This is a genomic window from Colwellia psychrerythraea, assembly GCF_000764225.1.
Classification (GTDB): Bacteria; Pseudomonadota; Gammaproteobacteria; order Enterobacterales; family Alteromonadaceae; genus Colwellia; species Colwellia psychrerythraea_D.
Genome location: NZ_JQED01000012.1, coordinates 1 through 49069, shown reverse-complemented (window position 1 = coordinate 49069; position 49069 = coordinate 1). Strand labels below are relative to the sequence as shown.

At 37.8% G+C, this 49069-nt stretch carries 37 protein-coding genes, 1 rRNA gene and 1 pseudogene; 22 read left to right on the top strand and 17 right to left on the bottom strand.

The features are described from left to right. Nucleotides 1–44: 44 nt before the first annotated feature. The 3 genes from ND2E_RS14540 to ND2E_RS14550 all read right to left on the bottom strand — a co-directional run bounded on the left by ND2E_RS14540 (nt 45) and on the right by ND2E_RS14550 (nt 1996). Nucleotides 45–740: a sterol desaturase family protein gene (locus tag ND2E_RS14540; RefSeq protein ID WP_052056346.1), complete on the bottom strand. Its 696-nt coding sequence runs from the start codon at nt 738–740 to the stop codon at nt 45–47. A 9-nt stretch (nt 741–749) separates the two neighbouring features. Continuing rightward, a complete protein-coding gene (locus tag ND2E_RS14545) occupies nt 750–1340 on the bottom strand; it encodes a hypothetical protein (protein ID WP_033093157.1) in 591 nt (196 codons plus the stop codon). 68 nt (nt 1341–1408) lie between these two features. Then, nucleotides 1409–1996 (bottom strand): TetR/AcrR family transcriptional regulator, encoded by a 588-nt coding sequence (locus ND2E_RS14550; protein ID WP_033093156.1) that lies wholly within the window; start codon nt 1994–1996, stop codon nt 1409–1411. Nucleotides 1997–2197: 201 nt separating this feature from the next. On the opposite strand from ND2E_RS14550, the gene ND2E_RS14555 reads away from it, so the two are divergent. The 3 genes from ND2E_RS14555 to ND2E_RS14565 are packed head-to-tail and all read left to right on the top strand — an operon-like array spanning nt 2198 to nt 3873. Further along, nucleotides 2198–2422: a hypothetical protein gene (locus tag ND2E_RS14555; protein WP_033093155.1), complete on the top strand. Its 225-nt coding sequence runs from the start codon at nt 2198–2200 to the stop codon at nt 2420–2422. A gap of 17 nt (nt 2423–2439) precedes the next feature. After that, on the top strand, nt 2440–2619 hold the full coding sequence (locus tag ND2E_RS14560; protein WP_033093154.1) for a hypothetical protein: 180 nt from the start codon (nt 2440–2442) through the stop codon (nt 2617–2619). 45 nt (nt 2620–2664) lie between these two features. Continuing rightward, nucleotides 2665–3873, top strand: a complete 1209-nt coding sequence (locus ND2E_RS14565) for a B12-binding domain-containing radical SAM protein (RefSeq protein ID WP_033093153.1) — start codon at nt 2665–2667, stop codon at nt 3871–3873. A gap of 91 nt (nt 3874–3964) precedes the next feature. On the opposite strand, the gene ND2E_RS14570 is transcribed toward ND2E_RS14565, so the two are convergent. Next, complete coding sequence (locus ND2E_RS14570) at nt 3965–4864, bottom strand: LysR family transcriptional regulator (RefSeq protein ID WP_190277813.1); 900 nt, start codon at nt 4862–4864, stop codon at nt 3965–3967. Nucleotides 4865–5058: 194 nt separating this feature from the next. Between ND2E_RS14570 and ND2E_RS14575 the strand changes: the two genes are divergently transcribed. The 5 genes from ND2E_RS14575 (at nt 5059) to ND2E_RS23575 (ending at nt 8636) form a co-directional block, all read left to right on the top strand. After that, complete coding sequence (locus ND2E_RS14575; RefSeq protein WP_033093152.1) at nt 5059–5604, top strand: carboxymuconolactone decarboxylase family protein; 546 nt, start codon at nt 5059–5061, stop codon at nt 5602–5604. Between the two features lie 114 nt (nt 5605–5718). After that, nucleotides 5719–7395: a 2Fe-2S iron-sulfur cluster-binding protein gene (locus tag ND2E_RS14580; protein ID WP_033093151.1), complete on the top strand. Its 1677-nt coding sequence runs from the start codon at nt 5719–5721 to the stop codon at nt 7393–7395. 588 nt (nt 7396–7983) lie between these two features. Then, a complete protein-coding gene (locus tag ND2E_RS14585; RefSeq protein ID WP_033093150.1) occupies nt 7984–8166 on the top strand; it encodes a hypothetical protein in 183 nt (60 codons plus the stop codon). Nucleotides 8167–8306: 140 nt separating this feature from the next. Beyond that, nucleotides 8307–8438, top strand: a complete 132-nt coding sequence (locus tag ND2E_RS23480; protein WP_263281875.1) for a hypothetical protein — start codon at nt 8307–8309, stop codon at nt 8436–8438. A 93-nt stretch (nt 8439–8531) separates the two neighbouring features. Then, on the top strand, nt 8532–8636 hold the full coding sequence (locus tag ND2E_RS23575) for a hypothetical protein (RefSeq protein WP_223303564.1): 105 nt from the start codon (nt 8532–8534) through the stop codon (nt 8634–8636). 594 nt (nt 8637–9230) lie between these two features. Here the strand turns inward: ND2E_RS23575 and ND2E_RS22365 are convergent. Then, nucleotides 9231–11549: a winged helix-turn-helix domain-containing protein gene (locus ND2E_RS22365; RefSeq protein WP_052056344.1), complete on the bottom strand. Its 2319-nt coding sequence runs from the start codon at nt 11547–11549 to the stop codon at nt 9231–9233. 516 nt (nt 11550–12065) lie between these two features. Here ND2E_RS22365 and ND2E_RS14590 point away from each other — a divergent pair. Continuing rightward, a complete protein-coding gene (locus tag ND2E_RS14590; protein ID WP_033093149.1) occupies nt 12066–12932 on the top strand; it encodes an alpha/beta hydrolase in 867 nt (288 codons plus the stop codon). 763 nt (nt 12933–13695) lie between these two features. Here the strand turns inward: ND2E_RS14590 and ND2E_RS14595 are convergent. Then, a complete protein-coding gene (locus tag ND2E_RS14595) occupies nt 13696–14364 on the bottom strand; it encodes an FMN-binding negative transcriptional regulator (RefSeq protein WP_033093148.1) in 669 nt (222 codons plus the stop codon). Further along, on the bottom strand, nt 14351–14974 hold the full coding sequence (locus tag ND2E_RS14600; RefSeq protein ID WP_033093147.1) for a GNAT family N-acetyltransferase: 624 nt from the start codon (nt 14972–14974) through the stop codon (nt 14351–14353). Before ND2E_RS14600 ends, ND2E_RS14595 begins: the two co-directional genes overlap by 14 nt. Before the next feature lie 117 nt (nt 14975–15091). On the opposite strand from ND2E_RS14600, the gene pdxR reads away from it, so the two are divergent. Both pdxR and ND2E_RS14610 read left to right on the top strand, forming a co-directional pair. After that, nucleotides 15092–16636 carry a MocR-like pyridoxine biosynthesis transcription factor PdxR gene (pdxR, locus tag ND2E_RS14605; protein WP_150113726.1) on the top strand — a complete coding sequence of 515 codons (1545 nt, stop codon included), beginning with the start codon at nt 15092–15094 and terminating at the stop codon, nt 16634–16636. 224 nt (nt 16637–16860) lie between these two features. Continuing rightward, nucleotides 16861–18948: a metallophosphoesterase family protein gene (locus ND2E_RS14610; RefSeq protein ID WP_033093145.1), complete on the top strand. Its 2088-nt coding sequence runs from the start codon at nt 16861–16863 to the stop codon at nt 18946–18948. Here the strand turns inward: ND2E_RS14610 and ND2E_RS14615 are convergent. The 3 genes from ND2E_RS14615 to ND2E_RS14625 all read right to left on the bottom strand — a co-directional run bounded on the left by ND2E_RS14615 (nt 18945) and on the right by ND2E_RS14625 (nt 22011). Then, entirely contained in the window at nt 18945–19499 is a 555-nt protein-coding gene (locus tag ND2E_RS14615; RefSeq protein ID WP_033093144.1) for a cytochrome b, read from the bottom strand. The genes ND2E_RS14610 and ND2E_RS14615 overlap by 4 nt on opposite strands. Nucleotides 19500–19516: 17 nt before the next feature. Then, nucleotides 19517–21022 carry a methyl-accepting chemotaxis protein gene (locus ND2E_RS14620; RefSeq protein ID WP_223303563.1) on the bottom strand — a complete coding sequence of 502 codons (1506 nt, stop codon included), beginning with the start codon at nt 21020–21022 and terminating at the stop codon, nt 19517–19519. A 158-nt stretch (nt 21023–21180) separates the two neighbouring features. Next, complete coding sequence (locus ND2E_RS14625) at nt 21181–22011, bottom strand: hypothetical protein (protein ID WP_033093142.1); 831 nt, start codon at nt 22009–22011, stop codon at nt 21181–21183. Between the two features lie 146 nt (nt 22012–22157). Between ND2E_RS14625 and ND2E_RS14630 the strand changes: the two genes are divergently transcribed. Further along, on the top strand, nt 22158–23330 hold the full coding sequence (locus ND2E_RS14630; RefSeq protein ID WP_033093141.1) for an efflux RND transporter periplasmic adaptor subunit: 1173 nt from the start codon (nt 22158–22160) through the stop codon (nt 23328–23330). Continuing rightward, on the top strand, nt 23330–26422 hold the full coding sequence (locus ND2E_RS14635; RefSeq protein WP_033093140.1) for an efflux RND transporter permease subunit: 3093 nt from the start codon (nt 23330–23332) through the stop codon (nt 26420–26422). The genes ND2E_RS14630 and ND2E_RS14635 overlap by 1 nt, the downstream gene beginning before the upstream one ends. Before the next feature lie 201 nt (nt 26423–26623). Here ND2E_RS14635 and ND2E_RS14640 read toward each other — a convergent pair whose 3' ends face one another. Next, entirely contained in the window at nt 26624–28552 is a 1929-nt protein-coding gene (locus ND2E_RS14640) for a methyl-accepting chemotaxis protein (protein WP_223303562.1), read from the bottom strand. Nucleotides 28553–29146: 594 nt separating this feature from the next. On the opposite strand from ND2E_RS14640, the pseudogene ND2E_RS22360 reads away from it, so the two are divergent. Continuing rightward, nucleotides 29147–32373, top strand: a pseudogene (locus ND2E_RS22360) (EAL domain-containing protein). Nucleotides 32374–32597: 224 nt separating this feature from the next. Further along, a complete protein-coding gene (locus ND2E_RS22350; protein WP_052056339.1) occupies nt 32598–33707 on the top strand; it encodes a GGDEF domain-containing protein in 1110 nt (369 codons plus the stop codon). Nucleotides 33708–33806: 99 nt separating this feature from the next. Here the strand turns inward: ND2E_RS22350 and ND2E_RS14645 are convergent, their stop codons facing one another. Further along, nucleotides 33807–34151, bottom strand: coding sequence for a 5-carboxymethyl-2-hydroxymuconate Delta-isomerase (locus ND2E_RS14645; protein WP_033093138.1), 345 nt, complete (start codon nt 34149–34151; stop codon nt 33807–33809). A gap of 141 nt (nt 34152–34292) precedes the next feature. Between ND2E_RS14645 and ND2E_RS14650 the strand changes: the two genes are divergently transcribed. Further along, complete coding sequence (locus ND2E_RS14650) at nt 34293–34529, top strand: RNA recognition motif domain-containing protein (RefSeq protein ID WP_033093137.1); 237 nt, start codon at nt 34293–34295, stop codon at nt 34527–34529. A gap of 117 nt (nt 34530–34646) precedes the next feature. On the opposite strand, the gene ND2E_RS14655 is transcribed toward ND2E_RS14650, so the two are convergent. Next, complete coding sequence (locus ND2E_RS14655; RefSeq protein ID WP_033093136.1) at nt 34647–35273, bottom strand: GspH/FimT family pseudopilin; 627 nt, start codon at nt 35271–35273, stop codon at nt 34647–34649. Nucleotides 35274–35365: 92 nt separating this feature from the next. Then, nucleotides 35366–36205, bottom strand: a complete 840-nt coding sequence (gene nadE, locus ND2E_RS14660) for an ammonia-dependent NAD(+) synthetase (protein ID WP_033093135.1) — start codon at nt 36203–36205, stop codon at nt 35366–35368. A gap of 428 nt (nt 36206–36633) precedes the next feature. On the opposite strand from nadE, the gene glnB reads away from it, so the two are divergent. Next, nucleotides 36634–36972 carry a nitrogen regulatory protein P-II gene (gene glnB / locus ND2E_RS14665; protein WP_033093134.1) on the top strand — a complete coding sequence of 113 codons (339 nt, stop codon included), beginning with the start codon at nt 36634–36636 and terminating at the stop codon, nt 36970–36972. Nucleotides 36973–37185: 213 nt separating this feature from the next. On the opposite strand, the gene ND2E_RS14670 is transcribed toward glnB, so the two are convergent. Continuing rightward, a complete protein-coding gene (locus ND2E_RS14670) occupies nt 37186–37944 on the bottom strand; it encodes an outer membrane protein assembly factor BamD (protein ID WP_033093133.1) in 759 nt (252 codons plus the stop codon). A gap of 174 nt (nt 37945–38118) precedes the next feature. On the opposite strand from ND2E_RS14670, the gene rluD reads away from it, so the two are divergent. The 3 genes from rluD (at nt 38119) to clpB (ending at nt 42668) form a co-directional block, all read left to right on the top strand. Next, on the top strand, nt 38119–39093 hold the full coding sequence (gene rluD, locus ND2E_RS14675) for a 23S rRNA pseudouridine(1911/1915/1917) synthase RluD (RefSeq protein WP_033093159.1): 975 nt from the start codon (nt 38119–38121) through the stop codon (nt 39091–39093). Next, nucleotides 39074–39958, top strand: coding sequence for a peptidoglycan editing factor PgeF (gene pgeF / locus ND2E_RS14680; RefSeq protein WP_052056337.1), 885 nt, complete (start codon nt 39074–39076; stop codon nt 39956–39958). Before rluD ends, pgeF begins: the two co-directional genes overlap by 20 nt. Before the next feature lie 133 nt (nt 39959–40091). Further along, entirely contained in the window at nt 40092–42668 is a 2577-nt protein-coding gene (gene clpB, locus ND2E_RS14685; RefSeq protein WP_033093132.1) for an ATP-dependent chaperone ClpB, read from the top strand. A 91-nt stretch (nt 42669–42759) separates the two neighbouring features. Here the strand turns inward: clpB and ND2E_RS14690 are convergent, their stop codons facing one another. Next, nucleotides 42760–43245: a DUF4124 domain-containing protein gene (locus ND2E_RS14690; RefSeq protein WP_033093131.1), complete on the bottom strand. Its 486-nt coding sequence runs from the start codon at nt 43243–43245 to the stop codon at nt 42760–42762. Nucleotides 43246–43638: 393 nt separating this feature from the next. Here ND2E_RS14690 and ND2E_RS14695 point away from each other — a divergent pair, with 393 nt between their 5' ends. Continuing rightward, the gene (locus tag ND2E_RS14695) at nt 43639–44172 is read left to right on the top strand and encodes a PEP-CTERM sorting domain-containing protein (protein WP_033093130.1); all 534 of its coding nucleotides are present in this window, start codon (nt 43639–43641) and stop codon (nt 44170–44172) included. Between the two features lie 704 nt (nt 44173–44876). On the opposite strand, the gene ND2E_RS14700 is transcribed toward ND2E_RS14695, so the two are convergent. Then, nucleotides 44877–48011, bottom strand: coding sequence for a S8 family serine peptidase (locus tag ND2E_RS14700; RefSeq protein ID WP_033093129.1), 3135 nt, complete (start codon nt 48009–48011; stop codon nt 44877–44879). A 945-nt stretch (nt 48012–48956) separates the two neighbouring features. Between ND2E_RS14700 and ND2E_RS0121355 the strand changes: the two genes are divergently transcribed. Beyond that, a 16S ribosomal RNA gene (locus ND2E_RS0121355) occupies nt 48957–49069 on the top strand; the annotation flags it as partial.

Below are 49069 nucleotides of genomic sequence, written 5' to 3'. Positions count from 1 at the left end.
ATGCGAAAAAAACTAAATTCCTTGACTGATGCCGATCACTCAAGTTAGATTTTACTGAGGTCTACTGGCAGACAAAAAAGTGATCGGCTTGAATGGTATTGAGCGATCGGCATCATAGTATTACGCACTCTATGATGAGAAGGGGTATTAAAGATGGCTTCGATAGGGCGGGGGAGTTTTTTGACTGCCTCCGTGTGTAAAAGGGTTTGAAATAATTGCACAATGATTTCCGCCAAAAATATGATAAAGGGATGAAAGCCTAAAATAGCTAAAGGTAAGTGGAAAAATAACGGAAAAAACCAATCCATAGGACCATGACGATATGCCACTGAAATATTAAAGTGAGGCGAGCTATGATGTACTGTATGAGTTGCCCAACCAAAGCCATTCATGTGTAAAAACCTGTGTTCCCAATAATAAGCAAGGTCAGCTAATACAATGCAACAAATAATTGTCCAGCCACTCAAGGGGAGGTCCGTTACTCTGAAGTTTTCGTAGATATATAAAAACACCCCAGCGTAAGCTGCGCCAACTATAGCTAAAATGATTATAAATAAACCTAAGGTGGCAAAGTTTGCAATGCTGTCGCCAAGAAAATTTCTGGTAAATTCTTTCTTTACTGCGTACCTAAGACACTCGACAATAAAAAAGCCAATAGCAAGCACAAAAAACCAATCATTCATCCATACTTCAAAGCCCCAAATCTGGTTTGGTGAAAATATTTCAGTTAGAAAATCCATACTATGCTCCTATTGATACGACACAAATACTTGTGTGCTTGTTGTTTCACCTGATTGATTTAACGTATGTACTTCAAGTACGTACGTTTTTACTTTTTGGGAGTCTATCTTCTTCCAAGCCTCAGATAGCTGTGTCTCATCATATTTATTTGAAGGTAATAATACCGACTTCTGGCTAATATCAATGGAGTAGTGTTTATCAAACTGCCTCATTTCGGTTATATCGTATCCTATGGTTACCTCCGCTTGCTGATAGCTTTGAGATATTTTTTGATATAACACATACACTTTGTTGGGGGGATGTTTAAGTTGTTTGTGCAGCTCAGTATTGTTATTAAATTTTTGCCATAACATCTGAATATCAGCTAGCTCAACATGTTGACGAATACCTGTAATATGAATGGATTCAGGTTTTACTGCTTTTGTTGAGATAAAAACAGTTTGTTCTTTTACTCCATTTATTTCTTTTACCTCGCTTCGCGGTCCTTGACTGATTTTTTGTGGCTGAATGGCATGTGCTATTTGGCCTTGAAAAAGAGCTATTCCCCAAAAAATAGCAACAATAAAAAAAGAAGTTAATATTGAATTAAATAAACTCATAAGATACACCTAAGCAAAAATTATGCTGAGTAATGTACGTATTAAATTGTTTGTTGTCAATGTGAAAATCAATCTTTAGTAAGTAATTGCAAGCTCAATAATATTGATGTTTGTTTTAATTTATACATTTCATCATACATGCCTAAGGGCAACAGTGATTCACTCATTAAATAATTAGCATAAATTCCGTAAGCAATGAGTTCGATTTTTTCTTGTTTCACCGCGGGGTACTGTGTTGAAAATTCATTAACTAGATGCTGAATAAATTCTTGCATGATTTGTTTTTGATGAAGCTTAATTGTTTCTAACCTTTTGGCTTCAGAAAAAATAGCTTCGCCAATAATAGTATTATCCATCATATCTTTGCTTCTATTGGAGAATATAGACTCTATAAGTGCCTCAGCTCTATTTGACGTGGGAAGGTAACTTAAAAGGTCTTGCCATTGTTGAGTATATTTACTTGTCCATCTTGCACTTAAAGCGCAGATTATATCGTCACGATTACCAATATAATGACGTAAAATTGTGCGTTTCATCTTAGCTGTTTCGGCAATGTTTTCTAGTGAGGTTGCTTGAATACCTTTGTCTAAAATGCATTGTTCTAGTGCATCTAATATTTCTTCTTTGCGTTGTCCCGCCATACTTGGTCTTGCCATAAATTTTGCCCAACAATAAGTTAAATTACTTCGAATAGTATAATAAATAACTTTAATTGTCACGTTGACAATTAAAGGTGAGTTAGGTTAGTCTATAAATTGTCAGCATGAAAATATACTGCTAGTTATATCGCGGTAAAGTAAGTCGATGCACAGTCAGTATGTTTGCTGAACTCAATTTCTTAAGTAAACGAGGGAATCATGTTAGCGCTCATTTCTATCAATGTTTTTTTTGCGAGTATATTACTCGTCTTTGTATTGATGCCAATCACATCAAATTGGCTATGGTTTGTACTGATTTTTGTTTGGTGCTGGAGCGAAGGAATAATCGCTAAGCATGCATCAGTGAAGTGGTGGCACATGTTATGCGTTTTTATTGTGCTAGGCACAATTGAAGTTGTTGTTATCTCGGTTTTTAAACATTAATTTAGGTGTTAAATAGTATGACTATTTTTTGGCGTGTTGTAGGTGTAGCACTATTTTTGTGGGCTGCATGGGACATTTATTTTGGCTACACACTCTTGTATGACGTTGTCTATCGAGAGCAAGAGCCAATGTTGTATTGGGTAGCTGTTTCTGGATGGATTATTTTGGGCGTAAGTTGTTTTTTCTCTAGTGAGTAATGTGTTTTTCATCCATAAAGTGTCAAGTTAATTGGAGTCATGATTATGAAAATATATTTTATCAAAGCCTCAGCAGGCAGTGATTATTCAAAGTACAAAGCTGAAACAGGCGGGCCACCTCAAAATATTTTTGCAGCAGCTGCAGTCACACCAGAGCAATTTCAAGTAGAAATGACTGATGAGACTATTGGCATGCAAACCAATTTTTCTTCAGATGCGGATCTCGTTGTTGTATTTGCATCAACCCCTGATGCATACCGAGCGTATGAAATTTCAAAGATATTCACCCGTAACGGTAAAACGGTAATCTTGGGCGGGCTGCATGTTATGTTCAACCAAGATGAGGCATCAGAGCATGGTCACGCGTTGATCATAGGTGAAGTTGAAAACTATTGGCAAACGCTGTTGGAAGACTTTCAACAAGGAAGATTGAAAGCTATCTATCAAAACTCATCGCCTTTTGACTTGAGCAGGCTTAACCCGTATCCGACTCATCTAATTGCACCCAAAACATACAATTATACATGGTCAGTTGTGGTGACGCGTGGCTGTCCCTTTAAATGTGACTTTTGTTTAGTGCATCAATTTTTTAATAAATTTCAAATGCGACCGATTGATAATATCGTTGCAGAGTTAAAGCATTTAAAGTCATTAGGCATAACGTGGGTTGAGTTACATTCAGATAACCTCACACATAATCGAGACTATGCGCTGGAACTATTTAAAGCAATTGCGCCATTAGGCTTAAAGTTTTATGGCGAAACAACGGTCTTAATTGCCAGAGATGAAGAGTTGCTGCAAGCAGCAAAAGATGCTGGAGTGAAGGCATTATTGTTGGGCATAGAAACACCATCAACTGAAGCGTTAAAGGCGCAGAAAAAGGGCTTTGTTAAACCTGATAAAATGAAAAGCTATATGGAAATCATTAGAAAATATGAGATAGAGATTTGGGGCGATTTTTTATTCGGCTTTGATGAGCATACGCCAACTATCTTTCAAGAAACAATCGATTTTATAAAAGAAATAAAAGTGGATAAGGTTATACCGCATTTTATGATTCCATTTCCAGGCTCGGACACGTTCAAAAAACTTGATAAAGAAAACAGAATACTAACAAAAGACTGGACACAGTATGATGGCAGCCACGTTGTGTATCTGCCCAAAAATATGTCAACGGCTGAATTAGAAGAAGGTGTTTACTGGGTCTGGAGTAAAACGGCAAGTTTTATGGAAAAACTAAGGTATAGCTTTTGAGCGTTTGTGCTGACAAAAAGACTGAAGTGAGCACCTTGAGTGCTCATTCTAAGCGCTTAGTATTCATATTCGCTAAAGGTTATACCTAGATCTAGTTTAAAGCGGAACTAGCTTGCAGATCCTCAGCGAGTAAGTCGATAAAACTTCTCACCTTTGCGGAAGAAAATTTATCCTCTCTGTGCACTATGTTAATGGGGATGGCAGGGTGCTCAAAACTTTCCAATAGTATTTTAAGTTTATTATTTTTTAGCTCTTTGGCAACTTGATATGAAATAATTCGTGTTATCCCTAAGCCACTTTTTGCCGCATTAATTGCACCCTGATTTGTCGTGACGGTTAATCTAGGGTTGATCTTTACCGTGAGGTTTTGCTTATTTACCAGAAACTGCCAATCTGGATTTAAGCTACCGGTATTCGCGGCAATGAGTGTATGTTTCTCCAGCTCCTGACAGCTTTTGGGTATACCATTTTTAGCTAAATATTCGGGAGAGGCAACGAGTATCAGCCTAACGTTACCAACTTTTTTTGCACGCATACTTGAATCAACTAGTTCACCAATACGAATGCCAACGTCATGACCTTCTTCGAGTAAATTAACCACTCTATCTAAAAAAACCGCATTCACTTGTGTCTGTGGATAACGCACTAAATAGTCGGTTATCGTTGGCAAGACAAATTGCTGGCCAAAAAGTACTGGAGCGGTGACGCTAATTTTTCCTTGCGGACTAGCGTTGATGCCTAAAGCAGCTTCGTTGGCAACTTTTACATCGTGCAAAATTCTTTTTGCATCATCCAAATAACGAGCACCTGCCTCAGTCATTCTGACATACCGCGTGGTTCTATTGAGCAACTTTACTTTCAAGGTCTCTTCTAAGTGCGCCACTGCTCGGGTTACTGTCGGTGCCGACATATTGAGGCGCCTACTGGCAGCTGAGAACCCTTGCTCTTCAGCTACGGCAATATAGACCTTCATCAAGTGGAATGTATCCATTGTCTATTACTCCGTAGATTATTTCATTATTTGAAATAATTAATTGTAAATCATGCTTATTCTTAATTAAACCGTTTTGTTTCACAATAGCTTCATCGCTTGGTTAGCAGTATTAATTCATCAGATAAGATGACAATAACTGAACGAGATATGTCAGATCGTATTTTAAATTTTAATGAGAATAAGGAAGAACAATGAGCCGTATTAATTTAGTTACCCCAGAGCAAGCAACTTCAGAACAAGCAGAGCTTTACGCCGCGATAACAAGCCAGCTTGGCATGGTGCCAAATTTTTTGAAAGTCTTTGCAAACTCACCAACAGCCTTAAAAGCATTTTTAGGTTTACACAGTATTGCTAACGAGGGAGAGTTAACTGCTAAAACGAAAGAGCGAATTGCTCTGGGGTTGGCTGAACAAAATGCCTGTGAATATTGTGTTTCGGCGCATACTGCAATAGGTAAAGGCGTTGGCTTAACGGAAGATGAAATGGCTGAAAACAGAGCTGGTGGCAGTCAAGATGCACAAGCGGCTATCGCGGTAAAGTTCGCGCGTTCTTTAGCTGAGCATAACGGTGAAGTAACCACTGCTGAGTTACTTGAAATTCGCAATGCAGGTTATTCAGATGCTGAAATTGTAGAAATTATTACGCATGTAGGCATGAATATCATGACCAATATTCTGGGTAAGGCAAGTCGTGTCGCTATCGATTTCCCTAAAATTTCCTTGCAAAAAGCATCTTAATTAAAGCAATTCAAATGGATAGCCAATCAAATGAACAGGAAGTTCATTTGAACGATTTCACTTTACAAGCATTTATTCAGATCGTCAGTTTACTGATCATGTAGGAGTCAGACCATGGCACATAAATACGCACAACTCGCCTTTACTGAGTCAGTAAGAGCGATGCAGCAAGAGCAAAACAGTCGAGCAGGTTATGCCAGTATGGATCAAGGCGAGGATTACAACTTTCTTCTATCTGCCGTTGAAGCAGAATTTATTGCCGAGCGAGATAGTTTATATATGGCCAGCGTTAGTGAAACGGATTGGCCCTATGTGCAACATCGTGGCGGGCCTAAAGGCTTTTTGAAAGTGCTTGATGCTTCAACATTAGGTTTTGCAGATTATCAAGGTAATCGTCAGTATGTCAGTGTAGGAAACTTTCGCAATAATGATCGAGTTGCTTTGATCTTTGTCGATTATCCTAATAAACGTCGCTTAAAATTAATGGGACGGATCAGTCAAGTGGCTGAAGAGGATTGGCAAACACTTGCTAGTCTTGAAGATGATGATTATCGCGCTAAAGTAGAGCGAGGTTTTATCATTAAAGTGGAAGCATTCGATTGGAACTGTCCACAGCATATCACGCCGAGGTATAGTGAAAGTGAAATAGAGTCATTAATTACGCCGCTCACTACTGAGCTTGCTGAGCTGAAAGCACAGTTGAATACGCAGCAGAGTGCCTCTTTAACAAATGAAGATTTATCGAAAAATAGTTCAGTAGCCAAAATAAACTTACCTGATTACCCGCAAAACTCTGGGGAGGGAGAGTTACCGTTAGTAATTAGTGGAATTAGGCAATTGACCCCTCGTATTAGAGCTATTGAACTTAGACATGCCAAGGGGCAGGCATTACCTGCTTTTGAGGCAGGAGCACACTTGGCGATACCTGTAATATTGGGTGACGGGAAACTTACACATAAACATTATTCACTTTGTTCGAACCCCAATAGAACCGATTGTTATGAAATTGCTGTGTTAAACGATCATAATGATTTGAAAGTAGCCAATGAATTAAGTAATAGCGATATTGTGCAAAGTGGTTCTTCGACTATCCATCAGCATTTCACCCTTGGGCTTAGGTTAAACTGCGCACAGCCGAAAAATTACTTTCCCCTTGAGCAGTCAACAGCTCCTGTTGTGTTGATCGCTGGCGGAATTGGCATTACCCCTATTAAAGCAATGGCCTTAACACTAACAAGTCAGCAGCGTGATTTTTCATTGCATTATTGTGGTCGCTCAATCGATGAAATGGCCTTCAGTGATCGACTAACTAGGCAATTAGGCGATAAATTACATCTATACGCCAGCGATGAAGGCAACAAACTAAATGTTGAACAGCTATTAGTTAGCGCTCCTATAAAGGCACACTTTTATTTTTGTGGCCCACAAAAAATGATTGAGCAATTGCTTGAACTGGCTCAACAGCATGACATTGATAGTAGCCGTCTGCATTTCGAGCGTTTTGAACATAACATTGATACAGAGGCAAAGCCCTTTACGGTAAAGCTTAAGCGCTCGGCAAAACAGTTTACGGTATCGGCGCAAGAATCTATTTTAGACGCTGTTTTAGCTCAGGGTATTAATGTGCCTTACAGTTGTAAAACGGGTGAATGCAAAACGTGTGTTGTTTCGGTAACTAAAGGCAATGTCATCCACAACGATGAATGCTTAACTAATACAGACAAAGCAAATAAGCTAATGTGCCTGTGCGTTTCCCGAGCTGCTCAAGACACCTTAGAGCTGGATCTTTAACAAAGAAACTCCCCGACATTACGCTATCATTGCTCTAGAGAGTTTTTTATGCGCAATATTACAATCGATTTTGAATATAAACTTACAATAGTGATTGATTTTTAGACATCTCTAAACGACAAACTAGCTTAAAGATAATGTCCTTACTATGTTAATAAACGGATTAAGCATCAAGTAAGCTTATGTTTACTTGGTACGCTGAACGGAAGTTTCAGAGTCGCTGTAGTTAAGGTCTACTTCAAGATCATATCTGTCGTTGAATTTCTATCATTTGATGTTTATTTTGAGCTTAAAGCTTCGATTTTCAATTAAAAAATTCACACTCATGCATGATTGAAATTTGAACTAGTATTTTTCTATGGAGTTAGGTCTCAAATCCCCGCACCAAAATTTCATGCCATGGTGTGAAAGTGAGCAGATTATGGGATACTTTTAAAGTAAGTTTTTGGAGAAACTCTTGTGCTTTAATAAACTCTATTTTTTTCAAATTAAATATCAGCTCTTTCGTTCATAAAAACAAAGGTGGCTAATAAGCCTAAATTTAGTAATATGTGGCGATAAATAGCAGTAAAAACTTAAGGAAACATTATGAAAATATTTATAGCTATCGCGGTAGCTTGCTTGGCAGTATTTCTGTTCCATCATGCGTATGGCCTAGAAGGCGTTAGCTTAGAGCGCTGGGGTTATATTGTCGGTGGCGTTATCTCAGTTGTTGTCGTTTTAGCACTTTTCATCCCTAAACAGGAAGAAGGGCAGGAGCGAAAATTCTAAGAAATTTAATTAAACAAGGTTACCTGAATCTTTATTCGAGCCGCGAAAAGAATAAATTGAAAAAGTAAAAAGAGTGCATCAAAAAGACCTCGTTGAAGGTGAAATAAGCCTCCCTTTAGGGTTAGCTCGAGAGTATCCTTATGCCATTATTGACTTTAAATAGCAGTATGTTTTTCCTTCAACGGTTAGATGCCTACATCCAACTGACGGCTACTAGTGTAGCCATCACCTTACTGAACAGCTTTGACCAAATCGCTGCGAAAGGTGCTTAACCAAACAAGTATTAGGAAACATGCAACCGCACACACCTTTCGTCTTAGCTTTACTACACAACTATATTGTCAAACGGTGCCGACATTAGAACAGTGCAAGAGCTATTAGGACATAATTATTTGAGAACCACCCCAATATATACCCATGTAATTAGACAGCAATCCACTGGTACAACGAGTCCTATGGATAGAAAATAATTATAAATAACTTGGACGATTAGCGCTAATTTCTATGACGCTATATGCCCCAAACTACCATGGAGCTATTAAAGGTTTAGACCACAAAAATTATGTGAATTGAATGTCTGCTTTTGATAATTCAAATCTTGATTTTTCAGACTTCACGTTGAGAGGTTGGAACGACTTTCTTAGCTTCTTTAGTGTTGTTTTAAAGGGAAAGTTGTCGCTTTAATTTAAAGTAAAATGACTGTAAAGGCAGCTAAGCGGGCTATTTATTGTGATAAAAACGAATTAATATTAGGCAGGCTTTATGGCAAAAGTGATTATGTCTCGATAGTCCGCTAAGCGGAAGTTAGCTTCAAAATATTTGCAATATATTTTCTAATTATACTGTGTCATATTACTGAGAAGCCTCCATAAAAAACGTTATATGCACTTAATAAGTTGATTATCGCCGTCAGAAAAAATCAGCAAAAAATTCATAAGGACGTCAAGTATTTTAAAGCCGGCTTGCTTAAACTGAACGCTTGTTCAATCACATTTTAGCATTATAATAAACAGACGCTGCTCGCCAATCATCGTTATTGGAAGTTAATACTGTGAAAGATGGTTTTACTCCATCGAACTAGAAATTGTGCTTAACTTTCTGATAACTTGCGCTCGCAATTCATTTAGTTTTTCTCGGTGTTGTTTCAGTAATAATTTGAATTCAGGTTCTTCAAGCAAAGGCCGTAAAAGATGATTGCTCTGCAATGACCACCATTCTCTATCGTAAGTTTCAAGCCAGCCCATTTCTAATGCTGTCGCCAAATGGAGTAATGATTGTGGCACGTTACCTAACTGCGCATTGATTTCGGCTAAGGTAAATTCAGCTTGAATTTTATCAAACACTGTTTTCTGCTTGAGAAACGTTTGTAAGCTATGCAACAAATTATCAGCAATCTCTTTTTCGCCTAATTTAGATAACGTCACCGCATACAACACCAGAGTCACATAGCTATCTGCGTTGATATCATCTAGTTCAACAGATGTGGGGCTGTGCCATTCAGGCTTAAGTTGCAACAAGCTGGTTTTTGCCTGTTTAAATTTTTCTGTACGAAATTGTGCAACGGCTAAGTCGAATAAAACTCTTCGGTTATTGGGCCGCCTTAATGCCGAGCGTTCTTTAATCGATAATATACTTTGCTCTTCTCCTTTTGAACCGAACTTAATCAAATTCAAAGAATTTACAAAGTGGCCGTGTCTAGCTCTCATGTTAGCCAAAATATTATTAGCGACATCCGTTGCACCAATACTTAAATAAGCTAGCACCAATTGTTCGCAATACTCAACACTAGAGCAATTTGTAAAAATGTCTGCATTTGCCGAGTGCCATTCAGCCATAGCAGTGATAGATTGTCGCGTATTTCTAAAAACATGAGTTGAGTCAACTACATGCGATAAATGATTTGGTTCTAGAATTAAAGCTCGTTGATACATTCTTTGCGCTGAATCTGGTTTTCCTATGGAGTGCAGATATTTACTGAGTGATCGCTTTAAAGGCGCTGACAACGGGTTAAGTTTAATTGCGTTATTCATGTGCTGAATAACTTGTGATTCATTACCTAGTTTCTCCAGCAATAGGCTATACCAACGGTGAGTAGTGGCATTATCATCTAAGGCAAGTGAACTTAAGAAAGCCTGATGTGCTTGTTGAATCAAGGCTGAGTCTGCATCAGCAAAACCTGTTTCATAGCCCGCTTTGAGGGTCAAGAGCATACCTTGAGTCGCGAGTGTTATTGGTGAATTCGGCTTTAAAGCCAAGGCTTTCTCTAAATGGGGTAATGATTTATCGAATGACTTTTTTTCACTCCAATTTGCATAGTGATGAAGATTCCCATAAGTAATCGCTAAACCGATATGAGCATCGGCATATTCAGGTTCAAGCGCTAAACTATGTTCAAAATAAGTTACTGCCTTGGAAAGGGATATTGGGTTCCTTTGTCGCCAGTGATATTGTCCCATCAAATACCATTCGTACGCCTGCGGATTAATTTTTTTAGTCTGTGTTGGGCTACCAATGCTATTTTTTGCTACATAATCCAGTTGGATTGTTTCTTGTATAGCATCACTTATATTGTCTTGTAGGGTGAATATATCCTCATTTTCACTGTCGAAGGTTTTAGACCAAAGTTGTTGACCATCTTTTGTACTGAATATTCTGACATTGATGCGAACTTGTTCCCCCATGGTTTGCACACTTCCATCCAATAAAGCATCTACCTTCAATGATTGACCTATTTCTGTTGCGTTGTATTTTCCGCGAAAAGTAAAAGAAGAATAGCGAGAGCTCACTTTTAATTGTTTAATTTGGGAAAGCTGATTAATAATGGCATCGGACAATCCATCGGTAAAATGCTGATTATCCTGCGTTGAACTAAGATCGTCAAAAGGCAATACTGCAATGGAGTTGATATTAATTCGATTAACAAGTGAGTCTTCATTCGTGTTGATGAAATACATCGTCAGAGATGTGGCTATTAGCAATAAGGTTATGATGCCTATAGTGATATTTGGCTTATATATACTAGAGAAGTCAATTTTTTTACTCCGTTCCTGTTCAGGTTTATCTAGTTTTTTTACTTTGGCAATTAATGTATAGCCCACACCCGGCAGGGTTTTAATAAACGTTGGGCTGCGTGCATTATCGCCCAATGCTTTTCGTATTTTGCTTACCGCGACAGATAAGATGTCATCTGCCACAAAACTATCTTTCCAGACATGTTCAAAAATCTGGCCTTTAGTGACTTGTTCTCCACTATGGAGAATTAAAAACAACAGCACTTGCATGCTTTTATTTTCGATAGAGTGCGTGTCAGCTTTATTTGTTATGGTATTGGATTGGGGACAAATTACCCACGAACCCAGTTGATATCGCTGACTATGTTCCAAGAATGTATCCAAAGAGTAGAGGTGATTTTATTGTTAGGAGAGTATACCTTTATCTATAAATCTATTCTTTGTTTTTAACCTGGCTGACCTGTCATTAATCGTATTTTATTAGCATTAACTAAAACAGCTTTGCCCTAAATGGGCTTTCATTTAAGTCAAAACCATGAGACCCAGCTATGCTATCTGAACCTTATACTTCCTAAATTGCCCACAAGACATGCAAAACCAATTAAGCGCGCCAACATATTGATAATACTAACTAATCACAATGTTAACCTATCGCTTAGGTTACTCAATAACCGCGACTTAAGAAGACTTAAGAAGACTTAAGTTGCTTAAACCTCCTCTCCGCTGTAGTTTTTTCACAGCATTAGCAATGCACGTAGTTTTATTAATACCGATAGGATAAAAAGTGGTTAATTAACACTTTTGGTAAATAGGTTTTTATCAAGCCTGTGTTGATTAATAGCAAGGACCTGTCAAACAATTTTATAATTTACAAGTGAGTGATTTAATATGAGAAAGATTTTAGTTTTTTTGTTTTTGTTACCTTTTTTCAATGTTGGAGCAAGTGAGTACAAATTATACTCTGTGCCTGGAACACAAGTTGTTCCGATTAAAGATACGATATCGGATAAACAATACGAGCTACTCATCAAACTACCGGCTAGTTACGAGAAAAATAAGGACAAAAACTACCCAGTGATTTACTTTACAGATGCTGTCGAGCATATCGCATTATTATCCTCTGCCTCATATATGGTTTGGAGAGATGAAGTTATTTTAGTAGGCATCTCCTGGCAGAAAGACATTTCAGATGATTTAAGGAAGCAATATGGGGTTCATGTCAGTCGTTTTATGGATTACACATATAAGAAAGTCATTAGTACAAAACATCCCAAAATAAAATTTGGCTTAGCTGATAAGCACCTAGCTTTTATTCGCAAAGATGTTTTTAACTATGTAGAAAGTAATTACCGAACCGAACCAAACAATCGAACCTATTTCGGTTTTTCCGCAGGTGGAGTATTTGGTGTTTACGCACTAATGACACAACCCGACTCATTTAAAAATTACATTCTCGGTAGTGCATTGGACGAGGCAGTTCCTACACTCTTTGCTCAAGAACATGCCGCGTTAAAAAATCCACAGTCTGCGATTAATGTCTTAACTTCTTATGGTGAATTAGAGAAAGAGACAGGGCCATTTGTCGAAGATTTTGTTATGCAATTAAGCAATAAAAAATATAAGGGAATAGCTTCAATAGAGAACGTTGTTGCTGAGGGCTATGGGCATAGTGATTCGTCTCCTCTGGTGGCAGCACACGGTTTGAGATGGTTAAAAAACTTGCAGTCAAAGTCAAAGTCAAAGTCAAAAGAATAAATATAAGTAAATAGGGTCAGATACACATTAGCTAATAACACTTTAGTTTCTGTTAATTAGCAAGCACAAACACGGCCTCACCTGCATAAAGAAAGTCAAATTCTAGATACAATAAACCAGCACATTGCTGGTTTATTGTTTTCAAGCTATAAAAACTTGAAATGGTACCGAAGGACGGACTTGAACCGTCACGCTCGAAAGCAACGGATTTTTGAATTTAACCTTGCCTGCAGCTAACGAAGAAAACGAATTATCAAATTTATATTGGGTGAGCACAGAAGTTATTGAGAATCTAAGGCCAAAATTATGATGCATTAATAATTGAATTTGAGTGGATGCGTTGAAGCATGTGCGCCAATTCAAACAAACGAATCTATTTTGGCACCATTGGCGAGTGATTTGATTTAGTATATGGGATTATGTCACGAGTCACATAGGTCAAAGTAGAACAAAAATATACACTCAGGTTGCTGAAGCTTTGGCTGAAAAACGCCAAACCTCAGCAACTAGTGATTTAGGCGTTATCGATACAAAATATAATCCAAATCAGCGTTAAGTACCAACTACCTAATGTCTCGAATGTGGCACTAGTTAATATCCAACATTTATCCATCGATGTCAGCTTCACTCTTTAAATTAGTGATTATAATTTGAATCTTGTTAACCACGATTGTATTGCCAAATAGATCAAAATTTAAAGAGAAAACGACTTAATGAAAATACACTTCGTTATTGTTAAAAGGTTAATCACTCGGTCTTTCTGTTAAAGCGCAAGCATGAGTTGTCCCAAGTCTTGCGCTCCTCTTGTAGTTAATTGTTCTGCTAGTTCCTTTTGTACTGCTTTGGGTTTATTTTGACTGAGCTTAAATCTGCCTTCAAGGTGAGTAATGGTAATGTCAAAAACGGTAATAGCATTAAGCATTTTTTGTATGGCAATCGCCGGCGCTTCTTCTATTGACCAAGGTTTTGTCCTGTTATTACTCCCTAGGCGATGTTCAAAGTAAGCGGTACTGGCTGCCATATATCGATATTTTTCATCACTATTTTTTATCTCACGAGCTATACCCGATACATGTACCTTGGCATAATTCCACGTGGGTACGCTTTGCGCTTGGTTATGTTGTTTAGCAACATCACGCGGTGATATGTAAGCATCTTCACCATGAAAAATTAATTGCAAGGCTACTGTTGATGAATGCTTTAGCACTTCAGCCAAGGGGTGATGATTGCTCACATGAGCTGTCAGCGTGTTTCTCTCAAGCTCATGTATGGTAGAGCTAGAAGTCTTGAGTGAAAAATGACAAGGGATATGACTAACGTCAATCTCTGACTTATGATTAAACAATAGTGTTGCTAAGGGATTATTCTCAATAATGTCATGATAATGGCTAATGTTTTCCTTACTTGCTTGATAATGCTTAGCTGGATACATGATTAAATTCCTCTAGGCTTCTTCCTGTACTCAACAAGTACTGTTTTACTTGCGCCCACTCATCATCAATGACGCTAAACATTGCAGTATTTCGATAATCCCCATTGGTTGCACGACGATGCTTTCTCAAAATACCTTCAAAGTGACCACCTATACGGGCTATTGCATGTCGAGATTGCTGGTTATTTTCATGAGTACAAATTTCAACCCGTGCCATGCCTAAGTGTTCAAAGGCATGTTTTAACATTAAGTATTTTGCATGTGAGTTAACGTAACTGCGTTGGAAATCAGGCGTGATAAACGTATGGCCAATCTCAATGCTTTTGTCTTTATTATTGCAACGAAACAAGCGTGTCGAACCTATGATTTTATTGCTTTTCTTATCAATGGTGACAAAAGCTATTTGTAAACCTTGGCTCATTTCATCAATCGCTTCAGTCATCCATGCCGTAGCAACGTCTAAACTTTGACAACGATTAATGGGCATATGCTGCCAAACCTGTGGGTAATTTCCGGCTGAGCAAAAGCCATTTAAGTGATGTAAATTCATGGGCTCTAATTTTATTAAGCTGGTTTCTAGCGTGGTTGGTGTGAGTGTCGGTTGTAACATAAGTTGCTCCATAAAAGGTTAGGTAATAGTTGTTATTATGCTTGTCATTATGATTGACTTTGGTATAACTACTACAACCAGATATTGACAACTTGGTAGACCAGATTGAAAGCGTTAATGTTGAAAGTAGATTTTAAATACTCAGACCCAAGTAAATTACCGAGGAAACAAGCAAAGTATTTGGCAATTGCTGATGCCTTGAGAAAAGCAATTAAAGAAGGGCAATTAGCACCGACAGAAGCGTTACCTTCTGCGCGAAAACTTGCTCTACAGTTATCAGTAAATCGTCATACTATTATGGCCGCATTGGCTGAGTTAGTGGCACAAGGTTGGGTTGAAGCAAGAGAGCGCTCAGGTTATAAAGTCGTCGCAAACCTACCGATTCAAAGCAGTCGTACTATAATAAAAATGGCGCAAGTTTCGCAACATTTTGACTGGAAGTTTCGAGTAGAACAAAACGTTGCCGTTATGCCAAAAGTTAAAGCCAGCCATTATCGTTATAACTTTTCTGGTGGTCAGCCTGATATCAGGAAGTTTCCCTTTGATGAGTTTAAAAGCCACTTTTCACAAACATGTCAGCGACCTAAAATTGATGATTTAAGTTACGGTGATAGTCGGGGAGAAGCTGAGCTTATTGAAGAGATAGCTAAGTATTTACGACGCGTCCGCTCTATTACAGATAAAGAATTGATGATCTGCAATGGCTCGCAAGAAGCCTTGTATATAATTTCACAGTTACTTCTTCAACCCGGTGATAAAGTTGCCGTTGAACAATTAGGTTACCCGCCTGCTTGGGCCGCCTTTGAGCGTACAGGCGCGACTTTAGCCGCTGTGAAACAAGATGAACGAGGCATAGACCCTGAACATTTAGCGCAAGTTTTTGCGCAAGGTAAAGTAAAGTTACTTTACCTTACACCATTACACCAATATCCAACGACAGTGTCTTTAGATATCTCTAGGCGTATGCAAATTTATCAATTAGCGGTGCAATATGGTGTTGCGATTGTAGAGGATGATTATGATCATGAATTTCATTATGATAGCCAACCCATTGCACCTATGGCTGCTGATGATCCCTCAGGTTTAGTTATTTACATCTCTACTTTTTCAAAACTGATGTTTGGCGGTGCTCGCATTGGTTATGTTGTCGCAAATAATGCCCTAATTGAACGAGTAGCTGCTTATAAAATGGTGATGAATCATAAGTGTAATGTTTTGGTTCAGCAATCGGTGGCTAAATGGATGCAACAGGGGGGCTTTGAAGCACATTTACGTCGTATGACACGCATATATCAAAAGCGTCGTGATTTTATGGTTGAACAACTAAGAGCCTATCAAGAAAAAGGTCTACCTTTATGCTTTGAAATACCTGCTGGTGGTATGGCGATATGGCTTGATACTGGTAAGTCGATTATTGGACTTAAAGAGAAGTTACTGCCACAGCACGTTTACCTACAAACTGAAGAGGAATTTAGTAGGCTTCAAGAGTGGCCGGATCACTTTGCTGGTAACTTAGCGAGCAATTTAATGAATGACTTATCTGGTGATTCATCTAGCAAAGACTACCGTTTTATTCGGTTGGGCTTTGCGGCAATGGATGAAACAGAAGTTAGCCAAGGCTTAGCTATTGTGATGAAGAATTTATACGATGTAGACTGTTAATAAGTTAATTTATAAGTGAGTTAAGAAGTGAGTTAAGTAAATATGAAGGATTTGTAATAGCATTGTGATATGCCAAAATAAGTAAGCAACTAAACTTTCAGAACTAAGCTGTTTGAGGAAGTCGCATAAGGTAACAATTTCATCTTGCTATTGAGCGAAATTTACGAGATAAACACCCTCAATATTTTATTTAATTGATAACTTTAAAAATAATAGAGACATAAGTGTTAGCAGAAATTTTAGTAGGGCCAATATTACGACGTTTAACATCGCAACAAGTAGTGTTGTGGTGGCTTAGTCCGTTTGAGTGTCGAGGAGAACTTTGCTGTTACTTAAAAAGCGATATCTCAACTGATGATAGCGCAAATGAAAATACGACAAGCACAGGTACCTTAATCTTTACCGAAGGGCTTGATGAAAGTAATTTATCAACTTTTCGAGTTGGAGAAAAAGCGGTTGTTCATTTATTGGATGTAAGTATTAACTTACCGGTAGAGACTTATATTGAGTATGATTTAAGGTTGGCGGACTCAGCCAATAGCCTTGACACAGGTAATAAAAACACTCAATGCAATAATGATATAACCGCGACTTTCGGTCCCGAAGATAATAGTAAATGTTTAGCTGATATTATTCCGCATTTAGCCTATAACAATAACATTCGCCCTTCATTTATAATCCAAGAAAACCTTAATAACTTACTGCATGGCTCTTGTCGGAATCCACATCATGAAAGCTCTGATAGTTTAATAGCAGGCGATAAATTAGTAGGACAAACCTTATTAGATAATGAGAAAAGGCCGGCGTTGTTGATGATGTCTGGCGATCAAATTTATGCTGATCATGTTGCTGGTGTAACGCTATATGCTATACATCAAGTCATTGCATTATTAGGGTTAAATGATGAAAGTTTTAGTGATGAAAATTTAGCAAAGCAAGGTATTACTTGCGGTAGTGAGCTTTATCAATTTAGCGAGCAATACTTTCAGCGTGAGTTACTATTGCCTAAAAGTGCTTCAACAGCTGCTTGGTTTCGACCGATCAAACAACAACCCATTTTTACCTCTACTTATGCACACAATCATGTGATGACGTTTGCTGAGAATATGGCAATGTATTTTTTAGTGTGGTCACCTACCTTATGGCAGCATGTGACATTGGAAGGCTTTAAAGTACCTAATAAATACCAAGCGATTCATCAGCAAGAATTAGCTGCGATTAAAAACTTTGTATGCGGCTTAGGTAAAGTTCAGCGCTTGCTTGCACATACGCCAACGTACATGATTTTTGATGACCATGATGTGACTGATGATTGGAATTTAACGGCTGTATGGGAGCAGGCTGCTTATCAAGATCCATTGGCAAAACGTATTATCGGCAATAGTTTGTTTGCTTATTGGTTATGCCAAGGTTGGGGTAATGATCCTAAACAATTTGAGGGGGACTTTTATCAGGTTGCCAATGCGTACCAAGTGGAAAATGCAAATCGAAAAGGGTTAAATTCAGCGCAACAAGACCTAAATTCACAGAATTTATGCGCTCAAGACACATTCATTGATTATTTATTGAAGTTCTCCCACTGGCAATACACCCTTGATAGTAAACCAAAATTAGTCGTGCTTGATAGCCGAACACGACGCTGGCGCTCGGAACAGGCCTTAGACGATCCTTCAGGGTTAATGGATTGGGAAGCTTTGTGTGAATTACAACAAGAATTAATAGGTCATAACGCTATATTATTGGTGTCACCAGCGCCTATTTTTGGTGTTAAAGTGATCGAAACTATTCAACGAATTGCCACGTTAGCAGGACAGCCATTAGCGGTAGATGCTGAAAATTGGATGGCGCACCCTGGCGCTGCCAGTACCTTATTAAATATTTTCAAGCACCCTAAAACACCTGAGCACTTTGTTATTCTATCAGGCGATGTGCATTACTCGTTTGTTTATGATGTTGAATTGAGGTTTCGTCACCACTCACCTCATATTTGGCAAATCACTTCCAGTGGCATTAAGAACCAATTCCCTCAACCGCTCATTGGTTTATTTGATCGGATGAATCGTTGGTTTTATGGACCTTATTCGCCCCTTAATTTATTTACCAAACGTCGCTCTATGCGTATTAAAGGACGTAAATTAATGGTTGATGAGCAAGCACAGAAATTGAAGTTAGGTCATCAACGTTTGCAACCTAAAAGTGGCTTGGGTTATTTAGAGCTGCATGATGATGGATCGCCGCAGTTAATAGCAGACTTGCATTGTGATGGCAGTAAGACTGTTTTTGTAGAAACGAGTGAAGAGTTAGTTCCCTAGTGTTTTCTCTTAACTGGTAACATACGTGTTAGCGTGTCATCTTTTTGAATATAGTGATGCACTAACGCGGCTACCGCATGAAACGCGATGAGATAATAACCCCACGAGCCAATCTCTTTGTGCCAGCCTTCTAATACTTTGCCAAAACCTTTGTCATAGGCGATAAGGGCAGGTAGCTCTAGTCCGAAAAAGGGGATAACTTTGCCTTTTGCACTCAGCACAAACCAACCAAAGATTGGCATGACAATCATGAAAATATAAAGTAACAAGTGTGCCATATGGGCGCCTCTAGCCTGAAGCGCTGAAAGTGGTGGGATTATCTGAGGAATCACTTGTACGCTGCGAAGATAAAGTCGCGCACAGACTAAAATAAAGACCAACAAACCGAGCATGAAATACCACATTTTGAACAGGTCTCGCAGGTCCGTGCCTTTTTCAAAAAATACTCTGCTTTCGATACTGGCAAAAACAAAAATCATTAAAACCATCATTAACCAATGCATTTTAATTGACAAAGAGCCATAGTGATTTTGCGTGTTTTTCCAAGTCATGAAAAGTTCTTATTTAGTTACTTTTTGGGGACAAAGGTGCTCGCTAAGTCGGCAATATCATCGACACTTTTTGCTAACTGTTCCATTTGCTCAGCGACATTGTCAGTTTGCTGCCAAGTCGAGTCGGTATTTTGTGCAATATCCGTTAAATGGCTATTTATTTCGTGAGATACGCAAGACTGTTCTTCAGCGGCGGTAGCAATTTGAGTCGCCGCTTGGTTAATATTTTGCATTTTTTCGACCACAGAGTTAATTTGCTGATGGGATGCTTGAGCACTATCAACACAGAACTGCGCTTCATCTTTATTTTTATTCATCAAGGCCACCCATTCCTCTATGGTATTTAACATAATGGTTAAGCGTTGGTGAATTTTTACTGCAGAATCTTGAGTTCGAGAAGACAAGCTACGCACTTCATCGGCAACGACGGCAAATCCTCGGCCGTGCTCACCCGCACGTGCGGCTTCAATGGCTGCATTTAATGCCAACAAGTTTGTTTGGTCAGCAATGGATTGAATTTCTTCCATCAATGCTCCGACATTATTTGCTGATTGCGTTAAGCTATCAGCTGAGCTTGATGCACTTTCTACCGATTGCGCCAAATGGCTTATTTTGTCACTCGTTTCATAAATGCTTTGTTGAGACTGCTCACAGTGCTCAAAAGTTACTTCTAATTCGCTTGCAACATTAACCGTGTTTTGGGCAATATCTTGGGTAGAACCCTGCATTTGGCTCATTGCGGTACTGAGCTGTTCTAAATCATTTTTTTGCTGTGCTAATGTTGTTCTAGTATCCGTTAAACCTTGGCTTACTTTTGCCATTACAGCTTTTATCGGCTTAGCAGCATCAAGCGTACGTTCAATGATAGCTCTAATTTTGGTTTTTAATAGTAAAAAATTAAAATCAAAAACACTGGCCGTGCCTTTGCCAAAATATACTTTACGAGATACAGAATCAAAGACGCTTTGCATACGCTGGGCACGCATTGCGGTTGGAATGATATCAGACCAAAAAACCAGAACGGGCGTTATGGCGCTTAATCCGGCAACAATTGATGCAAACAAGCCAAGTTGAGTGAAAATAATACCTTGCGCTAAAATAGACAGTAAAATGAGAAAAATAAATTTATGGTTTTTGGTAAACTCAAACGTTACCCAACTATTTTTGTTATTAAGTGCTTGATAGATGCGTTCAGCATTACTCGCAAGTGAACTGTCTGCAATTGAACTAATGCATTGAAAACCTGTTATTTTACTTTGGCTATATTGGGGAGTAATAAAAACATCAAGCCAGATGTTATTGTCTGTTTTACTTTTTAGTTGTAATAGCCCATGCCATGAAAAGCCTTTTGCTAAGGTTTCAGATAATTCATCAAGCACTACCTTAGGCATATTTTCATGGGTTAAACTACGGGTATCAGTATTGAGTAATTCGCTCTCTTGGTAGCCAGTGATTTGGCAGTATGCTTGATTTACATAGGTATAATTACCCTTCAAGTCGGTAACAGAAATTAATTGTTTCATAGCAGATGACATAGTTTTCACAACTTACAGTGGTTTGATAAGAACAGTGATAAAACGGTATTGTTTTGATCTGTATCGGCAGCATTAGGTGAACTTTAATGAATTTTTAGTAAATAAGAAAAATTCATTAAAGAGGTAGTAAAAATGTTCGTGTGTACTTACTTTTCAATGCTGATCAAGTGTTGAAGTATTTGTTTTAGTAGCTCACCACCTAACTGGTTACTCTCCAGACCGTTTTCATCGCCAAAACTGCCTAATTGTATATTTTTAAACTGCTTGCTTTGCAGTTGATTATCCTTAGTAATATATAAAGTAAGTTCATCAATAATCACTGAAGTTATTTTTACTCGAGTAACCGCTTTGCCTAAAAGGCGTTTTTTCTGTTTAGCTTCGTTTGAAGCAATAATTGCTTGGTTGTTCTCAACTGCTTGTACTTTCGGACTTGTTTCTAACGATTCTAGTGCCAATTTTTCACTTCGTTCTGGATACATTTTTGCATAAATCTTAGCACTTATTTGTGGGTATAGAGCGGGATAGTCTGTTGCCAGTTTCATGTTAACTTGCTCAAGTAAAGCGTCTAGATTAGTTTTTGCATGTGGACTATCTTGAGCAACTTCTGACCAAGCTTGCAGATTGCCTAAGCGGAGTTCTTCCACGTGCACTATAGTGGTGGTTTTCTTCTGTATGCTAGGGGAGTCCAGTTGACGAGTGGGGACTTTTGCGAGTTGTGCGTTGATATTATCTGCTTTCAACAGTATGGGCTGAGTAAAGCCGTTAATATTACTTAGCGAAAAACCAGTAAAGTGCGTGGTGCCAGTGGTATCTGAGTAGCTTGCATTGAGTAGCTTTGCCTCTTGCGAACTATAGTAATTACTTTGCAAAATGACTTGGCTTTTTAGGTAATCATTTAATGAGCTATTTGCGAGATACCATAACATGGTGCTAAAAAATAATAATAGGGCAAAGGCTAGTACGGCTAATTTGTTCAAGGAGTTATCTCGTTTGCATTAATTTGCGTTAAGTGGTTAATATTTTAAGCTAAGTTACCTTCTAGGTAAATGCTATTAATTAGGCTATGGGTTATAGTCAATGAGTACAATTTTACTTCGCTATCAATATGCTATTAGAGAATTTTATGTCAAATAAGTCTGTGCCTACAGCGCCCGAAAATACCCGATCTTTTACTAGTCGTTTACCCTTATTCGTTATCGTCGTTATCTTAGTAGTCTTAATTACTTATTTGCAATGGCCTGAAGCTACCCAAGAAAAAAGTACATTTAAGCGTGTTGTGGCGGTAAAAATGGTACCTGTATTACTGGCTGAATTTATTGAAAGTGTTGAAGCTGTTGGTACAGCCCGAGCAAATGAACAAGTCGTTATTACCAGTAAATATTCAGACCTTGTGGATGAAATCTACTTTGATGATGGTCAACGAGTGGAAAAAGGTGCGGTATTAGTCAAGTTGAATAATCAAGAAGAACTGGCAAAAGTGAGTGAATTAACAGCTAACTTGTCAGAATCACAAGCGCATTTAAAAAGGCTTACCGAGTTACTTTCTAGTCGAGCAACGTCAAAATCACTCGTTGATCAGCAAGACGCAAAAACAAAGGCGATTGAAGCGCAGCTGATGAGTGCTCGCACTAAATTAAATGATTTAACTATTCGTGCGCCATTTGCGGGAGTCTTGGGATTTCGTGAGGCAAGCAAAGGTGCTTATATTGATGCGGGTGATGTCATTACTAGCTTAGATGATCTGAGTATTATCAAAGTAGATTTTCACTTACCTGAGCGTTTATTAACAGATATTCATGTTGGTCAACAGGTGAGTGCAGTGAATACTGCTTATCAAGATAAAGAATTCATTGGTAAAATTACCGCGATTGATAGTCGCATTGATTCAAGTACACGAAGTATCAAAGTACGTGCGAGTATTAATAATGAGGCGTTGAAGCTTCACCCCGGCATGTTGCTCAATATTAGTGTGTTATTACAAGTTGAAAATATATTGCAATTACCTGAAAGCAGTATCATTCCAATTGAAGATGATCATTATGTCTTTGTAGAAAGTGACGGGAAAGCAATACGAAAAACAATAAAAATTGGTCGTCGCCATCCTGGTGTGGTGGAAGTTTTATCAGGCTTACAGGAAGGTGAACATGTCGTTGTTGAAGGCGCACTTAAACTGCGTGACGGCTCATCGGTGAGTATTATTGACCAAGTTGCTGAAGCTGAAGTAGTAGAGAAACAAAGCAAATCAGCTAATGAGAATGCCAAGAAAACTACCGCTGAAAACGGGAGCAAAACCTAGTGATCCTTTCTGATTTGTCGGTTAAAAGACCTGTTTTTGCAACGGTATTAAATTTACTTATTATAACGTTTGGTATTGTAGCTTTTCTATTATTACCGTTACGCGAATACCCTGATATTGATCCACCGGTCGTGAATATTGTTACCTCATACCCTGGGGCTTCATCCGCTATTGTTGAAACGAAAATAACCCAATTATTGGAAGATAGAATCAGTGGTATTGAAGGGGTTAAAACGATTAACTCTAATAGTCGTGTTGGGCGGTCAAGTATTACCATTGAGTTTAATTTAGATCGCGATATTGATGCTGCGACAAATGATGTGCGTGATCGTATTTCTCGTGCATTAAACAACTTACCAGAGCAGGCTGATCCACCTGAAGTCTCTAAAGCTAATGACGATGAGAGTGTGATTGTTTGGTTTGTTTTACAAAGTGAAACCATGAGTACGTTAGCGCTTACCGATTACGCTAATCGTTATATCGTTGACCGGTTTGCCGTCGTTGATGGTGTTGCTCGTGTACGCGTTGGTGGCGGGCGAATTTATGCCATGAAAATTCGGCTGAATCGTGCTTCTATGGCGGCGCGAGATATTACCGTACAAGATATTGAAAGAACCTTACGCGATGAAAATGTTGAATTACCAGCAGGCAGAATAGAGTCAATAGACAGAGACTTCTCAATTCGTGTTGAGCGCAGCTATTTAACCGAGCAAGACTTTGCCAATATGGTTATCAATCACTCTGAAAGTAAGTCAGTAGTAAGGCTAGGTGATGTTGCTGACGTTTTTATTGGTGCACAAGATGATGAAAACATGTTCCGCGGTAATGGTAAAAACATGGTGGGACTGGGGGTCATCAAACAATCGAAAGCCAATACCTTGGATGTGGTTAAAACGGCTAGAGAAGAAATGATCGCTATTCGTGATTCCCTTCCAGTGGGCACGACCATCACCAATAGTTATGATAGTTCGGTATTTATTCAAGGCTCTATCGATGAAGTATATAATACCTTAATTATTGCCATGTTAATGGTTGTTTTAGTTATCTTTTTATTCCTTGGGAATGTTCGTGCTACCTTAATTCCCGCTGTTACTGTACCTGTTGCCTTAATTGGTTCGATGATGGCACTTTCTTGGTTTGGTTTTTCAATTAACTTACTTACCTTATTAGCATTGGTACTCGCCATTGGTCTTGTTGTGGACGATGCGATTGTGGTACTTGAAAATATTTATCGTCGCATTGAAAATGGTCAATCGCCTTTAATGGCTGCATACGAAGGGGGCAGGGAAGTCGCCTTTGCCGTTGTCGCCACTACGTTAGTATTGGTTGCTGTATTTGTACCTCTGGTCTTTTTATCTGGCAATATGGGACGTTTATTTACCGAGTTTGCTATTGCGATTGCTGCAGCGGTGGTTTTTTCAAGCCTGACAGCCTTATCACTGACCCCCATGATGTGTTCAAAAATGTTAAAGCATAGAGAGCGAAGTTCTTCATTTGGACAAAAGCTTGATCGTGCTTTTGCACGCTTTGAAGCAGCCTATGGTCGAGCATTAGCAAGTAGTATTCATCAACCATTGTTGATTGTTCTTGTGCTGGGTTTATCACTAGCGGCAGTATTTTTATTATTTAATAAATTACCCTCTGAATACACACCCAAGGAAGACCGTGGGAATTTCTTTTTAATTATGCAAGGCGCAGAGGGCGCTAGTTACGAAAGTAATGTTAAAAATATGCATGAAATTGAAGAGAAGCTGCTAGGTTATCAAGCTGAAGGGGAGCTAGACCGAGTATTAGTACGTGTTCCTGGCTTTGGTGGTAGTGGTGGTATTGCCATTGTAGGTTTACCTGAATGGGATAAACGTAGTATTGATACCTTTAGCTTTATTAATAAAATCAACCGTGACGTGCAAAATGTTACTGATGTGCGTGCTTTTGCTATTATGCGTCGTGGTATTGGTGGTGGCGGTGGCAGTAACGCGCCAGTGTCATTTGTTTTACAGGGTAATACTTTTGAAGAGTTAGCTCAATGGCGTGATATTTTGATCACAGAAGCACAAAAGACCCCTAATCTGTCGAATATTAACAGTGACTATAAAGAAACCTATCCTCAGTTATTAGTTCAAATAGACCGTGAACGTGCCTATGATTTGGGTGTGCCAGTAGGAGACATAGCGCAAACCTTAGAGACCATGTTAGGACAACGTCGTGTTACTTCCTTCGTTGACCGTGGTGAAGAATATGATGTGATTGTTGAAGGCGATGAAAAACAATTCCAAAGCCCAACGGATATCGATAACCTCTATGTTCGTTCAAGAACTACAGATAAATTGATTCCATTGGCTAACCTACTCAATATTGGTGAAAATGCAACTTCCTCTAGGTTAAATCGTTATAATCGCTTACGAAGCATTACGGTGACGGCGAACTTAGCCGACGGTTATGCGTTAGGAGATGCGTTAGATTTTCTCGTTGATGTCACTAAAAATAAATTGCCGGAACATGTGCAAGTTGATTATAAAGGTGAGTCGTTATTACTAAAAGAGTCAGGCAATTCTATCTTGTTTGTGTTTTTACTTGCACTACTAATTACTTACTTGGTGCTAGCTGCACAGTTTGAAAGCTTTATTCATCCTTTTGTTATATTACTTACCGTACCATTGGCATTGGTTGGAGCCCTAACAGGGTTAGAACTTATGGGTATGAGTTTAAACATTTATAGCCAAATTGGCATTGTGATGTTGATTGGTTTAGCGGCAAAAAATGGTATTTTAATTGTTGAGTTTGCTAATCAATTACGTGATAAAGGACTTGCTTTTGAAGCGGCATTAATCAGCGCAGCACAACAAAGACTGAGACCAATTGTGATGACTACATTTACCACTGTAACAAGTGCTATTCCTTTAGTCTTGGCTGTTGGACCAGGGGCAGAGAGCCGTATGGTTATTGGTGTGGTTATTTTCGCTGGGGTATCATTAGCAAGCATATTTACTTTGTTTATAGTGCCAGGTGCCTATTATTGGTTATGTCGCAATACAGGCTCACCGCAAGCTATTGCCAATGAAATAGAGAAGGCTGAACAACTCGGGGTATAATAATGCTCTTTTTAGATAAATGAGTCGTCATTGTTAGCCACTTAATGATTATTAATCAGTGACTAACATGCAAACAATTAGAAAAACTAAAAAGCCCTAGTGACTCTTGTCTACTCGGGCTTTTTTGTGTATTCATCGACATTGTTAATGTGCTAGTTATGATTTATGACTCGCTTCACTATTTATTATTAAGCATGAAATTTATACTTTAAAGGCGTTAACTTGATCTGTTAGCTCTACTGCTAAAGCAGCTAATTCATCACTAGCAGAAGCTATTTCTTTGGTACTTTCACCTGTTTCAATGGAAATATCACTTATCTGTGTTGCTTGCTGGTTAATATCTCGGGCAACTTCACTTTGTTGTTGAGTGGCAGTTGATATTTGAATGTTCATATCAGATATCATCGATACAGAAGACTCAACTTCTGCTAACGATTGTGTTACTTCATGAGTTTTATCAACGATTAATTGCGCCTGATCGGTACCTGCAATCATAGAATCGGTTGCAGCACTGACGTTTTGCTCTAATGATTTGATCATTTTTTCGATTTCTACGGTAGAATTTTGGGTATTTTGCGCTAAGTTTCTCACTTCATCAGCGACCACAGCAAAACCTCGACCTTGCTCTCCTGCTCTTGCTGCTTCTATTGCGGCGTTTAACGCGAGCAAGTTTGTTTGATCGGCTATTCCTTTAATCGTGACCAAAATATTGGCTATATCTTTGGTACCTGCTTGGACATCATCAATTAAGACTTTTGATTTAGTGATGTCATCAGATAGTTGTACAATTTGCTCTATAGTTTCATTAACCGTAATAGAGCTAATGTGGACTAGTTTAGTTGAAGTATCAGCAGCATTGGAAGCTTCAGCAGTGTTTTGCGTAACCTCATCAATGGAAACACTCATTTCGTTGATTGCCGTTGCTACTTGCTCAGTTGCTAGATGTTGGCGAGACACATTTTCATCGGTTAATTCGGTAATGCTAGAGAGCTCTTGGGAAGCTGCGGCTTGTTGATTGGCAGAGCTAGCGATATGCCCAACCATATCTTTTAACTTAACAATCATGTCATGCATTGCTTGTTGCAATAAACCTAACTCATCACTTTGATCAACGTCAATATCAGCGGTTAAATCTCCAGAAGATACCCGTTGCGCTATGGCAACTGCCTGTAAGATAGGACCACTTATATTTTTAGCGATAACAATAGCTATAATAGTGATAATCACGGATACAAGGGTGACTATCACTGCTGTAATATTGATAAGACTCTTTGAAGTTTCAAAAGCCTCTGCTTCATCAATTTCAGCAATAAGGGCCCATTTAAACCCGCCTAAGTCTATAGTACTGAACGAAGAAAGTACGCTGTTACCGTTATAGTCAATAATAATACGACTTGCAGTCTCACCAGCAAAAGCCGCTTTAACTGCATCGGTGTTCACACCATTTTTACTGATACTGCCAGCAAAAGATGCAATAACAGAATGACCTGTTGGATCTAAAAAGGAGTCTGAGCGCATTCGACGGTCTTCACCGACTAGATACGTTTCTCCAGTAGCCCCCATACCATCACGTTGTTGCATTATTTCGTTCACTTTGTTCAAAGGAAATTGTAGCGCAACATAACCAATGTGTTTTCCAGATATGCTACTAAGCTTTGTCATTATAAATGCAGCCGGTTCATCGTTGGAAGGTGGGTATGGTTTAAAGTCGGTAACTGATATTTCAGTTAAGCTACTTTGTTGTGAACTTTGAAATGCATCACCCAAACTGGTTTGATTAAGACCAGATAGAGCAATATTACTCCCCAAGTCAGACTCTTTTGCCGCAGTGAATATAATGTCACCTTGTAAATTTATAAAAAAGAGATCATACCAAGCATTTACTTTATTAATTTTAATAAAGCGCTCTGCATATTGATTCTCAGCTTGTCGCCAAGCATCGCTATTTAATCCATCAGTAGTTAATGCTTTATCAAAAGCATTGAAGGCTTCAGACGCATAAGGATCATCATTTAATACCTGCAAACTGGCTTTTAATGAGGAGAGGTAGTTAGAAATTTGTACTTTTTTTATCGAACGCACAGATTCTAATTGACTGAACGCTTGTGCCTGAATGGAATCGCTTGCCATATTGATACTGATATAGGCAAAAATAATGAGTGGTGTTAAAGAAAGAGATAGAAATGTAAAAACAAGCTTGTGATTAATTTTTCGAAATTTGAATATATAAGCTTATACCTTAGTAGTGAGGGACCCTATATATTTCCTCATCCGTTTGGTATATAGAAAACTTAATAAACCAATAACTCATCAATGAAGTTATTAACTATATCTTAGTAAACGTAACACGAACCCAAGCACAATGCGTTAATTCATTAAAAAAAATATTGAATCAGATAGGCATGTTTAAAAAAAATTAGGTAATAAATGATGAGTATTCTTGAAATAAAAAAGAGTAATGTTTACTAATTGTAAGTCTAAAGTTAAATAGGGGATAACACATTGTTATTATTTATAGTCAGTAGTTTTGAGATACTGAGTCTTTGTTTTAGCTCAATGTTTTTGTATGTTATATAGATAATAGGCACTAACAATACCGGCGGTTTTACAAGGACTAAAGCATGTTATTTTAAAAAGGAAAAGGTATAATATGTGATTTTTAGACGCTTATAAATTTTGCAAGGTAGATGTGTGAAGCAATTATTCAACCCCGCTATAAATTTAATGAACAACTTGAGTTACCCTCGAAAATTAATTGTACTTGGCGGACTTTCTCTCCTTTCCCTATTAATTGTTTCCATTTCTTTATTAGTCTACTTATCCGGATCAATCAGTACTGCTAACCAGCAATTAGAAGGCCTGAAACAAGCACAAAAAACATCAAGTCTCATTCAAGCATTACAGCAACATCGAGGGATGTCTGCCGCTGTTATTGCAGGGGTAAATAACAGTGCTGATATGCAGTTGTCAGTTAATAAGCAAGTTGATGAAAATTTTTTGAAAGTGAGTAAAGGATTACCTGCAGAATTAAAACAAGCAGCAAAATGGTCTACTATACAAGCGCAATGGCAATATTTAGATGCTAAAGGTATTACCTTAGCACTTGATGAAAGTTTTAACTTGCATACAGAATTAATTCACAATTTGAATTCTTTGCAACTACAAGTCGCTGATTATTATTTCTTACTGGTAATGGATGATCTTGATTCGTATTATTTAACAAATAGTTTTTTATTCACTATCCCCATCACGTTAGAGTTACTTGGGCAAGCACGTGCTGTTGGTGTTTCATACCTAGTAAATAAGGACATAAAATCTAGAGGAGAAATGGTCTCACTTTTATCAAATACCATTGTACCTCTTGATGTCTTTAAAAATAATGTGGGCAAGGTGAAAAGGGAGCTTATTTCGAATGGAGAAAGCCTTACTGCCCAAGAGCTCAGTCAAAAAATTGAAAGACATGTCACATTTACCTTGGATGGCGTTTTAGCTGATACTACTTCGATGAGTTCCCTTGAACTCTACAATCAATCTACATACGTTATTGATGTAGGTTATCAATTTTTAGATAATTCACTTTCTTTTACCCTAAGTACTTTACTGAATAGCAGAGTTAAAGAAGCAAATACTCAGTTAATTGTCAGTATTGGTTTTTCATCAGCGCTGTTTTTGATTGTATTGTATTTTATCATAGGACTACATTTCTCAACGATTAGAAGCATTAACTCTCTGACACAGGTTACTGGTAAGTTTTATGGTGGTGATCTTGATGCTCGGGTAACACTTGATACCCATGATGAGCTTAATAATATAGCCTTGGGCTTTAATGAAATGGCGACATCTTTTCAAAATCTAATGATTGATAAGGAAGAGATAAGTTCTAGGTTAAGAGCCATCATTGATAATTCACCGATAGGGATTTGGTTTACAGGAATAGATGGACGTTATCACTTTGTTAATAAGACATTTTGTAACTTAGCGGGAATAGAAGAAGAAGATATGCTAAATACTCCCTCTGCTAATCTTGCCTTATTACTAGGTGATGAAATTGCACATCATTGTTTAAATTCAGATAGAGCAGCTTTAGCACAAGACTTCCCCCATGTCTCTTATGAAACAATCCCACGCTTAAATGCTAAGCCATATATTCTTGAAGTTACAAAAGTTAAATTGAAAAACTCCCATGGTGAAGTTATAGGGCTTATTGGCATCAGCAAAGATATAACTAACAAACGTCAACAAGAAGAAGACTTAAAACTGGCAGATATTGTTTATCAAAATAGCTCTGAAGCGATGATGATCACCAATGCTAATAATGAAATCATCGCGATTAATCCAGCCTTAACTGAAATCACCGGTTATAGCTCGAGTGAACTCATTGGTAAAAACCCTAGTATATTTAGTTCAGGTAAGCAAAGCACAGAATTCTATCAATCAATGTGGGAAGAGTTGAAACTAACTGGCACATGGCAAGGCGAAATCTGGAACACTAAAAAAAATGGCGGAGAGTTTCCTGAATGGCTGTCAATCAATACCATTTACGATGATTATGGCAACGTTTTCAGACGAATTGCGCTATTTTCAGATATAACAGAAAAGAAAAAGAAAGACGCATTAATATTAAGGCAAGCTAAGTATGACAGTCTGACAAACCTTCCCAATCGAATAATGTTTATTGATCGACTGGAGCAAGAAATAAAGGTCTCTCAACGTAAAATGCAAAAGTTTGCTTTGATTTTTATTGACCTAGATAACTTCAAAAAAATAAATGATACTCGGGGCCATGTCTATGGTGATACGCTACTCATTGAAGCAGGAAAACGAATCACGCACTGTATTCGAGAAGTAGACAGTGTTGCGCGTTTAGGGGGAGATGAATTTACTATTCTTTTATCTGACATAGCGGATATACATAATGTCGAAATAATTGCTCAGAAAGTCTTAGATGCCTTAAGTAAACCATTTTATATTTCTAAAATGTATACCTATATCTCTGCCAGTCTAGGAGTGACCATCTATCCAAATGATGCAAGTAGCACTTTGGAATTATTAAAAAATGCTGACCAAGCAATGTACCTTGCTAAGAACCTCGGACGCAATAGGTTTTGCTATTTTACTGCCTCAATGCAAGAGCAAGCTCTAGAGCATTTAGAATTAATGGATGACTTGCGTGAGGCCATTACGTTGAATCAACTTACTGTGTTTTATCAACCAATTGTTGACTTAAAAACGGGGGAGATCCGTAAAGCTGAAGCTCTATTAAGGTGGAAACATCCAATTCGAGGTATGGTCAGCCCGGCTGAATTTATTCCACTTGCAGAAGAGTCTGGATTAATCATTGAAATAGGTGATTGGGTATTTAAGCAAACCGTTCAGCACATTAAAAAGTGCAAAGAACAGCTTGGTTTAGATATACAGGTCAGTGTTAATAAATCACCGGTACAATTTCGAGAATCGATAGAGCAATTAGATTGGTTATCCTACCTTGCTGAAAACCAATTGCCAGGGGAAAATATTGTTATTGAGATAACTGAAGGTTTGTTAATGAATAATAATATTAGCACTCTTGAGCGCCTCTCTAAGTTCAGAGCTGCTGGTATTGGTTTGTCGATGGATGATTTTGGTACTGGGTATTCATCACTATCATACTTGAAAAAATTTGCGCTTGATTATTTAAAATAGATCAATCATTTACGAGAAATATAGTGTTGGGATCTGAGGATATGATTTTGTCTGAAGCGATTATCACGATGGCACAAAAGTTAGGTCTGAAGGTGATAGCTGAAGGAATAGAAACAGAAGAACAAAAGAACTTACTCTATAATGCTGGCTGTAATTATGGACAAGGGTATTACTTCTCAAAACCTATACCCGCAGATGAATTTTTGCAGTTACTAGCACCTGATTCGTGTGATTTAGATATGAAATTGGATGTTAGCTGTGAGCAATAACGGTAAAGGGAATTACCATTTACGTTCGTAAGATAGAATACATATAGGTATTAGTTATAACAGGTGCAGTGTATAAATTCGAGATTATTTATCGCTACTTTTTATTTTACAATATGATTATTTTACGCGTAGTTGATTGAAATCAGTAAAAAAAGATTAATGATAGGTTATAGTTTAATGAATTATTTATTAGTGTGATAAATATATAAACACTAGGAAATATCATGGCTACTGTCCATCCCAAACTTATCGAAAGTTTAGTTGAGCAAACACCCAGAGCAATGATTGCTATGTTGATAGTATCTTGTGCTTATTTCGGCATTTTTATTAAATTCGTTCCATTTTCAGTGTTAATTATTTGGTTTATTTTTCAAATATTATTAGCGTGGTACCGTTTTTATAATGCAAGAACATTTAGAAAATGTTTAGCGCAAAAAGCTGAAAAAAAATTAGCAAAGCATGAAAAATACTTCATGCTTTCTAATGTATTTCAGGCTTTTATGTGGACAATATCTTCAATTCTATCCATTGTATATGCACCACAACCCTATGAGTTAGTTAGTTTAATAATGAGTATCGGCATAATAACTGCCGCCGCTCTCTCGATGTCATCACTGTATAAGGCATATTTGGTCTTTTTCTTTTCAATGATAATCCCTCAAATTATTATTATGCTTAATTATGGGCAGCATCAACATATCGGATTGGTTGTGTTAATTTTGATTTATATTCCTGCAACTATTTTACTATCTAGGGCTATTTATAATAGTCGTTTATCGAGCATTGAGGCCCATGATGAGCTACAGGACAATGTCGATGAATTACATAGATTATCAATCATGGATAATCTTACCAATATATATAATCGACGTTATTTCTTTGAAATATCTAAGAAATTAATAGCAACAGCATCTAGAGATAACAGCGCTGTTTCACTATTAATGCTTGATGTTGATTTCTTTAAACATGTAAATGATAACTATGGGCACCAAGCAGGGGATTTTATCTTAGTCGAATTAGTAAAAGAGTTAGGGACGATTATGCGCAAAGGTGATGTTTTTGCGCGTATTGGTGGTGAGGAGTTTACGGTTTTACTCAATAATACAGCGCTTGAAGGTGCAAAGGTTATCGCAGAGAAAATGCGAGTCACAATAGAAAATAAAATGTTTAACTATAGTTGCCATTCTATTGATATTACCATCAGTATAGGTATCTCCGAATTGAACACAGAAAATACTTCTATTGAGGATTTATATAAACAAGCAGATAAGCAGCTTTATATAGCAAAAAAAAGTGGTAGGAATAAAGTGTCGATATCACGCAATGCTGCTTAATTATGATACAGCAGATGTTAACTAACTAAGCTATCAGAGCTGTATCACTTTCACGTTAAGTGAAACTTACCGTCGTGTTCTCTTTTTAGGTTAATCGCGCTATAACATAGTGCGATTACAATAAGTGTCTTTTTCAAAATCACTAATGTTCATTGCTATATTGCGAATATCAGGGAACATAGTGCTCAGCATACTAACCATCTGTTTTGATAACTCAGCTTTTTGTTCAGTTGTCCTTCCTTGCATTATATGAGCAAAGACATGAATGAAAGGGTCTGCTTTATTACCAACGAGAAATTTCTTATAGGGGTTCAGTCTGACTTTGATATCTCCTTCCTCAAATAACCCTGCTGAATACGCAGTACGGTGAATTTGTTCTAGGATAAACTCTTCTTTATGAGATTCTAAAATGCTTTGTGAGCAGTCCATTATAAAATGTGGCATTACTATTCCTAGTTTTGAGGGGGATTATTGTTAATTAATGCTGTAATAATAAATTATTTTTGTTTTAATTGCATAATATCGCTTTGCCTATTGTGAATATATGAGACAATTTAGATTGCTATCACAATCCAATGGTTCATTATGAAACTTTTAGTTCGTAACCTTTCTCGCTCAACCACAGAGCAAGAACTTCGTATTTTATTTTCCGCCCACGGCACAGTCGCAGAATGTAGCTTAGTATTAGACCAAGTAACCGGTAAATCAAAAGGCTTTGGCTTTGTTGAAATGCCTAACGAGGTTGAAGCAAAAGCGGCATTATCTACTTTGCATGAAACAAGAGTTGCTAAGAATAAGATCCGAGTAAAAGTAGCTCAATAGAGCGACATTTATATTCGAAAACCAGCGTATTAGCTGGTTTTTTTATACCTACTACTTTTATATATAAAGAGAGGATATTCCCCTAGTTATATGCAAAGCTATGATGATTTTAGTGAATTAATCACAGACGATTTTTTGATGGCTACGTGTTTCATCTTGACCATCGTTATTGTTATCTGTTGTCGTATAAAACCGACCTGACCGAGCTATCACAATACCTCTTGATTTTTCTTCATAGCCTTTGGGGCAATACTTTAACGTGCCATTACTTAAACCAAATAAGTGACCAGTTGCCTGATAAGTTATTCTGTTTCTATTTGTTGCGTATTTTAAAGAGTCCCCTGAATTGATTGGACTTTTTGTCGCAAGTAATAGTTCATTATTAGCACTATCAAATTTCTTATTATTGTTAGAATCAACAAATACAGAAAGTTCATCATGCCAATTTACTGAGCAGACGCCATTGGTTTTTAGTGGGCAGATAATGACATTATCTTGCATATTTATTGCGTGATTTCTTGCCGCTAATAATAAACGAGCAAGACGTGAAATTTCATTATCGACCCGCAATTTCACAATGAAATCATTGAAACTGGGTAAAGCGATGGTAATGAGTATCGAGGTAACTCCTATACTGACCATCAATTCAATCAAGGTTATGCCCAACGATAAGGTTAATTGATGAGAGGTATTAGGTGTTATTTTGGGTGTGTTTTTGTCACATCTAGACTGAGTGTAAAGCATAAAAAATCCATTTTTATTAACTGTCCTGTGTTATTCAGTTATAGGTAATAAAAATGGATTATGCTAAGTCTTGATAGTGGTAAAAATTAGATTTAATCGTAGATCGTTGGTATTGCTTGTCTTTTATGTTGAGTTTTTTTATAAATGTTAATGATATGTTCGCTAACAGCATCAGTCACTTTTTTACCTTCTAAAAAGTTATCTAATTGTTCGTAGCTTATACCTAAAGCATCTTCATCTGTTTTACCCGGCTCTAGTTCTTCCAAGTCGGCCGTAGGCGCTTTGTCAACTAATATGCTGGGTGCTCCAAGCTCTTTAGCTATGGCTCTAACTTGTCTTTTTGATAAACCAAATAGTGGCGCTAAATCACAAGCCCCATCACCCCATTTTGTAAAAAATCCGGTGATATTTTCTGCGCTATGATCTGTGCCTATGACTAAAGCACCAATAATTCCGGCGATATGATATTGGCTTGCCATACGCATTCTGGCTTTTGCATTGCCTTTAGAGAAATCAATCTGGGCATCACTAGCATTTAGAATTTCAGCTTTGCTCATTGCTTGTAATACTTCATGATGAATACCATCAGCTGCGCTAAGTACGTTGGTGGTTAAGCAATGGCTAGGTTGAATAAAGTCTACTGCTTGTTGAGCATCTTCTTCATCTGCTTGAATGCCATAGGGTAAACGAACGGCAATAAATTGGTAGTTTGTTTTACTTTCACTTTGTTGTTCGTTGAGTTCATCTACAGCAAGTTGGGCTAGGCGTCCACAGGTTGATGAATCAACCCCACCACTGATCCCTAACACTAAATTACTTAGCCCTGACTGGACTAATTGTTTTTTGATAAAAGCAATACGGCGGTCTATTTCAAATTGAACATCAATTTCAGGTAAAACTTTCATTTCGGCAATGATAATTTGCTGATCCATAGGATTTCCTAGCAGGGCTTGAGTGTTAATAGCAATCTGACTAATTTATTGTTCACTTAGCGAGAATTAAAAGGCTTATAGGCAAGGCATTGACTGAAGAGAATGCTTATTCCCTTGTTTACATCAATAGCGCTGCATATAGACCTTTACCTTTTATTAGGTACTCGCCTTTCGGGAACTCATTAGCAAACTGATAACATCACAAAATAAATGAAATATAGACTAACTATGTTTAACTCATTTTGTTTGTTCTAAGCTCGCTAATATAGTTCTAAGTTGGACAATTAATTAATTCGTTTGGTATAAGTATGTAATTTTAACTAGTTTAACAAAATTAAAAGCCAATTGGATATTGCTAAATGACAATAAACACGCTGTAATAACTTTATTATTTAAATCATTACAACTTTAACTGACGAGCAACGCAGATGAAAAAAATAGAAGCGATTATTAAACCATTTAAAATGGATGATGTAAGAGAAGCCCTTGGTGAAATTGGTGTCACTGGTATGACTGTTTCTGAGGTTAAAGGGTTTGGCCGTCAAAAGGGTCATACTGAGTTGTATCGTGGTGCAGAGTATATGGTCGATTTCTTACCTAAAGTGAAACTAGAAATCGTCATTGCTAAAGAAGATGTTGAGCGATGTGTTAATGCAATCTTGGAAACTGCGCAAACTGGAAAAATAGGTGATGGTAAAATCTTCATTACTGATGTAGAGCGCGTTATTCGAATTAGAACCGGTGAAGAAAACCAAGAAGCGCTTTAATTTGAACTTAACCGTGTATTGCGACTGTAATAGTTTTATAGTCGCTTACCCCTCTTTACCCAGCAAAAGATATTCTCATTTTGGCGGCGAATACTAATCTAAACAATAACAATTCAGGCTCTTAAGCAAGCTATTTAGCCATAAAAAAAGCTAAATTACCGAAGCAATTTAGCTTTTGTTTGCACTAACCCAAGGTTAGTTTCACTTTTATCGTTACTCTACTAACTTGTTATTTGGGAAGTTAGCAGCAAGCACTTGCATTGCATTTTTCTTTAAATCAGCTAAACCCAAGTTACCGTAACACTCAATCATGATCTCTAATGCTTGCTCTATTTCTGGGCTTGGAGAGAAATATTCAACTACGTAACGAGCACGGTTAGCTGCAGAAGCATATGCCTCACGCTTGATGTAATACTTTGCCACGGCAATTTCATACTTTGCAAGGCGAGATTTTATTGAAATCATGCGTTTACGAGAATCGGCAGCGTATTTACTGTCGGGAAAGTCAGTAACTATACTTTTAAAATCATTGAACGCGCTGCGTGAAGCTTCAGGATCGCGATCGGTACGATCAATGCCTGCTAAGTCTTGAAATAAGTTTTCTTCAGTTGAAATATTGATAAGTGCACGCATGTAATAGACATAATCAACATTAGAGTTATTTGGGTTTAACCGTAAAAAGCGATCGGCTAAGGCAATACCTTGTGCAGCATCACCACTTTTGTAATAAGCATAAATTAAATCAAGCTGCACTTGATGCGAGATAGGACCAAAAGGGAAACGTGAATCAATCGCGCCAAGAATTTGAATCGCTTTTTGATATAAACCATTATCAAGGGCTGCCCTAGCATCTACAAATAAAGCTTGGGCAGACTTATCTGGTACCTTGTCTATCTCACTTTCTGAGGATGAACAACCAGTTAAGGCCAATGCTAGAACGGTTAAAATAATTTTTACTGTCAATTTTTCCATGAAATTTATTATCGCTACTTTGTTTTAATTAAAATAAATATCAAACCATCGCGTAAACGGGTAAAATGCTTAAATATTTAAGAATATGCATTCTACCCTAGCAATCTTACCTTGCCCAGTGCAAATGGTAATTTGATTAATACGCTAGGTTTAATCGAGTTTAAAGAGAATTTAATGCCAGAAATCATCCAACATCAAGATACCGTGCCTGAATCGTGTTTAGGTAAACGCTTTGACCAATCATTAGCGCAAATGTTTCCTGATTATTCACGATCACGCTTAAAAGATTGGATTGTAGCAGGACAAGTACGCGTAAATGGTGAAGTACTCACCCGTGCCAGAGAAAAAATGTATGGCGGTGAACTTATTGAAATTAATGCAGAAGTTGAGCCTGAATTACGTTTTGAAGCACAAAATATTCCACTAAATATTGTTTATGAAGATGACGATATTTTAGTGATAAATAAACCCGCAGGTCTAGTTGTTCATCCTGGTGCCGGTAATCCTGACGGTACAGTACTTAATGCATTATTGCATCATTGTCCTGAACTTAACGTAGTGCCAAGAGCAGGTATAGTTCATCGTCTTGATAAAGACACTACTGGTTTAATGGTCGTTGCAAAAACAATTGCAGCGCAGACTAACTTGGTTGAAGCATTGCAGTTACGTGAGATAACGCGTGAATATGAGGCTGTAGCCAATGGGGTTATGACTGCTGGTGGTTTAGTTGATGAGCCTATCGGCCGTCATTCTACTAAACGCACACAAATGGCTGTTTCTTTTGTTGGTCGACCTTCGGTAACGCATTATCGAGTAATGGAAAAGTACCGTCTACACACTCGTTTACGTTTACGTTTAGAAACGGGTAGAACACACCAAATTCGTGTACATATGTCTCATATTACCCATCCACTTGTTGGTGATCCTGTTTATGGCGGCCGTCCTCGTCCACCAAAAAACTCAACAGAAGCGTTATTAATGAAATTGCGTACCTTTAAACGTCAAGCATTACATGCAGCAATGTTATCTTTATTCCACCCAATTACTGGAGAAGAAATGACTTGGCATGCAGAACTACCAGCAGATTTTGTTGAGTTAATCGAACTGCTTCAAGAAGATAATAAGCTCAATGGTCAAGACGAATACTAGTCAAGGTGAAGGCACACATTCTACCAACTCAGCGATTGAGTTGGTAAAATGGCCATTTAATTTATCGTCTTCTCTTGATGATAATGTTCTTGCACTACAAACATCACGCCTTTCTCCACAGTTAGCTCAAAATTCATCGATTAATACATTATCTAGTGGACAAGCGTCATCAACTTTTGGTGGATTTAATTTAGGACTACATGTTGGTGATGATGTTGAATGCGTTACTTACAATCGTAGACTTTTAAGTTACTTTATTAGCCAACAGCTCTTTGACAAGACTTTAAGAGCAGGAACAAAACGACTTGAACAATTTCCCATCCAATGGTTAGAGCAGGTTCATGGTAATGAAGTAGTGACTGTCACTAGTGTGGATAAACAAGCTATAGTTGCAGATGCGAGTATTACCCGTCAGAAAAATATAGCTTTGGCCATTATGACAGCTGACTGTTTACCTATTCTCTTAAGCCATAAGACAGGGAGAGAAGTTGCTGCAATTCATGGGGGGTGGCGACCATTAATAGGAAACATTGTCGCTAAAACAATAACAAAAATGCACAGTAAGCCTGCTGATATTGTCGCTTGGCTTGGTCCATGTATTGGCAAGGATGCTTTTGAAGTGGGGGAAGAGGTCAAACAAGCCTTTACTCAGCTTAATGAAGTTTTCAAGAATGCCTTCGTCTTGCAAGAGAATGGAAAGTATTTAGCCGATTTACATCAAATTGCTCGATTACAGCTAACATCTTTAGGCGTGAATAATATTGCTAGTCTTGCAAAGTGTACCTATCTCGAAACAGAGACATTTTACTCGTATAGAAAACAGCAGAGAACGGGTCGAATGGCGAGTGTTATTTGTCGGCGTTAATCCCTCTTTTTGCTCACTAAAGCATTATCGTCTCTCTTTGACTTATATCAATCATCTGTCTTCATACGTATTGAAAAATTATCTTTTAGCCTTATAACTTAACTATGTAATATGGAAAGTTAGGAGAGTTAACATGCGATTAGATCGCTTTACCCAATCATTTCAAGAATCTATAGCTGACGCACAATCACTTGCTCTTGGCAAAGATCATCAGTTCATAGAACCCGTTCATTTAATGATGGCGTTATTGAATCAAAACGGTAACTCTATTATTGCGTTGTTGAAGAGTGCCGGTATTGATGTGCGCTCTTTACGTCAGAAATTAGAAGAGGCTTTGGGGTCTTTAGCACAAGTGCAAGACAGCGCTGGCGATGTGCAATTATCAGCAGCCTCTGGTCGAATATTAAATCTATGTGATAAACATGCACAAAAAATGTCAGATAAGTTCATCTCCTCTGAAATGTTTATATTGGCAGCTATAGATGATAAGGGAATATTAGGAAAGATACTTGCTGAACTAGGGGCAAACCATCAACGAATAAAGTCGGCAATTGATCACATTCGAGGTGGTCAAAATGTTGATGAGCAAAATGCCGAAGATGTTCGCCAAGCTTTAAATAAATATACCGTTGATTTAACGGAACTTGCTGAGCAAGGAAAGCTTGACCCCGTTATCGGTCGAGATGATGAAATCCGTCGTACTTTACAAGTATTGCAACGCCGTACTAAGAATAATCCCGTTCTTATTGGACAACCTGGTGTTGGTAAAACTGCGATTGCAGAGGGGTTAGCCCAACGCATTGTTGATCATGAAGTACCGGAAGGTTTAAAAAATAAGCGTGTTTTATCATTGGATATGGGATCTTTAGTCGCAGGGGCAAAATATCGCGGTGAATTTGAAGAACGCTTAAAAGCGGTATTAAATGAATTATCAAAAGAGGAAGGGCAAGTCATCCTCTTCATAGATGAATTGCATACTATGGTTGGTGCTGGTAAATCTGACGGTGCAATGGATGCAGGGAATATGTTAAAACCTGCATTAGCCCGAGGGGATTTACACTGTGTTGGTGCAACTACACTTGATGAGTATAGGAAATACATTGAAAAAGATGCCGCACTTGAGCGTCGTTTTCAAAAGGTGTTAATCGAAGAACCGAGTGTTGAAGATACTATTGCTATTTTACGTGGTTTAAAAGAACGTTATGAACTGCATCATTCAGTTAATATTACCGATCCTGCTATCGTAGCGGCAGCAACATTATCTCATCGCTATATCAGTGATAGACAATTACCTGATAAAGCTATTGATCTTATCGATGAAGCAGCTTCGAGCATTCGTTTGCAAATGGACTCTAAGCCAGAGGATTTAGATAGACTCGAACGTCGATTGATTCAGCTAAAACTGGAGCAAAAAGCACTTGAGAAAGATGATGATGAAGCGTCAATCAAGCGTTTGGCAATCATCTCACAACAAATTAATGATAATCAGCAAAAGTATGATGATTTCGATGAAATTTGGACAACAGAAAAAGCAGCGCTATATGGTGCTCATACGATAAAAGAAGAACTCGAACAAGCACGAATTGAACTTGAATCAGCAAGGCGAAGCGGTGATTTAAATCGTATGTCGGAATTGCAGTATGGAAAATTACCTGAACTAGAGAAGCAGCTTGATTTGGCTAGTCAAGCTGAAATGCAAGAAATGACCTTATTGGCTAATAAAGTCACCGATGTTGAAATCGCCGATGTTCTTAGTCGCGCTACAGGAATACCTGTTGCGAAAATGTTAGAGCAAGAGCGTGATAAGTTATTGCACATGGAAGAACAGTTACACCAAAATGTTATTGGTCAACGTGAGGCAGTAGGCTCAGTCGCAAATGCTATTAGGCGCTCTCGTGCTGGTTTGAGTGATCCTAACCAACCAATAGGTTCCTTTTTATTTTTAGGCCCAACTGGGGTTGGTAAGACAGAATTAACCAAAGCGCTTGCAGAATTTTTATTTGACTCTCATGATGCATTAATACGTGTTGATATGTCTGAATTTATGGAAAAACATTCAGTTGCACGTTTAGTGGGAGCACCTCCAGGTTATGTTGGTTATGAAGAGGGCGGTTATTTAACTGAAGCGGTCCGTAGAAAGCCTTACTCAGTTATATTGCTCGACGAAATTGAAAAAGCACACCCGGATGTATTTAACATACTATTGCAAGTACTTGATGATGGGAGATTAACGGATGGGCAGGGTCGAACCGTTGATTTCAAAAATACTGTCATTATTATGACCTCAAATATTGGCTCAGATGTTATTCAAGAGTTAGCAGGTGATAGCCAGTATGAGCTAATGAAAGCACAAGTCATGGATATTTTAGGTCAGCACTTCAAACCTGAGTTCATCAATCGTGTAGATGAGTCAGTGGTTTTCCACCCTCTGGTTGAAGAACAAATTAAAGAAATCGCCAAAATACAAATTGAAGCTTTAGCAGGGCGATTAATAGAGCAAGAGCTAAATTTAACGATTAATGATGAAGCACTTTCACTAATTTCTGCCGCAGGCTTTGATCCTATATTTGGAGCCAGACCTTTAAAACGAGTAATACAGCAGGGTGTGGAAAATCCATTGGCACAAAAAATACTGGGCAATAAATTTGCTAAGGGTAGTACAATTGAGGTAACCGTTGCTGAAGGAGAATTAGATTTCTCTACTAAATAATTGTTTGGAAAATAAGCTAGGTATTCGCAATACTTAGCTTAATTCACTCGTTTTGAAAGTATAGTTTTCAGGACTAAAGCAATTTATTTGATTACTCATTACAGTAAAGTTCTTCATGTTTTTTACTCAAGGCTAACTTATTTGCTTTTTCAGGAGCCGTAAGCGGGCGACTACCAATAGTACCGTCGCTATTCTCTTCATTAATATGAACGTCATTTAATGAGTTTAACATTTTGATATTCAATCGAGCTGCTTTACAATTTTTTTTATAGGTAGCTTTATTTTGAGCTATTACATTATCCTGCTGTTTTTCTTGATCTGTAATTTTCTGTTCGGCATTACTTTGCTCGGCAATCAACTTTCTTTCTGCTTTCGATAGAGCCTTATAAGATGAAATAGTACTGAACTCTCTATACTCATCTCCCTTGGGTAGGTTTTGGCTGAAATGCACAACGTTATTTTTATCAACCCAACGATAAATGGCTATTTCTTTAGCGCTTACCACGTTTACGGTTGATGAGAGGAAAAGGGTACTTGTCAATACTGTTGCTGTGAAAGACAATCTTTTTGTTTTCATAGAAAAACCTTATTGATAATTTATCGACGATAGTACAAAAACACTTTAGCTAATAACTGAATATCTCTGGCAGCAATAAGTATAGCTGTATATTTAGCTTCATAAGCTAGCAAATTATTAATCTAATAACAAATACTTAATATTCCTCGATTATTTGCGCGAGTGTCAGTTTTTTTTACATATTACTTTTCTGTTGTTAAATATATGTAAATTTAGTGTTGCTCTAATGGTAATTTATTGTAATGTAAGGTTAAAGTTATTTAGGCGTGATTATTGCTTTAGAAGAATGCAATGTCGGTAAGTGCTTTTAAGTCATTAATAAATAACTTTTTGAGTGATGCCGCTATTAATTACAATAAAAATAAAACAGCCATATTATAAATAGGAAGTAACATGTTAAATAAATTAATTTTACGCGCTTTTTTGTCGATCTCTTTAGCGTTAAGTTTTACTGGCGCAGCAAATGCAACATTAATCAGCCAAGATATTCTTTTTGATACTATTGCGGATGATGTTGCTGAGTTTGAAGTAATCGGTAATATTACTATTAACTTAGATACAATGGATGAGTTTGGGTTTGTTGAAAATGCATGGGACTCTTTTACCTTTTTTGGCTATGATGTTGACGCCTTTGATGAAAACTGGGACCTATTTATAGCAATCGTTGATCCAGGTAACATTGCTGCAGGTATTGAAACCCTTGATTTTGATGTGACTGTATTTTCAAGCCTCAGCTTCGCTGGTTACATAGATGCATTTGACCCAGATGCCAGTGTTTCATTCTCTTTATTTGATAATGCCAATGATAGTTTATTTAATGCTGGAAACTTAGCTTTCGGTGAAGCTACCGTAGTGCCTACTCCTGCAACATTAGTATTGTTTTTAACAGCTGTTGCTGGATTGGCTGCGCGTCGTAAAAATAGCTAATTCAGGTTTTACCTTGTCTTTAGCAAATCGACAATAGTGCTTAAGCTATAAGAATGATAAAGAGGCTTTACTTCGGTAAGGCCTTTTTTGTGTCTGTTATTTACATGGTCAATATATTCAAAGCGGTTAAAAACTCCTTTCTTTTTATTCTTTATTGTTTAAATACTCCATAATAGTCCTTTATCTGTCTTACTTAATGTTAGGTTACACTACAGAAGTCGTTTAACGCTGTTCTGTGTTAGTAATCTTAATTTAATACAATGTATTACCTTTAAACTAGTTGGTCTGTAGAACTTATAATATAGGCATTATTAGGGTTGATATTAGCTAAAATTGATAGAAATTAACTTATTCAAATACTGAGTCAATCTATTAATTGACAACATTAAGTCCTAATTTTACTGAGTAAATAGGTGCTTAGTTTAATTTAACTATTGGTTAAGTTTAATAATAGATATATAGCTTGATGCTTTACTTTATTTCTATAAAAAAGTAGCAGGAGAATAATTTTACCAAGTTGATGGACCGTATTGTGTTATGGATAAATAGTAAATGACAGGCTTGCCAGAAGCATTGTAGCGATTAAAGGTTAAAAGATAGGAGAGATTGGAAAGAAAATAAAAAGCCCCCTTAATTATCTTTAAGAGGGCTTTGCTCACATTACCTAGTTCATTAGCTACTTAACTAATCAACAAAGGAAATAACTAGTTTTTTAATTCTAATACTGTTGTACCTTCAGCTTCACCTTCAGCATTAAAGTATGTCACAGCACCCATATAGGTAGTACCTGTTGGTAAACCTCGAGTTAATATACTAGTGTAGTTAAAGCGACCGTTAATGGCTCTTTTACTTGAAACTACGCGAGTAGTTCTTTCAGCCTGATCGGCAACCCAACCTACCATAGTATAATTTAGAGGGCTTACATCTGCGGTGTTGTAACCGTGTATCCAAACTAAGTAAATATCACCGACGTTAATATCACTGCGACCTTCAGGGTTAGTTAAAACTACATCTTCGTTAGAAGCAGCATTTAGAGATGAAGCTACCCGACTACATGACCATTTATCACAACGATATACGTACATATCTAAATCAGCAGCACCTGAACCATCACCCACTAAGTTATCAGTTAGACTGAAACGCGCTACTTTTGTACCTTCAGGGATATTGAAGAAGTGCGTACCCAAACCGTCTTCATTAAAGCTAAAGTCAGCATCAGGATCTTGTTCTACACTACCCGCAGTACCAAAAGGAGCAACTAAACCAGCATGTTCAATACTTGTTCTACCAGAATAAAGCATTTTAACAGGGAAGCGGAAACGGCCGCGATTAAGATCACCTGAGATCAGTTCTGGTACTTCAATTTGAACTGTTGGTATTGCTTTAAATGCTAATGGTAAACGTACTGAGTGACCAGCGCCGTCTGTCCAAGTGATAGCGCCAAACTTCCAAGCATCAATTTCAGTCGTTTCAGTTTGACTAACTGTTATTGCAAAGCTAGCTTTTCCACCTTCACCAGCAACATCTAATGTTGCAGCTTCAGTTTCTTCACCTTCAGAGTTGAATGTTTGAACGCTAATATCAAAACCCGCTGGTGCTTCAACTGTTGCAGTATAAGAAGATGCAATTGGTGTTGCATTTGAAACTGTTCTAAAGATAGTTTCAGGGTCTAATAATTCAGCGATAGCAATCGAAGGAAGATTCAATTGACTAGCATCTGTACTAAAACCTGTACTCGTTAAATCAGCACAACTTGTATCGTAACCAGAAACAAAAGCTTCTTTGTCTTGACCACAAAGGAACGCTAAGTAATCAGCAAGGTTAGTATCAAATAATAAACCAGGATCTAAAGCAGCAACAGGAGCTACATGACCAGAGCCGAAATCATACGGGTCTGCTTGGGTAGTACCATCTTCTTTAGTTAAGTTTTGACGAGCGGTAGTCATCATTGCTGATTTAATCTGTGCTGGGGACCAAGAACTATTTGACTCTTTAAATAGTGCAGCTAGACCGGCAATGTGTGGGCTAGACATCGAAGTACCTTGAAGATACTTGAACGTTTCACCATGTGTTTCAAACATTGGAGCAGAAGTTGTTGCTGCTAATATTTTTACACCAGGAGCAGTAATATCAGGTTTGATAATATCGTAGGTATTTAAGTTTGGACCGCGTGAAGAGAAATCAGCGATAGTATTACCAACTTCAACGGCTTCACCTGCAGCTGTATTATCTGTAAATTCTACCGAAGTACTTCCATCTGCAATACTTGCGCTTAACGATTGACCATCAGCAAAAGAAATCATCGAGCCTGTAATCGTTACTGCTGGGTCTGTGCCTCCCATAGAAAATGGCGATGTGCCTTCTGTTGTATATAAAACAACTCCTACGGCACCTGCATTTTGCGCATTGAGAAACTTCTCAGTAAAAGCACAAGAACCACGAGCGATAAGAGCTATTTTACCTGCTAACTCATCGCCGTTTGTCAATGGATCATCATTACATGCTTGTACAGGTTGCGCTAAAGCAAGCTCACCTGAAAGGCCTACGGTTGCAGGAGAAAAACCTGAAGGTACTGATAAAATTGAAGTACCCGCTAAAGAGCCAGAAGTAATATCAAGCGCTTTGCCAACAATCGCTGAAGTGCCATTATAAGTAGATGCCGCTACACTTGTCACCCACGGAGCTGGAGTACCTACTGTCTCAATATCAGGACCTTCATTTCCGGCAGAAACCGCAACAAAGACACCTGCAGCTGTAGCATTTAACATTGCTGCAGTAGCTGGAACGGTTAAATCAGTTCTGCTACCACCAATGGAATAGTTGAGTACATCAACACCATCAGTAACTGCAGCGTCAATAGCAGCCATGGTATCACCACCAAAACAACCGCGCTCTTTAGCACCTTCCGGAGTTACGTAGTCACTGTTCCAACAAACTTTGTAAGCTGCGATACGCGCACGTGGTGCCATACCTGAAACGGTACCTACAGGAGTGCCTGAAAGTATAGCTTCAACATTTTCATTACCACCTGCAGTACTTGCAGTGTGGCTACCGTGGCCATCAGCATCACGAGGAGATTCAAATTCACCTAAAGCATATTGAATGTCATAAGTACTTTCAAAACTTGATTTAAAATAACGAGCACCAATTAGTTTGTTATTACAGGAAAAATCTTCATCAGTACCCGTATCACATGCACCCAACCAACCTAAATCAGCAGGGTCTGAATAAGAGCCATCATCAGCAAAACTAGGGTTTTCAGGCCAAACACCTGTATCGATTACACCGATAATGATGCCTTCACCCTTGGTGTTCATGGTGTGTTGACCACCTTCACCTGTTAAGCCAAGAAATTCAGGGGTATTTGCAGTATTTACAACTTCTAATCTATCTTCATATACACCAATTACATCCGGATGAGATTCTAGCTGTGCTTTTTGCTTTGCATTTAACTTGGCCGTGAAACCATTATAAGTATGTTTGAAAGAATGCAGAATATTGATTGAATCAACAGAGCTAGCAACTCGTTTCTGTTTGTTCTCAAGGGCTTTGGTATAAGCTTTCATAGCAGGAGTATGAGCGTTATAACGATTACCTGTATTGGCAACTAATTGGTTAGTAGGTAAAAGTTCTCCAATATCTTGAGCTTGAGCAATTGCTGTTTTGCCTTTAAGTTGAACAATATAACCTGTTGCTTTTTGTTTAGTGTTAACTTCACTTCCAACAGGTTTGAATTTATTGATATCACCTGATACTTCGTTGGCAACAACCGTTGTATTAGCGGTAGCCGTGATTGCTAAAGTAATCAGGCTCCCTACTAAAGATTTCTTAAAATGCATGTTTATCTCCGTTTTATTATTATGTCGTCGCTGTGTATATTCATTACACTTTCTTTATCTTCATTGATAAGGCTCAAATGAAAAATAGCGAGTCTCAATTCTAAGCAATAATAATGCCTTTGTTGCAAAAATGTTAAATTTGTTGGGCGTGTGGCAGGTTTTTATATTATTTGACTAAAATATCAGTCAAATAATAGCGGTGTTTGTAAATTTATTTTACATATTTGTTGAAATTATTTATAAAACTAATAGTTTTAAGCAGATAATTGACAGTTTTTTTTAATCTTTATTTGTTTATCTTATTGTTTTGATGTGTGTTTTTGTTGGTTTTTGGCCGTGCTTCGGGTGTTGTTAATTTGTTGTAAAAAAAACTGACACACTATATTTAAGTGTAATAGTAGTCAGGGAGCGTGTTTTTTATACAAACACAGCCTAAAGTTAAAATAATGCTTGTAGTATGTGAGGAAGTCTCTACAATGCGCTCCAGTTCCAAGGGGTTCACACAAAATGAATCATCAAAGAACTGTTTTGATAAGTTATCTAGATGCTTTTAAGCTTATTTCGATAACTTAACGTCAGTTTTTAAAGTGTATTTAAAATACTTTACTTTTTCTTTAAGAAAAACGTTGACATCAAAACTGAGGGGCGTATCATGCGCATCCTGCTTCGGGCAAACGGCAACGTTAGCAAGAGGTACAAGGCACTTGACGAATGCGATTAAGGCCTATCTCGATAGAGAGTTCTTTAACAATTAGTTATCATGCAATTTGTGTGGACACTCACATTACAGTTGTTTTACTTTGTTTCCTTTGGAAACAAAAAAAACGCTTAATGATGAATGTCACACAGATAAATATATACTTATATATGTAATGCGATATCTGCTTAGGCAGGTATCACGACAGAATTCATTGAGCAGCGAGTTTATCTCGCACAAACGATTTTTAATTGAAGAGTTTGATCATGGCTCAGATTGAACGCTGGCGGCAGGCTTAACACATGCAAGTCGAGCGGTAACATTTCTAGCTTGCTAGAAGATGACGAGCGGCGGACGGGTG

Coding starts and splice junctions, on each gene's coding strand:
- ND2E_RS14580 (WP_033093151.1), top strand. CDS start 5,719: ATGGCACATAAATACGCACAACTCGCCTTTACTGAGTCAGTAAGAGCG.
- ND2E_RS23480 (WP_263281875.1), top strand. CDS start 8,307: ATGCCATTATTGACTTTAAATAGCAGTATGTTTTTCCTTCAACGGTTA.
- pgeF (WP_052056337.1), top strand. CDS start 39,074: ATGGTCAAGACGAATACTAGTCAAGGTGAAGGCACACATTCTACCAAC.
- ND2E_RS14585 (WP_033093150.1), top strand. CDS start 7,984: ATGAAAATATTTATAGCTATCGCGGTAGCTTGCTTGGCAGTATTTCTG.
- ND2E_RS14620 (WP_223303563.1), bottom strand. CDS start 21,022: ATGAAACAATTAATTTCTGTTACCGACTTGAAGGGTAATTATACCTAT.
- ND2E_RS14695 (WP_033093130.1), top strand. CDS start 43,639: ATGTTAAATAAATTAATTTTACGCGCTTTTTTGTCGATCTCTTTAGCG.
- ND2E_RS14540 (WP_052056346.1), bottom strand. CDS start 740: ATGGATTTTCTAACTGAAATATTTTCACCAAACCAGATTTGGGGCTTT.
- ND2E_RS14590 (WP_033093149.1), top strand. CDS start 12,066: ATGAGAAAGATTTTAGTTTTTTTGTTTTTGTTACCTTTTTTCAATGTT.
- ND2E_RS14645 (WP_033093138.1), bottom strand. CDS start 34,151: ATGCCACATTTTATAATGGACTGCTCACAAAGCATTTTAGAATCTCAT.
- ND2E_RS14570 (WP_190277813.1), bottom strand. CDS start 4,864: ATGGATACATTCCACTTGATGAAGGTCTATATTGCCGTAGCTGAAGAG.
- ND2E_RS14555 (WP_033093155.1), top strand. CDS start 2,198: ATGTTAGCGCTCATTTCTATCAATGTTTTTTTTGCGAGTATATTACTC.
- ND2E_RS14650 (WP_033093137.1), top strand. CDS start 34,293: ATGAAACTTTTAGTTCGTAACCTTTCTCGCTCAACCACAGAGCAAGAA.
- ND2E_RS22350 (WP_052056339.1), top strand. CDS start 32,598: ATGGCTACTGTCCATCCCAAACTTATCGAAAGTTTAGTTGAGCAAACA.
- ND2E_RS14655 (WP_033093136.1), bottom strand. CDS start 35,273: ATGCTTTACACTCAGTCTAGATGTGACAAAAACACACCCAAAATAACA.
- ND2E_RS14700 (WP_033093129.1), bottom strand. CDS start 48,011: ATGCATTTTAAGAAATCTTTAGTAGGGAGCCTGATTACTTTAGCAATC.
- ND2E_RS14595 (WP_033093148.1), bottom strand. CDS start 14,364: ATGTATCCAGCTAAGCATTATCAAGCAAGTAAGGAAAACATTAGCCAT.
- ND2E_RS14690 (WP_033093131.1), bottom strand. CDS start 43,245: ATGAAAACAAAAAGATTGTCTTTCACAGCAACAGTATTGACAAGTACC.
- ND2E_RS14670 (WP_033093133.1), bottom strand. CDS start 37,944: ATGGAAAAATTGACAGTAAAAATTATTTTAACCGTTCTAGCATTGGCC.
- pdxR (WP_150113726.1), top strand. CDS start 15,092: ATGTTGAAAGTAGATTTTAAATACTCAGACCCAAGTAAATTACCGAGG.
- ND2E_RS14600 (WP_033093147.1), bottom strand. CDS start 14,974: ATGTTACAACCGACACTCACACCAACCACGCTAGAAACCAGCTTAATA.
- ND2E_RS14550 (WP_033093156.1), bottom strand. CDS start 1,996: ATGGCAAGACCAAGTATGGCGGGACAACGCAAAGAAGAAATATTAGAT.
- ND2E_RS14640 (WP_223303562.1), bottom strand. CDS start 28,552: ATGGCAAGCGATTCCATTCAGGCACAAGCGTTCAGTCAATTAGAATCT.
- rluD (WP_033093159.1), top strand. CDS start 38,119: ATGCCAGAAATCATCCAACATCAAGATACCGTGCCTGAATCGTGTTTA.
- ND2E_RS14630 (WP_033093141.1), top strand. CDS start 22,158: ATGTCAAATAAGTCTGTGCCTACAGCGCCCGAAAATACCCGATCTTTT.
- ND2E_RS14575 (WP_033093152.1), top strand. CDS start 5,059: ATGAGCCGTATTAATTTAGTTACCCCAGAGCAAGCAACTTCAGAACAA.
- glnB (WP_033093134.1), top strand. CDS start 36,634: ATGAAAAAAATAGAAGCGATTATTAAACCATTTAAAATGGATGATGTA.
- ND2E_RS14565 (WP_033093153.1), top strand. CDS start 2,665: ATGAAAATATATTTTATCAAAGCCTCAGCAGGCAGTGATTATTCAAAG.
- ND2E_RS14615 (WP_033093144.1), bottom strand. CDS start 19,499: ATGACTTGGAAAAACACGCAAAATCACTATGGCTCTTTGTCAATTAAA.
- ND2E_RS14545 (WP_033093157.1), bottom strand. CDS start 1,340: ATGAGTTTATTTAATTCAATATTAACTTCTTTTTTTATTGTTGCTATT.
- nadE (WP_033093135.1), bottom strand. CDS start 36,205: ATGGATCAGCAAATTATCATTGCCGAAATGAAAGTTTTACCTGAAATT.
- clpB (WP_033093132.1), top strand. CDS start 40,092: ATGCGATTAGATCGCTTTACCCAATCATTTCAAGAATCTATAGCTGAC.
- ND2E_RS14560 (WP_033093154.1), top strand. CDS start 2,440: ATGACTATTTTTTGGCGTGTTGTAGGTGTAGCACTATTTTTGTGGGCT.